The 41,894-nt window shown below is 38.2% G+C and carries 37 protein-coding genes, 2 tRNA genes, 2 rRNA genes and 2 riboswitches (1 of these 43 cut by a window edge); of the genes, 15 read left to right on the forward strand and 26 right to left on the reverse strand.

What is annotated here, in order from left to right; translation table 11 throughout:
• The 3 genes from J2Z82_RS05765 to J2Z82_RS05775 all read left to right on the forward strand — a co-directional run.
• Positions 1 to 22: the end of a hypothetical protein gene (locus J2Z82_RS05765; RefSeq protein ID WP_209479830.1), read on the forward strand. 1,535 nt of this gene lie to the left of the window's left edge; only the last 22 of its 1,557 coding nucleotides appear in the window; the start codon falls outside the window, past its left edge; it ends in the stop codon at positions 20 to 22.
• Positions 23 to 152: 130 nt separating this feature from the next.
• Positions 153 to 683, forward strand: a complete 531-nt coding sequence (msrA, locus tag J2Z82_RS05770; protein WP_209479831.1) for a peptide-methionine (S)-S-oxide reductase MsrA — start codon at positions 153 to 155, stop codon at positions 681 to 683.
• Positions 684 to 990: 307 nt separating this feature from the next.
• The gene (locus J2Z82_RS05775; protein WP_209479832.1) at positions 991 to 2,145 is read left to right on the forward strand and encodes an MFS transporter; all 1,155 of its coding nucleotides are present in this window, start codon (positions 991 to 993) and stop codon (positions 2,143 to 2,145) included.
• Positions 2,146 to 2,201: 56 nt separating this feature from the next.
• On the opposite strand, the gene J2Z82_RS05780 is transcribed toward J2Z82_RS05775, so the two are convergent.
• From J2Z82_RS05780 to J2Z82_RS05805, 6 genes are all read right to left on the reverse strand, one after another.
• On the reverse strand, positions 2,202 to 3,536 hold the full coding sequence (locus J2Z82_RS05780; protein ID WP_209479833.1) for an NCS2 family permease: 1,335 nt from the start codon (positions 3,534 to 3,536) through the stop codon (positions 2,202 to 2,204).
• A 178-nt stretch (positions 3,537 to 3,714) separates the two neighbouring features.
• Positions 3,715 to 3,815, reverse strand: a riboswitch (purine riboswitch).
• Positions 3,816 to 3,899: 84 nt separating this feature from the next.
• Positions 3,900 to 5,435, reverse strand: coding sequence for a glutamine-hydrolyzing GMP synthase (gene guaA, locus J2Z82_RS05785; RefSeq protein ID WP_209479834.1), 1,536 nt, complete (start codon positions 5,433 to 5,435; stop codon positions 3,900 to 3,902).
• A 138-nt stretch (positions 5,436 to 5,573) separates the two neighbouring features.
• A riboswitch (purine riboswitch) is annotated at positions 5,574 to 5,675 on the reverse strand.
• Between the two features lie 41 nt (positions 5,676 to 5,716).
• Positions 5,717 to 7,891, reverse strand: coding sequence for a transglutaminase TgpA family protein (locus J2Z82_RS05790; RefSeq protein ID WP_209479835.1), 2,175 nt, complete (start codon positions 7,889 to 7,891; stop codon positions 5,717 to 5,719).
• On the reverse strand, positions 7,888 to 9,156 hold the full coding sequence (locus J2Z82_RS05795) for a DUF58 domain-containing protein (protein WP_209479836.1): 1,269 nt from the start codon (positions 9,154 to 9,156) through the stop codon (positions 7,888 to 7,890). The genes J2Z82_RS05790 and J2Z82_RS05795 overlap by 4 nt, the downstream gene beginning before the upstream one ends.
• Positions 9,156 to 10,118: an AAA family ATPase gene (locus J2Z82_RS05800; protein ID WP_209479837.1), complete on the reverse strand. Its 963-nt coding sequence runs from the start codon at positions 10,116 to 10,118 to the stop codon at positions 9,156 to 9,158. Before J2Z82_RS05800 ends, J2Z82_RS05795 begins: the two co-directional genes overlap by 1 nt.
• Positions 10,119 to 10,758: 640 nt before the next feature.
• On the reverse strand, positions 10,759 to 12,273 hold the full coding sequence (locus tag J2Z82_RS05805) for an amidase (protein WP_209479838.1): 1,515 nt from the start codon (positions 12,271 to 12,273) through the stop codon (positions 10,759 to 10,761).
• 565 nt (positions 12,274 to 12,838) lie between these two features.
• On the opposite strand from J2Z82_RS05805, the gene J2Z82_RS05810 reads away from it, so the two are divergent.
• Together J2Z82_RS05810 and J2Z82_RS05815 are read left to right on the forward strand one after the other, a co-directional pair.
• Positions 12,839 to 13,846, forward strand: coding sequence for a DUF3231 family protein (locus tag J2Z82_RS05810; protein ID WP_209479839.1), 1,008 nt, complete (start codon positions 12,839 to 12,841; stop codon positions 13,844 to 13,846).
• Positions 13,847 to 13,854: 8 nt separating this feature from the next.
• Positions 13,855 to 14,346 (forward strand): hypothetical protein, encoded by a 492-nt coding sequence (locus J2Z82_RS05815; protein ID WP_209479840.1) that lies wholly within the window; start codon positions 13,855 to 13,857, stop codon positions 14,344 to 14,346.
• Between the two features lie 139 nt (positions 14,347 to 14,485).
• Here the strand turns inward: J2Z82_RS05815 and J2Z82_RS05820 are convergent, their stop codons facing one another.
• A complete protein-coding gene (locus tag J2Z82_RS05820; RefSeq protein ID WP_209479841.1) occupies positions 14,486 to 15,652 on the reverse strand; it encodes a D-alanyl-D-alanine carboxypeptidase family protein in 1,167 nt (388 codons plus the stop codon).
• Between the two features lie 319 nt (positions 15,653 to 15,971).
• Here J2Z82_RS05820 and J2Z82_RS05825 point away from each other — a divergent pair, with 319 nt between their 5' ends.
• The 5 genes from J2Z82_RS05825 (at position 15,972) to J2Z82_RS05845 (ending at position 20,852) form a co-directional block, all read left to right on the forward strand.
• Positions 15,972 to 17,039 (forward strand): amidohydrolase family protein, encoded by a 1,068-nt coding sequence (locus tag J2Z82_RS05825; protein ID WP_209479842.1) that lies wholly within the window; start codon positions 15,972 to 15,974, stop codon positions 17,037 to 17,039.
• A gap of 15 nt (positions 17,040 to 17,054) precedes the next feature.
• A complete protein-coding gene (locus J2Z82_RS05830) occupies positions 17,055 to 17,411 on the forward strand; it encodes a Rieske (2Fe-2S) protein (RefSeq protein ID WP_209479843.1) in 357 nt (118 codons plus the stop codon).
• A 14-nt stretch (positions 17,412 to 17,425) separates the two neighbouring features.
• Complete coding sequence (locus tag J2Z82_RS05835; protein WP_209479844.1) at positions 17,426 to 18,418, forward strand: NAD(P)/FAD-dependent oxidoreductase; 993 nt, start codon at positions 17,426 to 17,428, stop codon at positions 18,416 to 18,418.
• Positions 18,419 to 18,456: 38 nt separating this feature from the next.
• Entirely contained in the window at positions 18,457 to 19,929 is a 1,473-nt protein-coding gene (gene betB / locus J2Z82_RS05840; protein ID WP_209479845.1) for a betaine-aldehyde dehydrogenase, read from the forward strand.
• Between the two features lie 152 nt (positions 19,930 to 20,081).
• Positions 20,082 to 20,852 carry a sulfite exporter TauE/SafE family protein gene (locus J2Z82_RS05845; protein ID WP_209479846.1) on the forward strand — a complete coding sequence of 257 codons (771 nt, stop codon included), beginning with the start codon at positions 20,082 to 20,084 and terminating at the stop codon, positions 20,850 to 20,852.
• Positions 20,853 to 21,139: 287 nt separating this feature from the next.
• On the opposite strand, the gene J2Z82_RS19755 is transcribed toward J2Z82_RS05845, so the two are convergent.
• From J2Z82_RS19755 to groES, 6 genes are all read right to left on the reverse strand, one after another.
• A complete protein-coding gene (locus J2Z82_RS19755; RefSeq protein WP_368073030.1) occupies positions 21,140 to 21,220 on the reverse strand; it encodes a putative holin-like toxin in 81 nt (26 codons plus the stop codon).
• 425 nt (positions 21,221 to 21,645) lie between these two features.
• Positions 21,646 to 22,059, reverse strand: coding sequence for a helix-turn-helix domain-containing protein (locus J2Z82_RS05850; RefSeq protein ID WP_209479847.1), 414 nt, complete (start codon positions 22,057 to 22,059; stop codon positions 21,646 to 21,648).
• Positions 22,060 to 22,514: 455 nt separating this feature from the next.
• Positions 22,515 to 24,650 (reverse strand): type IA DNA topoisomerase, encoded by a 2,136-nt coding sequence (locus J2Z82_RS05855; protein WP_209479848.1) that lies wholly within the window; start codon positions 24,648 to 24,650, stop codon positions 22,515 to 22,517.
• 312 nt (positions 24,651 to 24,962) lie between these two features.
• Positions 24,963 to 26,450, reverse strand: coding sequence for a 23S rRNA (uracil(1939)-C(5))-methyltransferase RlmD (rlmD, locus tag J2Z82_RS05860; protein WP_209479849.1), 1,488 nt, complete (start codon positions 26,448 to 26,450; stop codon positions 24,963 to 24,965).
• A gap of 293 nt (positions 26,451 to 26,743) precedes the next feature.
• On the reverse strand, positions 26,744 to 28,387 hold the full coding sequence (gene groL, locus J2Z82_RS05865) for a chaperonin GroEL (protein ID WP_209479850.1): 1,644 nt from the start codon (positions 28,385 to 28,387) through the stop codon (positions 26,744 to 26,746).
• 50 nt (positions 28,388 to 28,437) lie between these two features.
• Positions 28,438 to 28,722 (reverse strand): co-chaperone GroES, encoded by a 285-nt coding sequence (groES, locus tag J2Z82_RS05870; RefSeq protein WP_209479851.1) that lies wholly within the window; start codon positions 28,720 to 28,722, stop codon positions 28,438 to 28,440.
• Between the two features lie 436 nt (positions 28,723 to 29,158).
• Between groES and J2Z82_RS05875 the strand changes: the two genes are divergently transcribed.
• Positions 29,159 to 29,872 (forward strand): CPBP family intramembrane glutamic endopeptidase, encoded by a 714-nt coding sequence (locus J2Z82_RS05875; protein ID WP_209479852.1) that lies wholly within the window; start codon positions 29,159 to 29,161, stop codon positions 29,870 to 29,872.
• Between the two features lie 7 nt (positions 29,873 to 29,879).
• The gene (locus J2Z82_RS05880) at positions 29,880 to 30,074 is read left to right on the forward strand and encodes a YdiK family protein (protein ID WP_209479853.1); all 195 of its coding nucleotides are present in this window, start codon (positions 29,880 to 29,882) and stop codon (positions 30,072 to 30,074) included.
• A gap of 90 nt (positions 30,075 to 30,164) precedes the next feature.
• Here the strand turns inward: J2Z82_RS05880 and J2Z82_RS05885 are convergent, their stop codons facing one another.
• The 3 genes from J2Z82_RS05885 to moaC are packed head-to-tail and all read right to left on the reverse strand — an operon-like array spanning position 30,165 to position 32,748.
• Complete coding sequence (locus J2Z82_RS05885) at positions 30,165 to 31,580, reverse strand: MDR family MFS transporter (protein WP_209479854.1); 1,416 nt, start codon at positions 31,578 to 31,580, stop codon at positions 30,165 to 30,167.
• Positions 31,581 to 31,618: 38 nt separating this feature from the next.
• Positions 31,619 to 32,254 carry a redox-sensing transcriptional repressor Rex gene (locus tag J2Z82_RS05890; RefSeq protein WP_175476832.1) on the reverse strand — a complete coding sequence of 212 codons (636 nt, stop codon included), beginning with the start codon at positions 32,252 to 32,254 and terminating at the stop codon, positions 31,619 to 31,621.
• Positions 32,255 to 32,256: 2 nt separating this feature from the next.
• Positions 32,257 to 32,748 carry a cyclic pyranopterin monophosphate synthase MoaC gene (gene moaC, locus J2Z82_RS05895; RefSeq protein ID WP_209479855.1) on the reverse strand — a complete coding sequence of 164 codons (492 nt, stop codon included), beginning with the start codon at positions 32,746 to 32,748 and terminating at the stop codon, positions 32,257 to 32,259.
• 134 nt (positions 32,749 to 32,882) lie between these two features.
• On the opposite strand from moaC, the gene J2Z82_RS05900 reads away from it, so the two are divergent.
• From J2Z82_RS05900 to J2Z82_RS05905, 3 genes are all read left to right on the forward strand, one after another.
• Positions 32,883 to 34,796, forward strand: a complete 1,914-nt coding sequence (locus J2Z82_RS05900; protein WP_209479856.1) for an ABC-F family ATP-binding cassette domain-containing protein — start codon at positions 32,883 to 32,885, stop codon at positions 34,794 to 34,796.
• A 132-nt stretch (positions 34,797 to 34,928) separates the two neighbouring features.
• Entirely contained in the window at positions 34,929 to 35,063 is a 135-nt protein-coding gene (locus J2Z82_RS19535; RefSeq protein ID WP_280922971.1) for a hypothetical protein, read from the forward strand.
• Between the two features lie 278 nt (positions 35,064 to 35,341).
• Positions 35,342 to 35,557, forward strand: coding sequence for a hypothetical protein (locus tag J2Z82_RS05905; RefSeq protein ID WP_209479857.1), 216 nt, complete (start codon positions 35,342 to 35,344; stop codon positions 35,555 to 35,557).
• A gap of 211 nt (positions 35,558 to 35,768) precedes the next feature.
• Here the strand turns inward: J2Z82_RS05905 and J2Z82_RS05910 are convergent, their stop codons facing one another.
• The 10 genes from J2Z82_RS05910 to J2Z82_RS05955 form a co-directional block, all read right to left on the reverse strand.
• Positions 35,769 to 36,941, reverse strand: coding sequence for an FtsW/RodA/SpoVE family cell cycle protein (locus tag J2Z82_RS05910; RefSeq protein WP_209479858.1), 1,173 nt, complete (start codon positions 36,939 to 36,941; stop codon positions 35,769 to 35,771).
• A 285-nt stretch (positions 36,942 to 37,226) separates the two neighbouring features.
• Positions 37,227 to 38,237, reverse strand: coding sequence for a tRNA (adenosine(37)-N6)-threonylcarbamoyltransferase complex transferase subunit TsaD (tsaD, locus tag J2Z82_RS05915; protein ID WP_209479859.1), 1,011 nt, complete (start codon positions 38,235 to 38,237; stop codon positions 37,227 to 37,229).
• Entirely contained in the window at positions 38,234 to 38,683 is a 450-nt protein-coding gene (gene rimI / locus J2Z82_RS05920; protein ID WP_209479860.1) for a ribosomal protein S18-alanine N-acetyltransferase, read from the reverse strand. Before rimI ends, tsaD begins: the two co-directional genes overlap by 4 nt.
• The gene (gene tsaB, locus J2Z82_RS05925) at positions 38,676 to 39,383 is read right to left on the reverse strand and encodes a tRNA (adenosine(37)-N6)-threonylcarbamoyltransferase complex dimerization subunit type 1 TsaB (protein ID WP_209479861.1); all 708 of its coding nucleotides are present in this window, start codon (positions 39,381 to 39,383) and stop codon (positions 38,676 to 38,678) included. Before tsaB ends, rimI begins: the two co-directional genes overlap by 8 nt.
• An 18-nt stretch (positions 39,384 to 39,401) precedes the next feature.
• Positions 39,402 to 39,857, reverse strand: a complete 456-nt coding sequence (gene tsaE / locus J2Z82_RS05930; protein ID WP_209479862.1) for a tRNA (adenosine(37)-N6)-threonylcarbamoyltransferase complex ATPase subunit type 1 TsaE — start codon at positions 39,855 to 39,857, stop codon at positions 39,402 to 39,404.
• Between the two features lie 9 nt (positions 39,858 to 39,866).
• Entirely contained in the window at positions 39,867 to 40,838 is a 972-nt protein-coding gene (gene thiL / locus J2Z82_RS05935) for a thiamine-phosphate kinase (protein WP_209479863.1), read from the reverse strand.
• Between the two features lie 244 nt (positions 40,839 to 41,082).
• Positions 41,083 to 41,159: transfer RNA gene (locus J2Z82_RS05940), tRNA-Asp, on the reverse strand.
• A gap of 78 nt (positions 41,160 to 41,237) precedes the next feature.
• Positions 41,238 to 41,314 (reverse strand) — tRNA-Met (locus J2Z82_RS05945).
• A 196-nt stretch (positions 41,315 to 41,510) separates the two neighbouring features.
• A 5S ribosomal RNA gene (gene rrf, locus J2Z82_RS05950) occupies positions 41,511 to 41,626 on the reverse strand.
• Positions 41,627 to 41,799: 173 nt separating this feature from the next.
• Positions 41,800 to 41,894: ribosomal RNA gene (locus tag J2Z82_RS05955) — 23S ribosomal RNA — on the reverse strand; the annotation flags it as partial.

Raw genomic sequence — 41,894 nt, forward strand, 5'->3', positions numbered from 1 at the left:
TTTCGGATCATATTTTATCTAGAGTTAGGCTGTCTGCAATTGAAGCAGACAGCTTCTTAACTTCTAATATGAAAAATCATTTATTTTCTTATGTATTCCAATATGTGTTATAGTGAAAAACAATCATTTAAGAACGATTGGGGGAAACGAGCATGACAGACCAACGAAAGAAAGCCACATTTGCTGGCGGATGCTTCTGGTGCATGGTCAAACCATTCGACAAATGGGATGGGATTCATGGGGTAGTGTCTGGATACACAGGCGGGCAGACTGCCAACCCAACCTATGAAACTGTGAAAAGTGGAACAACCGGGCATTATGAGGCAGTTGAAATAACTTATGATCCTTCAGTTATTTCCTACGAGAAAATATTAGAAGTATACTGGCGTCAGATAGACCCAACCGATGATGGTGGGCAATTTCATGATCGTGGCGATTCATATCGGACAGCTATCTTTTATCATAACGAAGAACAAAAGGGACTAGCTGAGAAATCGAGGCAGTTACTCGAAGACAGCGGTAAATTCACCAAGCCAATTGTAACCAAAATCCTGTCAGCTACTACTTTTTATCCAGCTGAGGCGCATCATCAGGATTACTACAGAAAAAATGAGGAACATTATTTGCAGGATCGCGCGAAGTCTGGACGCGATGAATATATTGAGGAAGTATGGGAGAAGTAGATGCCTAAATCTGCTTCTATTTTTTTCTTGTGGAAATTTCACTTATCCGGTCGAAATTTGTGATATCCACTGTGGTTCCCCACAGCCAAGCCGGCATTAAGTTCCTCGCATCCAGCTAAATCTTCGCCTATTTGGTTGAATATCTCCTGCCTACTTTTTAGTGGCATTCACCAAGCATTAATAGTGAGTGCCTTAGTTGCATTTATCTAATCAGAGAGTAGTTATGCTTTTGTATCTGCAAAAAAGTTTATTTGTATACTCCAAGTATAGTATAATTAAACCTTTACAACTATAGGGAGCGAATTCAATGCCTAATAATCAATCATTAACACCCTTGAAAATGTTATTATTCAGTTTTCATGCTACAAATACAATTATCATAAGTTTCTTGCCATTGTACCTTAACTATAAAGGATTAAATGGTACGGAGATCGGATGGGTGCTAGCAGTCGGTCCTTTAGCTGCAATCTTTTCACAACCTTTCTGGGGCTATATGAGTGATAAATATAAAACCGTCAAAAGAATGCTGATAATTTGTATTTTCGGATTACTGATTAGCAGTGTTTTATTTTTCCAAATGAATGGTTTACTTGCAATTATTCTAATGGGATTTGTATTTTACTTTTTCACCTCGCCGATAGGGGCTCTTGGTGACAGCTTAGCTCAACGCCGGGCAGATGATTTACGAATTTCATTTGGAACAATCAGAACATGGGGGTCAATCGGATTTGCAACCTCTTCTTTAATTGTTGGGGCAGTTCTCTCAGAAATTGGCGTTCAATATATGATCTGGCCATACTTATTTTTTGGTGCAACAGCATTAATTGTCGCTTTTCGCTTAACCGATGTGAAAGTAGAATCTGATCCCATACAATTAAGTGATGTAAAGCGATTAGCCAAAAACAAGCCATTTATCATTTTTCTGTTTATGATTATGTTTCTGACAATTTCACACCGCGCAAATGACAGTTTTATTGGATTGTACATTACTGAACTTGGCGGCGGCGAAGGATTAGTTGGCATAGCTTGGTTCATTGGTGTTGCAAGTGAGGCGGCAGTCTTTGCACTGGCTGGTCGATGGTTTAGAAAATACCATACGCTATTATTTATTATTTTTGCTGGAACTATCTACAGTCTGCGTTGGTTCTTGTATGCTGCAGTTGATGATCCGATGTACATCCTTGCATTACAGTTTTTACACGGCTTAACTTTCGGCGTATTCTATTTAGCATCATTTGAGTATATCACCCGATTAATACCCAGCATATTACAGTCAACTGGGCACCTCGTGTTTTATTCCGTATTCTTCGGTGTATCAGGAATCATCGGGTCGCTTACTGGTGGAGCGTTAATAGATTCATACGGCGGCGGAACATTATACTTTGTACTAGGTTGTTGTGCATTATTCGGGACTTTATCTCTAACTGCATTTCACCTGTTACCATACGGGAAAAAAGCTTGAAACTAAAACAAAAGCGAAACCATCTTATGAGATGATTTCGCTTTTTTCATTGTTTTCTAGCTTAGGAAAATAAAATAAAGAATAAATATAACAAATAATACATACATAACCGGGTTTATTTCTTTGATACGCCCCTTCAATATCATCGTGATCGGATAGAAAATAAACCCAATTGCAATCCCGGTTGCGATACTATACGTTAATGGCATCATGATAATCGTTAAAAATGCTGGGACGGCAATTTCAAACTGATCCCAATCGATATTTTTCAGTGTTGACGACATCAACACCCCAACAATGATCAGTGCTGGTGCAGTTACTTCTGCAGTCACGACACTCAACAGAGGCGAGAAAAATAGCGCAAGAAGGAAAAAGCCTGCCGTTACAATGGAAGTAAAACCAGTTCGACCGCCTGCACCCACGCCTGCAGTTGATTCAATATAAGAAGTTGTTGTGGAAGTCCCTGCAACTGAACCAACAACCGTTGCTGCTGAATCTGCAAAAAGCGCTTTTCCTGCACGCGGCAGCTTATTATCTTTCATTAAACCAGCCTGATTAGCTACGGCTACTAGTGTCCCTGCAGTATCAAAGAAATCAACGAATAAGAAAGTTAAAATAACCACTAGCATTTCAATAGTAAAAATGTCACCAAAGTGAGCAAATGCCTGGCCAAATGTTGGTGCTAAGCTGGGAACTTCCCCAACAATTCCACCAAGACCTGACGGCGGATCTATCAGATTAAAAATAATTCCAACGATAGCAGTTAAAATCATACCATAAAAAATGCCACCTTTAATATTTAAGCTTAATAGAATAACAGATATTATAATTCCAAAAATTGCTAGCATTACAGTTGGTGAAGTTAAATTACCCATTCCTACAAGTGTTGCGTCATCACCGACAATTATCCCTGCATTTTGAAAACCAATAAATGCAATATATACGCCAATACCCGCTCCAACTGCCATTTTTAAATTCGCTGGAATAGCATTGATAACTTTTTCACGAAGTCCTGTTAATGTCAACACGATAAAAATAAGTCCAGAAGCTAATACGCCCGCTAGAGCAGTTTCCCATGGTATCCCATATCCAAGTACAACGGTATACGCGAAGAATGCATTTAATCCCATACCAGGTGCAAGCGCAATTGGATACTTTGCAAAAACCCCCATTATTAATGTACCGATAGCTGCTGCAATGGCGGTTGCTGTAAATACCGCACCCTGATTGATTCGTGTAACCCCTTCTGGTAATTCTTCAATTCCTACCAATGCAAGAGTTGATGGGTTAACAAATAATATATATGCCATCGCAAGGAATGTTGTTAGCCCTGCCATAAATTCAGTCTTATAGTCTGTTCCCAATTCTTTAAAACGAAAATACTTTTTCATTGCTTTTCCTCCTCACTTTGTCTCACATAAAACCGGCTTATTGCCAGCTGTAATATAGATAAGCCTTAGTTACACTTATGCAGTGCTTACTTAACTGCAAATAAAAAACACCCTTGATGGACAAGAGTGCTACAAAACTATACGGGAAAAAGCAATTTGGCAAAGATAAATTCACTCCGCCTATTACTATTATCCGCGTAGTCAGACCATTTACGGTAGTCTGGTAGAAACTCTGGGCCCTATCCCCGAAATTATACGCAAGATGCTTATTTAATTATCAAATCTACGACTATATTACTATCAAAATTCGACAAAGTCAACAAAAAAACGAACGATCACTCAAAAAGTTAATCTAATGTACGTTTATTCCCATTCAATTGTTGCAGGTGGTTTGCTTGTAATATCATAAACGACTCGATTGATATGCTCGACATCATTTACAATTCTTGTCGATATTTTTTCCAGAACATCCCACGGAATTCGTGCCCAATCGGAGGTCATCCCATCTATTGAGGTAACTGCCCTGATTCCAATAGTATAATCGTATGTGCGGGCATCCCCCATCACACCGACACTTCGGATATCAGGAAGGACTGTAAAGTATTGCCAAATATCACGGTCCAATCCAGCTGCAGCAATTTCCGCACGTAGGACGGCGTCTGATTCACGAACAATCGCTAATTTCTCGTCTGTTACTTCTCCTAATACTCGAATAGCAAGACCTGGTCCTGGGAATGGCTGTCGCCAAACAATTCCCTCAGGTAATCCAAGCTGCAGGCCAAGTTCCCTTACTTCATCTTTAAATAAGGTATTCAACGGTTCAATTAATTCAAACTGCATATTCTCTGGCAAACCGCCAACATTATGGTGTGATTTAATAGTTTGTGCTGTATCTGTACCACTTTCAATAATATCTGTATATAGTGTACCTTGAGCAAGAAAGTCAATATCCTTCAATTTTGCTGCTTCATCATCAAAAACATAGATAAATTCATTACCAATAATTTTACGCTTTTGCTCAGGGTCATCCACACTCTTCAGTTTAGATAAAAATCGGTCGGCAGCATCAATCTTAATAATATTCATATTAAAATCATCTGCAAATGTCTTCATGACATCTTCACCCTCATTTTTGCGAAGTAATCCATGATCGACAAAGATACATGTAAGCTGATCGCCTATAGCTTTGTGAATAAGTGCTGCGACAACAGATGAATCAACCCCTCCGCTCAAAGCACACAATACGTTTCGATCACCGACTTTTGCTTGTATTTTTTCTACTTCCATATCGATGAAGTTTTCGATTGTCCATTCACCATCACACACGCACACATCAAAAACGAATTGCTTCAGTAAATGATTTCCATACTCGGAGTGACGAACCTCAGGGTGAAATTGAACACCATACAATTTATGATCATTATCGCTCATTGCAGCTATAGGTGTTGATGGGCTAGTTGCATCAATTTGAAAAGATGCAGGTACTTCCATCACTTTGTCCCCATGACTCATCCAAACAGACTGATTTTTTGGTGCGTCTTTGAATAATATTGGGTCATGTGTTAGTTCAATTAACGCTTTCCCATATTCACGATTTGTAGCTTTGGCAACATTACCACCAAAATGCAGAGCCATGATCTGCATGCCATAGCAAATTCCTAAAATGGGAATATCTAATTCAAAGATTTCCGGATCACATCGGAAGCTGTTTTCATCATAAACGCTATGCGGACCGCCTGATAGGATTATTCCTTTTGGGTTCATTTTTTTGATAGTTTCTGCTGTTAACTTGTGTGAGTGTAATTCACTATACACACCGTGCTCTCTAATCCTTCTTGTGATTAGCTGGTTATATTGACTGCCAAAATCAAGCACTAAAATCATTTCATTACTTTCCATGTCAACCACTCCTATCCATTTACACGCTATCGATAAAGACAACACCTTTACCCAAATTAAAAACCTGGACCTACCCTACTGTGCAGTATATAAAAAAACTACACAAAGGCAGAAATCCAGGTCGACAAATGAGCATACCTTTAGAAATTCCGCCTTCATAGTCAGAGCGTTTACGGTGCTCCGGTAGATACTTTCGAACCTTATTATCGAGGATATACGAACGGCGTATTTATTTCGTTAAAATTAATATTATCCTATTCTACTAATCAAAAGAAGGACGGTCAAGCCATTATACGTTTAATTAAATTTTTCCACAATTGGCGTAAATTTACTATTTCCTTAGTATCCAGTTCATTTTTATACAGGATACGTTCATAATGACTTGTTAAACGTTTCATCGTATTTGAACCATAGAGTGAGTCAATTCGTTTGGAATACTCTCGTAAAGTTTGATCAGCATCTTTCGGGAATCCGTTATGTGCCAATACTTTGAGTAAATGGTGATATGCGTTTTGATATGTTTTCGCATCACCTTTATTTTTAATTTTCATGTTTAAATATGCTGTCTTCCAACGAAATCTTGTTCGATAAATGATAAATGTGAAAAGAAATATTACAGTAAGTCCAATTAGAACATACCACCAATTCACTTCAAAATTGCTTGTATTATCAGTAGATGAAGGTGTTTCTGTTTCATTATCTTCTGGCAGCCGTTCTTGCTCAGACTCGGTTTCTGGTGCCTCGTATTCATCATCATTCTCTGATGTACTATCTGAGTTAAAATGAAATTCTGCCATATTAGGAAATCCTTGTGTCGGTTCGAAGGGAACCCAGCCTTTATCTGGAAAATATACCTCAACCCATGAATGTGCATTGGCATTTGTTACCTCATATATATCATAGGAATCTTGATTTTCACCTTCTTCAACTACCTCACCACTCGTAAAGCCTTTCACCCATCTTGCAGGAATATCAAGTGATCTGAGCATTACTATCATCGAAGTGGAATAATTATCACAATACCCTGCCTTGGAATCAAATAAAAATTGATCCACATAATCCTGGTTTTCATTAGGGACAGGAACATCACTTATCTGATACACAAATCCATTTCTGCCAAAATACGATTCTAAAGATCTTGCTTTATCATAACGATTATCATCTTCTGCAGTAACTTCTGCCGCCAGTTCGCCTACCCGATCTGGTAATGAATCTGGTAATTGTGTATATCGCTCGTTAAGGCTAGCTGGATCCTCATCGCTTACTTTACGTAACTCATCAATAGCAAATGACGGCCGTTCATAAGTAATGGTGTAGTTATTCAACCTTAGACCATTTCCTTCAAGCTCTGTTCTGATTTCTCCAAACCGACTATCAAGCATTAGTCCAACATTCTGTGTTGTTTCAACACCTCTAATACCATATGGATAGATCAGCTTTTCCATATTGTTATTACCTTGAAAATCCAGTGTGGTAGTAAACTCTTCTGTTTCTACACTGTCAGCAAAAGTCTCAAGTGAGATTTCATTATTTTGCTGTAATTGATACTGTGGATCCTGCGACTTTTCCCAGCCTTTTCCTGTATAGACATCCTTTGTTTCTACTCTCCAGTAGTGATCATCATTGGCAGCTGCTTGAAATACTGGGGTATAATCCTGCACAAAGGAACCACCAAGCCGTGAATCATTATTGCCGTACCCGACCTTATTGACCCCTGTTCCAGTATCTGAACTCCCAGCATTTTCAGCGGTACTTTTCAGGAAAGGAACTGGATCAGGCCACTGCGGATCAAATTTCGGTGCAGCGAATCCTATTAACGTAGAAAATAGTACGATAGTTATTAATGGAACAACCCATATTGGTGATTTTTTTAACCACGAAAAGCGAATCGCTTCACGGTCAATTTCCTTAAAAAAGTTGGTCATCCCTAGTGCAACAAACGATACGACGAATGTACGGACAATTGCAGCATCTGCTTCATATATCGTAAATGTATCCAGAACAGTTATATAAATAATTGTAAGCAGGACAAATAAGAAAATCCGCTTCATAACAATGAACCAATAGTGCAACAGATAACTCATTAGCCAGATTAACAATAAGAATAATACACTGCGAAATAATGGCGTCAACTCATACCATTGCTGTGAAAACAAAACATTAATATTAAACGATATTTCCATAAGTAGTTGATCGAACCATAGTCTACTAAATAGAGGGTGCATTAGAAATAGACTATTAATGATAAAAAGTAATCCGAATCCTTTTAAAGGCATCGATATATACCATTTAACCTGAAGCATAGAAATAAAAAAGCAAAATATTGTAAACAAAATAAACACGGTTAAGTTGTTCACATCACCAATGACATTTACCGGATAAAGCCATTCCAGAAATAATACAAATGCACAGATATATAAAATAGAGGTGTATAATAATGGGATTTTCATTTTCATGATACATTCACCTCAATAATTTTCTGGACTAACTGTTTTTCAGTTAAAACATTAATAACAACACCTTCAAAACGAAGCTGCTGGATAATATTGTGTTCATTACGTGAAATAAGTGCAGATGATTGTATGAACAGGATAATTACTCGTTTAGAGCGCTGTTTCACCTTCTGAACTGATTCTCTGAACATGTCATCCATGTGAGTTGTAACCAATATAATGTTAGCTCCCGATGAGATCTTCGTTGTTTCCTCTCTCAATATCATCGAAAAAGACCTTGTCCCACCAGGCTGCAGTCTTGTTAAGTGCTGCCTGATTAAATCCTTTTTGGCTGGATCATGGTGCATTGGAAAATAGACAACGTTTTCCCCAATTGACAGAAAGCCTACTTGTGATGCCTGTTTTCGGATTGATTCCACTAACGACATTGTCAGCTCAATTCCTGCTTCAAAAGCCAGTTCATTTATGCCACGATTATAGCAACTATCCAATATGACCATTGTATCTGTACTTTTCTCTTGTTCGAATTCTTTTGTGATTATTGTATTCTTCTTTGCAGTCTGTTTCCAATCAATCCAGGAAAATTTATCACCAGGCATATATTCACGGATCCCCGTTGCAACATTTGAATTCTTCAAATTCATCGCATACGAAGAGATAGACCCTTGTTCATAGCTAGTAATACTTTCTGTAATGTGTATCGGACGTTCATTTGGAAATGCTACAATTTGGTCTGACAAGTAAAAAATATGCTCTTTTTTAACAAAACCTAACACATCCCCAGTTCTTATGCGTAAAGCCTGGAGCTGATGTTCACCACGTGGTACTTGCTCAATATAATATGGCAGTTCGATTTCACGACTGAATCCTGGAAAAACAATCTTCTTTATTTTACGATTTACTTGTAACTTATTTGGTTTATCCATGTTACGGTACTTCTCGTTTTGATTATCCACTTTCTGAAGAGTATCTGGAAAAATCTCCTCACAAATACAATAATATAAGGGGTAAGGGATGGTTCTCTTTATTTTAACCGTGACAGCTATTCGCCCACCAGCCCAAATAACATGATGTGACAAGCTTCGCGTGACATGCCACCTTTTGATTGGATAAAACAACAGCCCTAAATGATAAAGAAAAATTGGCAGAAACCCAAAAAATAAGAACCAGCTTACAAACCCGCCCTGGAACATTGCAAATGAAAATAAAACTAGTAATAAGAAAACGACAAAACTTAATTTGCCTATAAATCTAATAGTGCCAGTCATTAATTAAATTCCTTCCGAATCGGGATATGTGTATCTTTAACAATCTTTTCAATCACCTTATTACTCGTGAGCCCGTCATATTTTGCTTCAGATGTTAAAATAACTCGGTGAGCCAATACAAAAGGCGCTAGGTACTTCACATCATCCGGCAATACATAATCACGACCGTGAATGTATGCATAAGCTTTAGCAGCCTTCATTAAGGAAATTGATCCACGAGGGCTCACACCCAGATAAATGGCTGCATTATTCCGTGTTCCAGTTACTAGACTTATAATGTATCGTTGGACATTTTTATCGATATAAACATCCTTAACTTCTTCTTGAATGGATAATAATTCTTCTCTATTAATTACAGAAGATATAGATTCGATTGGATGATCTTTAGATGTGAGTTCTAACATGCGCAGTTCTTGTTCTATTGATGGATAACCCATTTTTAATTTTAAAATAAATCTGTCCAGCTGAGCTTCTGGAAGTGGATATGTCCCTTCATACTCAATAGGATTCTGTGTTGCCATGACAAAGAATGGTTGTTTTAGTGGGATTGTATTACCATCAACAGTTACGTTCTTCTCTTCCATACCTTCAAGTAGTGCAGACTGTGTCTTGGGAGAAGTTCGATTGATTTCGTCAGCTAGAACAATATTCCCAAGAATAGGCCCACCTCGGAATTCAAATTCCATTTCTTTTGGATTATAAATAGAAACACCGGTCACATCTGAAGGAAGTAAATCTGGTGTGAACTGAATCCTTCTAAAATCACAATCCAATGATTTTGCTAATGTTCGTACAAGCATTGTCTTCCCAACACCTGGGACATCCTCAAGTAAAACGTGCCCCTGCGCCAATAATGCTACTAAACTTAATGTAGCAGCTTCTTCTTTTCCAATCATAACTTTATTTATATTCGCTAGTACCTTTTCTACTCTTTCATGATATATAGCTGTTTCTTGCATCATCTTAACTGACCCCTTCCCGGCTACGTCACATTTTCTATATAATCTAAGCTATTTTAACTATACTAAAAATGTCCTATGAATAAAAGCATAATCACAGTCATTTTTGATTATTAGAAAAACTTGGCTTGTTATCAAATATAGGAATACTTTAGTTTTTTAACTTTTTTCATTAAGCCACTGTTTCCTAAAAGATTATTGTTACATAGTAGATTTAAACTGCGAACTAATGGTTGGGTGCAGTAACACCGCTACGGAAATACACTTCGCTTTCCGTGGGCGGCTGATGAGCCTCCTTGCTCCTACGTCGCTGCGTAGTCTCATCTAGGCCTCAGCTCCCACAGGAGTCTACGTGTATTTCCTACGCTGGGTTTTGCTCACTAGAACATAAAAAAAGATTTTATACCACTAAACTAGCAGTTGGAATATGCGAGACTCCTGTGGGACAGCGAGCCTAAGAGACCCCACAGGGAGCGTTTTTTGCGAGCGAGGAGGCTCGTGGTGAGCCCACGGAAAGCGAGTATATTCCAGCTGCGTTGTTAGGGAGCCTCACGAAATGCTTCCAATAGGACTCCCTTAGTTGGTTCGCAGTTTATATCAATTACGAAAGTTAAATATCATGTAAAAACCTTATAAACTAGTATTAGTTAATTTGGGCTGTTTTAAACGGTAACATTGGGTTTCCATTCATTCCAACCCAAATATTGGATTGCTCCATTTGAAATGCTAACTGCAAAAGCTTGTCCTCTGCACCTTTGGAGGCCATGACCTGCACACCTAAAGGAAGACCACTATCCGAAAGATAAACCGGAACGGACATTGCTGGTTGTCCTGTAAGGTTCGCCAGCTGTGTAAATGGTGTATATGTTAAACTTGGCAGAAACATATCATAAATCAGTTCTTGCTGTTGTGACTTATCTACCTCGCTAATTTGCTTCATAAGATTTCTCTTCTTTGTTTCCGAATGGGTCAATTCACCAATTTTCGGTGCTTTAAATGCTGTAGTTGGTGTTATATAAAAGTCATATGTTTGATGAAAAGCAGCCATTTTTGCTGCTGCGAAATCCCATGAAGCAAGACTTGCAGAGAATTCAGCTGCTGAAACCGACTTCCCAGCCTCATTCAGCAACCACGTTTCAATCTCAACATCCTCTGCAGTCAGCGATCTGCCGAGCGATTTTTCAAGCTGTTGAATGACAGAAGAGATTTCACCGCTATTCATGAGATAGTAATCTTTCATTAACTGAATACCATCTACATCATTTTCCTTTTCCTCAACAATATGCCCCTTACTCTCCAACCATTTAACTGTCTTTTCTACAGCTATTTTGGCATCCTCTGAAACAGGGGTGTCTACAGGTGATTTCGTCGTATAAGCGATTCGAAGTGAATTATTAAATGGCTCTTTCATATTGTCCTTGTAACTTCTACTAAATAAGGGTGTATTAAATGCCGCTGCAGGTTCAACAACCTGGAGAATATCAAGCATTGCAGCACTATCACGTACACTTCTGCTTAGCACGAAGTCAATTGCAGCACCTTGCCACTGACGCCCAACTCCCGGTCCAACAGGTGTCCGTCCACGAGTTGGTTTTAATCCAAATAACCCTGTAAAGGAAGCAGGAATACGAATCGAACCACCACCATCACTTGATCCTGCAACAGGAACTACACCAGAAGCAACCGCAGCTGCAGATCCCCCGCTTGACCCTCCTGTTGAATAGTTATTGTCCCATGGATTTCGTGTCGGTCCATATAGTTCAGGTTCGGTAATGTTTTTCAATCCAAATTCAGGTGCATTTGTATGCCCCATAAACAATACTCCAGAATCACGAAGCCTTTTCACAAAATTTGAGTCGTACTCACTTATTGCAGACCTTAGTAGTTTAGAGCCAGAAGTGATTGGTTCACCCTTTAGTGATTGTGAAAGGTTCTTTAATAGGAAGGGGACACCAGAAAAAGGTCGATCTGCACTAAAACTGTTTACTTCTTCTCTCACACGTTCTTTTCGATTATGTACAACAGCATTCAAGGTTGAATTAACTTTCTCTAACTGCTGGAAACTTAACTCCATCAACTCAGATGGATTAACTTTGCTTGCTTTTATTTGTTGTGCCATTTCAGTAGCATCCATTGCCAAGTATGTTTGAATATTCATTAACTCACCCCGGATTTTTATTATTTATATTGTATCATTTCATTCAGCAGTTTCCTTTTTATATGCTTTAAAAGCCACAATACTTTCGTTGTTATCCAATATTCAGATTGAATGTTTCCCATTACTATAGATTTTTATACTGAGTACCTGACTGTTTGTGTATAAGAGTCTTATTTATAGCCAAACTAATAACGAAATAGTGTGAAGGAAAAAGAACAAAGTGACAGATTACTTCGTAAAATAACATCAGTCGAATTGTCACAAGCCTGGTCTGCTTACATAGACGCAAGCAGAACAAATCCAATGGCAACTAAAATGAGATTACATCCTTTTTCTGATAAGTTGATGGTGAATGTCACTTAGAAGGCTGCCATTGGTAGTAGCTTTTACGTAATCAGTATAACAATAAACATCAGAAGAGATTTAGCTACACAATAAACAAGGTTTAGCTCTGAAATTGCATTTTTTTCTGAGGATGGGGCAAATATAATGATAGATAAAGAATGGCTTGAAGAGCCGCCGCGTATGACGGATTGTGAGGAATTAGTAAAGGAGAAGTGGACATATGGAAAATCTCAAGAAAAACATACCCTTAACCTCTGCGGAAATCTCCAGCCTATGGACTTCCTATCAAAATGAGACAATGACGATATGCGGAATAAAATATTTTCTGCAACACGTTGACGATGATCAGATACAATCAATCCTTGAGCAAGTACTAGCCGTATCCGAAGAAAACAAAAGCAAGTTGACAAACTTCTTTAACAATGAGAACTATCCTATCCCTCACGGATATACGGAAAAGGATATAGATTTACAGGCCCCGCGGCTTTTCGCAGATAAACTTTATCTTGAGTACATGCTTAATTTAACAATCCTATTAGTTACTGCATATGGGACGGCATTAGGACTTGCTGAGCGAACAGATGTAATTAAGTATTATTCAAATTGTCTAAATACAACACAGGGATTACATTCTAAGATAAAAGAACTGTCAAAGGAAAAAGGGATTTATATACGCTCCCCAAAAATTCCTAAGCCAAGGCAAATCGACTTTGTGAAGAAACAAAAATTCTTATCTGGTTGGTTTGGTGATCGCAGGCCACTTCTAGGCATCGAAATCGCTAACCTTGTTTTCCACGCAAAGCGCAATGCTCTTGGACAAGCAGTTATTGCTGGATTTAGTCAAGTGGCTAAATCCAAGGAAGCAAAACGTTACTTTGAAAGAGGCAGAGATATCTCTGGTAAACACGTTAATATTTTCACTTCCATCCTGCATGAAGAATATTTGTCTAACGGGACATTGTTACTATTGTCCGAAGTAACTGATTCTACAGTTCCACCTTTTTCAGACAAGCTCATGATGTCACTAGTAACTTTACTTACCGCATCTGGAATCGGTCAATATGGTATGGCCATGTCAGCTAGTCCCAGACACGATTTAGGTGTCCACTATACCCGTTTAATAGCAGAAGTAGCACATTATTCCGATGATGGGGCAAACATCATGATTAACAATGGGTGGATGGAACAGCCGCCAATAGCAGCAGACAGAAAAGAACTGGCAGAATAGATTACAAAATGGAAAAAAAATATGGGAAAAACAAAGACAAATTAGAAAAGCTGCTATGGAGTATTGCCCTGCCTGGATTTGGACAGTTATTAAATGGTAAGTATCTTAAAGGAATTATCTTAATTACACTCGAATTTGTTATTAATGTTTTTGGGCATTTTAACCAAATAATCCTACTTAGCTTTCATGGTAATATCAGTGAAGCCATTGAACAAACCAATTACCAATGGCTGATGTTTTATCCATGTCTATATTTCTTCGCGATGTGGGATGCTTATAATGACGCAGAGGGAGAGAGTAGGCCGTATGCATTTATGCCATTCGTGTTTTCAGCTTACTTTGTAACAGTTGGTTTAATTTATTCGCCAACGTTTACTATTTTCGGACATTTAATTGGCCCTGTATGGCTTCCAATAATCTTTTTAAATTTTGGTCTGCTTATAGGCGGGTTAATACGATGGCTGTTGTTGAAGCGACTTGAAAAAGGTTATAATACATAAAGGATTCCAGGCAAATGCATATACATAAGCGGGAATCCTTTTTTTGTTTGAAAGTATAAATCCTTACTTACTGTATAAGTGCAACTAAGCCTTATTTATTTTAAGGATTGGCGATAAACCAAGTTTTCTAATATTTCATTTATATTCTTTTCCGACTATAGAACAGGACTAATAAACTTAAAACAATTATGATCGCCGTGATAACTAACATAGGGAAATAATCACCAAACATTGAATTTGCCTTAATATCCTTATTCACAGTACTAGACTCATTAAGCTTTACTCGTTTAGGGAACTTATCAAGATGGTACGAATTAATAATAGTACCATCCTCGCTTACAATATCCAAAGTCCCATCCGCATTCACTTCTCTATTCACCTGTTCACCCTTCATATGGGTATATCTCAATTCTTCAGATGTTTTATATGTTTGTTCTCCAGCTTTAAATGTAGTCCCTTTGGCAACGCTGGATTGCTCAAAGTTTTCAAATCCATAGTTAAGCAGATTTTTAGTATCATTGTATGAAGCGGACGACCGATTACTATTCAAAGTAATTACAATGAGATTCAAATCATTTCTCTTTGCTGTAGTTGCAAGAGTAAAACCGGACTTACTTACATATCCTGTTTTTCCACCTGTAGCACCTTTATACGGAATAACTTGCCTAACTAATTTATGATGTTTCAAGAGGGTTGTATCCCAAGACTCACCATGCCATTCCAATTCTACTGTACCAAAAATATCCCGAAATATTTGGTTTTCCATAGCATATTTTGTAATTTTTGCTAAATCTTCAGCTGTAGTAACATGATTTGGATCAAAAAGACCATGAGGATTTTCAAAATGTGTATGTTGTACACCAATTTCATTTTTTAAATATGCATTTAAGTCCGATGAGAATTGTTCTACATTCCCGCTTAAGTGTTCTGCAATAGCCACACCAGCATCGTTACCAGAGTTAATTAATAATCCCTGAACAAGCTTTTTAAGTTTAACTTGTTCCCCTTCATTCAAAAAAACGCTTGTACCTTCTTCATCGCTAGCGTTCTCACTTACAGTTACAACATCATCCAAGTCACCTATCTCTATTGCATAGATTGCGGTTGCGATTTTGGTAAGACTCGCTGGATACATGGATGATTTGGCACTTTTTTCATAAAGTACAGTACCAGTTTCTGAATCCATTACAATTGCAGCTTCGCTAACCACAGATGGCCGCTCCTCACCAGATCCAGCATGTGCATATGCCAGGGATGGTGAACTTAAGATTACGATGCCCACTACGAATAAGATGATTCTATTCACAATTACACCTGCTTCTTAGTTGATATATATTTTTATTGTATATTATTTTCACTGATAATTTGTCCTGATTAATTAATTGTTATTTGATTGTAACAGGAAAATAAAGGAAGAATATCAGCTTTGTTAAAAGGACACGCAATGATTTACATAGTCTTGGGTGACCACGAGATATTAGGAAAAACGTAAATGTATTTCTAAGCTTTACTGAAGTTAACTGAACGTCACTGAGTCCACTGAGTGTTACTCACGGTTCAGTATGCCGTTTGGGCAATAAAAAAATGACTGTTAGTGTATTAGGAAACAATTGGGAGGATTTAAAATGAATAACAACCAGCAATCGCCAAAAAAAAGAATAATTGACGTTGATATCCATGAAAGTGTCCTGTACAAAGACCTGTTTAAGTATTTAGACAATCCTTACAGAAGGTATATTGAGGATGCTAATTGGATTCAAGAGAAACATTTACCCTATACACAACCTTCAGTAGCAGGTGTGAATCGTGCTGACGCGAAAACACCAGATGGTGGAATAGCAGGGTCTGATCTACCCTTTATGCAGGAACAACTGCTTGATGACATTGGTCATGAGTATGGTATTCTAACCGGTGCTCTTGATCCTTCACCATCATCGATGCACGGATGGTATGAGATGGCGACCGCATTAGCTTCCGCCTATAATGATTGGCAAATAGAGAATTGGTTAGACAAAGACGAGCGCTTGTACGGTTCTGTTCACATTAACGCTGAAGACCCAAGTGGAGCAGTTCGTGAAATAGAACGAGTCGGGTCACATCCGAAAATGGTTCAAATATTGCTGCCTATTGATGATAAGATGTGGGGCGATCCTTATTTTCACCCCATATATGAAGCTGCCGAAAAACACGATTTGATGATCGGCATGCATCACAATGAGCCACCCATTTATTATGGTAAATGGCCAAGATACTTTATAGAATGGCACAGTCTTCTGCCAACAACACACATGATGATGGTCACAAATATGATTTTCAATGGTGTCTTCAAAAAGTTCCCAAACCTTAAACTTATGATGATTGAAGGCGGCTTTACTTTTGTTCCTCACTTAATGTGGAAGCTTGATCAGCAGTATAATGACCTTCGTCACGAAGTACCATGGATTAAGAGAAAGCCCAGCGACATCATGAAAGAACATATTCGATTTTGCACCCAGCCATCAGAAGAATTAAATAAAAAAGATTTCTTATCCGTAATTGATCAGATGGGTTCAGAAGAAATGATCTGCTTTGCGACGGATTACCCGCATTGGGATTTTGACTCGCCACATCGCGCCATACCAAATTTTGACCCTGATCTAAAGAAAAAGCTATTTTCCGAAAACGCCAGAGCATTTTATCCAAAATTAAAATAGATGGAGGGATTATAAATGAAGGAACAAACTGTCTGTCACATTGATGATATGCAACCGGGGGAACTTAGGGAGTCTGTACTTGGACGAATTGCTATAGTAGTTTGTAAGACTTTAGATGGAGAATTTTATGCATTTACAAATAAGTGTATTCATCAAGGTGGCCCTTTAGCAAAAGGTAAACTTTGTGGTGCCCCCCAATCTGATAACCCAGGTGAATATACGTTTTTCCAGGACGGAGAAATTCTTCGCTGTCCTTGGCATGGACGTGAGTTTGACGTAAAGGATGATGGCCGTATGCTAGCTAATCCAGAACGTAAACTGCCAAGCTTCCCGGTCAAAATAGAAAATGATTATGTAATCGTATATAAATAATTGGAGTGATTTTTGTGCATCAAGAACAACACATCCATGACACGACTATTATCGGAGGAGGTCCAGCTGGATTATTTGCGACTTTCTATGGAGGTATGCGTGGAATGGATATACACTTAATTGAAAGTCTGCCAGATCTGGGTGGACAGCTAACTGCATTGTATCCCGAAAAGTTCATCTATGACGTTGCCGGCTTTCCAAATGTTAAAGCCAAGTCGCTAGTTAAACAACTTGAGGAACAAGCATTAGCATTTGATCCCGATATATCCTTAGATACAGCTGTAACACATGTTGAAAAATTGGACGATAGATTATTTCAAATAACAACAACAAAAGGTGTTTATTTTTCAAAAACAGTAATAATTACAGGCGGAGTTGGTGCCTTCCAGCCACATCGTCTGCCAATTGAAAATGCTATGGAATACGAAGGTACACATCTGCACTACAGTGTTAATGATATAGAAACATTTCGGAATAAAAGAGTTCTGATTTCAGGTGGAGGAGATTCAGCTGTTGACTGGGCATTAACGTTACAGTCTGTTGCCTGCGATGTTACATTAGTACATCGTCGTGACAAGTTTCGTGCCCATGAACAAAGTGTAGAACAATTACAACCATCCAACATTACCTTATTTACTCCTTATGTCATTAATTCTTTATCAGGGGAAAATGGAGAACTGAAACAAGTAACAATTGGGAATAAAAACAGTTCAGAGGAAATTAGTTTGGACATTGATTCGCTTATAGTTAGTCATGGATTCAAGTCAAATCTAGGACCTATCCAGGACTGGGGAATAGAATTAGAGAAAAAATCTATCATTGTCAATCCAAAAATGGAAACGAATATTGATGGTATTTATGCTGCCGGTGACATTACTACCCACGAAGGCAAAGTAAACCTGATTGCCCTAGGATTCGGTGAAGGGCCGATAGCTATCAATCACGCAAAGTCATATATTGATCCAAAATCACGAGTTCAACCCAAGCATAGTACTAGCCTGTTTTGACAGCAAACCGATAGTTTACAATGACAGGAGGATTTTGAATGTATAGTAAAAAGATGTTTATAAATGGGGATTGGATCCAGCCACAAAATGACCAAACCCGTGATATTATTAATCCCTTTAACCAAGAAATCATTGCCACAGTCGGCGAAGGTGATAAAGAAAGTGCACAAAAAGCTATCAAAGCTGCAAGGATTGCTTTTGATAACGGGGTTTGGCGAAACACTCCTGCCACGGAACGCGGAAAACTTATCTTTAAGGTGGCTGCTTTTATTGAACGTGACAAGGAAGAACTAGCTAAGCTAGAGACACTTGATACAGGGAAAACAATAGTAGAAAGTCGTGCAGATATGGATGATATTGCTGAAGTATTTCGTTATTATGCCGGGCTAGCTGACAAAGATGGTGGAGAAGTTATTGAATCACCTATTCCTAATTCCGCAAGCAGGGTCGTGCGTGAACCAGTAGGTGTATGTGCACAAATCACGCCATGGAATTTTCCATTACTGCAGGCTTCATGGAAGATAGCACCTGCACTTGCAGCTGGTAATACGGTGGTATTGAAGCCTAGTGAAATTACACCACTTACTACCCTAAAAGTTACTGAGTTAATCGAAGAGGCTGGAATACCAAACGGTGTCTTTAATTTAGTATTAGGATCTGGAGGTACGGTCGGCCAAGAGCTAGTTGATAACAAGATGGTCGACCTCGTATCCTTTACTGGAGGTATTCACACAGGTAAAAAAATTATGAAATCTGCAGCCGACTCCATGAAAAACATTGCTTTAGAGCTTGGTGGTAAAAATCCAAATATCGTTTTTGCCGATGCTGATTTGGAAACTGCTTTGGATCAGGCACTTAACGCAGCTTTCTTCCATGCAGGTCAAGTTTGCTCTGCTGGTTCCAGGCTTATCGTAGAGGATAAAATTCATGATTCATTTGTATCTCAGTTAGCCGAGCGTGTTAAAAAAATTAAGCTTGGCAATGGATTTGATGAAACGACACAATCCGGACCAATGATTTCAGCCGAACATCGTGAAAAAGTGGAAAGCCTTGTAGCAATTGGGAAAAAAGAAGGGGCAAATTTGCTGGTTGGTGGAGAACGCCCTGATTCCCCTGAATTACAGAACGGCTTCTTTTACAAGCCAACAATTTTCACAGATTGCACAACAGATATGGAAATCGTCCAAGAAGAAATTTTTGGACCAGTACTCACAGTTGAACGCTTCACAACCAAAGATGAAGCAATCCAATTAGCTAACGATTCCATCTATGGATTAGCAGGCGCTGTCTGGACAGAAGATATGCTTAAAGCTAATCATGTAGCTGCTGAACTCCGCATGGGAACCGTATGGATTAACGATTTTCACCCATATTTTGCCCAAGCACCCTGGGGCGGTTACAAACAATCAGGAATTGGCCGAGAATTAGGAAAACCTGGGCTTGAAGAATATACAGAAGTAAAACACATCTTCCAAAACACGAAGCCTGAGCCAATAAATTGGTTTAAATAACTTTTGCAAAAAACGAAGTCTAAAGACTGCCACAGATGGGTGTATAAGTTTCCTTTCTGTTCTGTGGCAGTCTTTTTATTTGTATTTTATTCACAATATATTGGAAGCCATTTGCCACCTGTAAAAAAGTTATAGTCCGAGGAGGATAAAAATTGATAATCGTATCATTAATTTTATTAGGCTTTGTGACAAGTACATATGGAACGATAATAGGAGCAGGTGGTGGCTTTTTATTTGTACCCGTTTTATTAATGTTCTCTGATATATCTCCAAAGGCCGCAGCTGCCACAGGATTGGCAGTGGTATTCCTAAATGCTGTAGCAGGATTACCTGTTTTTTTAAAACAACAGCGTGTGTTACTTCGGGCAGGAGTGTTACTTGCAGTCGGTGCTTTTCCGGGAACATATATTGGTACGGGCTTGGTAAAATATAGCCCAGACGCTGTTTTCTACAGTCTATTCGCTATTCTACTAATCGGCCTCGGCATATTTTTAAGTGTAAAGATGCCCTGTCAAAGGGAAAAACCATCAACCACTAGAGAAGAAATTCAGTTAAAACAAAAAACTCCAAGTTCATGGAAACTTTTGGGAATAGGTGGGCTTCTAGGTATTGTTTCTTCATTTTTCGGAATTGGGGGAGGATGGCTACTCGTACCTATCTTAATTTACGGGTTTGGCTATTCTATAAAAATGGCCACTGCTACTTCCATCTTTTCGCTTGCTCTGTATTCATTGTTTGGCCTGCTCCCTTCCATTACAGATGGTTTGGTACAATGGCCCATTGTCATCTGGAGCGGTATAGGTGTGCTTATAGGAGCACAAACAGGAGCAATTCTATCAAAAAAGATGAAAAGTGCATCTATTAACCGATTACTTTCTGCATTAGTCATTGTTATGGGGGTTTGCATGATTTTTCAGATTTAAGAATTAAATAGCCTTTAAAAAATATACCGTAACCTATCACCAAGTTGGCCACAGAACTTTCATTCCCTTAGGTAAGTCAATAAACGGACAAAGGTTTTTGTATAGCTAGCTTGATTACGGTTACTTTCATAATGTTCAGGAGGGAAGTTTTGATGCCAGTTATGAGGTTATTTGATTTATTTAGGATACTTAACTTCTAATGTTTCGTTTATCTTTAACTCACCGTAAAACACGTTTACTTTAGCCAGCAAAAATAACTACCCTCTATCCTGCTAGGCTTATAGGGGTTACTTTTTTTGGTCTGACAGAACCGCAACAATTAATGACCCAAAGGTGATCATGAGTACAAGCGTTTCGAATACTGTCACCTGGCACCACCCCCTTTCACTTATAAGACAGGGTAGTGAATCGCCATTTATGAAACCTTTATCGTGTATATTTTGTTGAATGTTTTATCATTAATTTATCATTTCATTCGATACTCTCTGTGAAGTTATATTTATATTTCGATTAATCCGATCACGATTTAAAATACCCTTTCCTCTACCTTGCCATTTATATATTCTGCAATTTAAAGTCGTTAAGATTTAATAGCCTCCCATAATGTTTTTGATACTTACTTGTTAATATTATTATATATAATGATATGGGCAGACCTGCTTGTCCTATTACATTTATTTTAGAAAACCTGACTTTTTGTCAAGCCTTAATGTCGAAAGCCTTAATTGCGCTTATGTAGTAAAAATGATTTTTACTCTCTTATCTGCTAAAAAAGACTAAGCGACAAAACTCCTTATTCTTCCAAGTAAATACATTGGCTTAACGGCGGCGATCCTAGCACAATCCAAATCTTGATAAACAGCTCCAACCGCGGCTGGGACACGTTGTTAAATATTTTACTTATATTTGGAGGCTGCATGTCCAGTTGATCAGCCACATCTTTAATATAGATGTTTTTATTTTTAGCTATTTCTTTAAACCTGTTCTTTACTTTTGGCTGTACATTGTTTTTTATGAATGGATTTACCTTATTAAAATGTTGTATTTGTTCTACTTTATCCACAATACAACCTACAATAAACTCCTCCGTTGTATAATTGTCATTTCTATTTTTGTCTCTGTGGCGATTTATTAAATTCTCCAGTTCTGTAATTTCACTTATTTGTTCATATGTATCATCATTTAATTCAATAGTAATTTTTTTCACGTATAAATCACCTCGCTTTTGGACAATGTATAATTGAAAGGATGATAATAAATGATTAAAAACAATGATAAAGAAGATGTTATAGAAATAATCCATGAAACATTTGATAAAGGTAGAAATGGGTAATAAAAATTTAAAGAATTTTGGAGTTAAGCGAATTTACCTTCTGTTTAAAAAGTTAAACTGAGGTATAGTTCCTTAACTCCTTTTTGTTTTAATGTAAACTCCTTATAAGAATATATTCAATTTCTTCTCGAAAATTCCTTTGTGGTTGATGTACTGAAGATCCTGATTACAGCCTGTACCACTTAAACGATTTAATATTACTGTGTATTAACACAAGTAGAACTACATCCTTTCTTCAGCAAGGAGGAAGTGCACCAGTGGCATAAAAGCATGGCATAGTAACCGAATCGCGGATAAGCACAACAGTAGATGGCAGGAAACTTCTTTCTTCAAGCATTCTTTGCGAAATCAAATTTAATTTTATAATCTTCATCCAGTGTTAAAGCTGTACTAAATGTTTTCTTTCCCTTAAATCCTTTTAAAACTTTCGTCCGCTTCATCTCACACAACGTTTTAATCATATTCTTCGTTAACGTTTTTCCGGCTAATTTTTTCGGGAATGTTACTTTGCACCCTTCTTTGTAAGCGGAGCACCCATAAAATTTGTATCGATCCATAATAGAGCCTGTAGAACAGGAAGGACATTTGGCGATTGGATCATTCCACTTGTTTTTCTCTCCGGTGCTTCGAACGTTAACCTTTTGAATCGAGTCGGGGGTTTCTTGAATTAACGTTTCAATAAACTGACTTGTCTGTTTGATAAACATTTGTTTCGATCCTTCACCGCTGCCGATTTTCTTTAAATATGATTCCCATTTTGCAGTCATAGAAGGGCTTGATAACAGCGTTCCTTCAATTGCTTCACAAAGCATAATTCCTTTATCTGTGATAGACACGTTGTTTCTTTTCACTTCAATATATTTCTGTGCCTTAATCGTTTCAATAATACTTGAACGAGTGGCTTCTGTTCCCAAACCTTCAACTTCCTTTAAAATTTCGACATCTTCCTCATCATCCATGAGCTTTCCACAGGTTTTCATCATATTGATCAGCTGACCTTCTGTGTACGGCTTCGGCGGCTGCGTCATACTTTCCTTAATATGAAGTCGTGCGCCTACCTGCTCACCATTTTGTACATATGGAAGATTTGCTTCCTTCTCCTGTTTTGCTTTAGACGACTTTGGAAATAGCTCTTTCCAGCCGCTTTTCACTTCTCTTTTTCCTGTAGATTTAAAGGGTAAGTCATGAACATTTGTTAAAATCGTAGTCTCTTCATACACGTAGTCCGCATGGAACATCGCGAGAGTCGTGGCCAGAATTTCATTATAAATATTACGTTCTTCATAGCTTAGTCCAGTCAGCTTCTTTTGAGAGGGGGCTGATTTTGTGGGAATGATCGCATAGTGTTCCTGAACTTTGCTACTGTTGACATACCGTTTATTGGGTTTTAGGGACGCAGGTGCGAACGAGATGTTCAATACTTCCTGATATGAATTTAAGTTGTTCACTATATAAGCAAACTCATGCTCGGTTATAAAGTTACAGTCAGTTCGAGGATAGGTGACAAGGCGCTTTTCATAGAGTTTTTGCAACGTCTTGAGGACTTGCGACGGTGTATATTTCCAACGTCTGTTGGCAACGCTTTGCAGGGTGGAAAGTGAATGCAGTTTAGGTGACTTTTGATGTTTTGTCTTTTTGTCTGTATTTTGGACAATTCCTATTAAATCCTCCTCTTCTTTGAGCCCATATTCATCCAAAAGTGCCTGCACCTTTGTCTTATCCTTTTCCTTAATCTCAGCCAAGCCTTGATATGTACCTGCTTCCGATTGAAAAGACCCCTCAATCTGGTAAAAGGGTTCGGATTGAAAGTTTTCAATTTGCCTGTGCCTTTGATAGATTAAATAAACTGTGGGAGACTGCACGCGTCCAATCGATAAATAGCTTGGGAAACCTTTTTTCTGCAAAAGCAAAGTAAACAAGCGACTAGCATTGATTCCAACCATCCAATCACTGATTTGACGGGCTTTCGCTTCATCAAACAACCGTAAATCCTTTTCGTTATTTTGTAAATTCTTAAATCCTTTACGTACTTCATCTCTCTCGAGAGAATTAATCCACAAACGGCGAATAGGCTTTCCTTTTACACCTGTTAAGCGGAGGATACTGTAAAAAATATTCGACCCTTCCCGATCGACATCTGCCGCGTTTACTAGCACATCCCCCTTCTGGAACAACCTCTTGACAGCTTGAAACTGCTCCCATTTCCCTTTAGAGACCTTCTCATGGAAGCTATCTGGTACAATCGGTAATTGATCAAGTTTCCACCTCTTCCACTCGGGCTTATAATCATGGGGTTCTTTTAATTCAACCAGATGGCCGACTCCCCACGTGATCGTCGCACCATCTGGGAATGTATTATCTGGCTTTAATTGAATGTAAGTTTTCGTTTTTTCTAAAATCGTAAAGGCCTCTGCATATGCTTTTGCCTGAGAGGGTTTTTCCGCCAAGATGACCACTTTCGTCATGGTCTCTCCTCTCCCTTCAATGAACTTAATAGTACTATGAGATGTGATTGGTTTTCAGCCATCGAAAATACTCCTTTGCGAACATACGTTTTCATTCATTATACCCCGTTCAAATACTTAAATCAATGGTTTACACAAAGGTTTGGTTTTTTAATTTTTAAAAATAATTTCTTGTGACTTGTTTCAGATACTTGAAGTGCCACATAAACTACTTGTTCATGTGACACTCCGCATCTATCTCACTTTTGTCCCACACTTAAAAGCGATGGCGTGAAAACTTGTAAGGGGGGAACCAGCAGACCCTGTTATCGGTTACCTGCTTCCTTTTAGTACTAATTTTGTGACTGCTTCTACATGCACCGTCTGCGGGAACATGTCCACCGGCTGTATACCATCAACCTCATAGCCGTTCTTCACTAAGTACTTCAAATCCCTTGCCTGCGTCACCGGATTACAGGATACATACACTACCCGCTTCGGCTGCAGCTTCACCACGCTGGATAAGAATGCTTCGTCACTCCCACTTCGCGGTGGATCCATAATCACCACATCAGCTTTCTCACCACGTGCTGCCATCTTCACCATGAACTTCCCGGCATCGCCCTGATAGAATCGGGCATTTTTCACACCGTTGCGCTTTGAATTATGGATAGCATCGCGAACCGCATCATTATTCGACTCCACACCAATTACCTTTCCGGCTTTCTTACTGGCAATCAGACCTATCGTACCAATCCCGCAATACGCATCCACCACAGTTTCCTTTCCAGTCAGCTCTGCCATTTCAATTGCCTTTGTATACAACTTTTCCGTCTGGACCGGATTAATCTGATAAAAGGATTTCGCCGAGATATCGAACTTCAGTCCGCAGAGGGTATCTGTTATGGTGCCCTTGCCAAACAGTACTTTTTCTTGCTTGCCCAGAACCATGCTAGTGTCCCGGTTATTGACATTCAGCAGGATAGTCGTAATTTCTGGATGAGCTTTTCTTAGTGCTTTCACAAAATTATTACTGCCCTTGAACATAGGTGAAGCAGCTATCAGCACTACCATGATCTCACCGCTTTTCTTTCCTACCCTCACCAATACGTGTCGCAAAAATCCCTTCCCAGTGTCTTCGTTGTAAGGCTGCATTTTAAAGGACTTCATCATCCCCTTGATGGTTTGAATAATCTCATCCGCTTTTTGATCATGGATGATGGACCTTTCCATTGGTATTATCTGATGCGTATTTTCAGCGTATAGCCCACATATAATCTGCCTTTTTTTATTCAAACCGAACGTCATCACATTTTTATTACGGTAGTAAAACGGAAGCTCCATGGTTATGATTGGCTCTGGTTTTCCGAAAGGCTTCATTAGCTCATCTATGATTTTCTGTTTGAAACGCTTTTGAGCATGCTCATTCATGTGCTGAATCTGGCACCCCACGCCCTCGTAATAAGATGAGCGCGATAAATTGGCACGGTCTTCTGAAGGCTTAATCACCCGCTTCAGCTCTGTATCGAAAAAGCGCCCTTTCTTAGAAATGTTCACCTCAGCCGTCTCACCAGGCATTAGATGCGCTACTTCCAGTTGCTTCCCTTCCCACTGGACAATGCCTTTTCCATCATTAGTCAGACCTGAGCAGGTTACCTCTACGGTTACGGTTTTCTGGCTACGCTTACGAGAATCGTTTGCCGCATGCTTTCCTTTTGATTTGCCGCCTTCTTTTCGACTCCCACGTGCCACGTACTTTTTTTCAGATTTATTGTGGTTTTTTCCCTTTTTTCTATATTCGCTATTATTTTTTTTAGTCATAGGCACTTCCCATCTTTCCTTCTTCTTTGACACTCCATTATATAATACACAAAGCCAGCAAGTAAAACGAACTATCGTAAAAATCGCCTTGGTCACGGAAGACAGATCAATAAAAGTTGTACAGAAATCTAGCAAAGAGATAAAAAAGAGGCTTCTCAAAAGTTAGTTTTAACTTAAGAAAAGCCTCTTATTATATTTACAATGTTAAGTCATACTTTCACTAACATCAAAACCCTTTTATATCAAGGAAATGGAAGTATAGTTTAACTCCCAGGTCATTTTCACTTTCTGGATTACATCATGCCCGGCATTCCGCCGCCCATGCCGCCCATGTCTGGCATGCCGCCACCGGCACCGCCATCTTCTTCTGGGTGGTCTGCTACTACTGCTTCAGTTGTTAGGAACATTGCTGCAACAGATGCTGCGTTTTGAAGTGCTGAACGTGTAACTTTTGTAGGATCAACAATTCCAGCTTCAACCATGTTTACCCATTCGCCATTAGCTGCGTTATAACCAATGCCTACTTTTTCACCTTTTAGGCGCTCTACAATGATAGAACCTTCGAGGCCTGCATTGTGTGCAATTTGACGAACTGGTTCTTCCAATGCACGAAGTACAATACTTGCACCAGTAGCTTCGTCATCACCTTTAAGTGATAGTCCACCAACCTTACTTAGCACGTTAACAAAGGCAGTTCCACCACCTGCAACGATACCTTCTTCAACTGCTGCACGTGTTGAGTTCAATGCATCTTCAATACGAAGTTTACGTTCTTTTAATTCAGTTTCTGTTGCAGCACCAACTTTAATTACTGCAACGCCGCCTGCTAGTTTAGCAAGACGTTCTTGTAATTTCTCTTTGTCAAATTCAGAAGTAGTTTCTTCTGCTTGTGCACGTATTTGTGCTACACGAGAAGAGATTGCTTCAGGGTTACCAGCACCCTCGACCATTGTTGTATTGTCTTTTGTAACGACAATTTTGGATGCGCGACCTAGTTGTTCCATTGTTGTACTTTTCAGGTCAAGTCCAAGGTCTTCTGTAATTACTTCAGCACCAGTTAATGTTGCGATATCTTCTAGCATTGATTTACGACGATCACCAAAGCCTGGAGCTTTAACAGCTACAGCATTAAATGTTCCGCGAAGCTTATTCACAACTAATGTTGCAAGTGCTTCCCCTTCAACATCTTCAGCAATCATTAGAAGTGGTTTACCTTGCTGTACTACTTGTTCTAGTACTGGTAATACTTCTTGAATGTTACCAATCTTCTTATCTGTAATTAGAATGTAGGGATCTTCTAGAACTGCTTCCATTTTATCCTGGTCAGTAACCATATATGGAGAAGCATACCCACGATCGAATTGCATACCTTCAACTACTTCTAATTCCGTATTAAAGCCTTTTGATTCTTCAATAGTAATGACGCCATCATTTCCAACACGTTCCATCGCTTCTGAAATCAGGCCGCCAACTTCTTCATCACCTGAAGATACAGATGCAACCTGTGCAATTGACTCTTTGCTTTCAATTGGCTCTGAAATTGATTTCAGTTCGCCTACTGCTGCTTCAACAGCCTTTTCAATACCACGGCGAACACCTACAGGATTAGCTCCAGATGTAACGTTTTTCAAACCTTCACGAATCATAGATTGTGCCAATACAGTTGCAGTAGTTGTACCGTCACCAGCAACATCATTTGTTTTCGATGCTACTTCTGATACAAGCTGTGCACCCATGTTTTCAAAATGATCTTCTAGTTCAATTTCTTTGGCAATTGTAACACCATCATTTGTAATTAGTGGTGAACCATATTTTTTATCTAGAACAACATTACGACCTTTTGGCCCCAATGTTACTTTTACAGCATTTGCTAATGTATCCACGCCATTGAGCATTGCACGGCGAGCGTCTTCACTAAACTTGATTTCTTTAGCCATATAAAATATCCTCCTTAAATTCGTATGATATATCTTTCTGACATTTAAATTTAGCTTACAACAGCTAAAATGTCATTTTCGCGTAGAATTAAGTATTCTGTGCCTGAATATTTCACTTCTGTTCCAGCAAACTTTGAGAAAATGATACGATCTCCTTCACTTACCTCAAGTGCAACTTTTTCACCGTTGTCTGTTACACGGCCAGATCCCACCGCCACAACATTTCCTTCTTGTGGTTTTTCTTTTGCAGAGTCTGGAAGGACAATACCGCTTGCTGTCTTTTCCTCTTGCTCAACAAGCTCGATTACTACACGATCTCCTAGTGGTTTAATCATGTACACAACCTCCTTAATTCCTTTTCTTATTTTTATAATTTATTAGCACTCGAATATATCGAGTGCTAATTCCAATTATTATAATAAATAAATCAGCTAAAAAATGCAAGTATTCTCTTTTAAATTTTTTCAGTTTTATATTTGTATGTCCATCTAAACCATTCTATTATAACGCATACTGAAATTATGATAAAATATTTATAGAGTCTTTTTTTTTAAGCAGTTAAGAGAGTAGCCATTAAGGATTGCACTCCTAAGCATAAAAAGTTTTAATAGCGAGTGCTTAGTTGCACGTATGCAGTAAAAAAATATAACTGCTATGAAAGCAAAATATGCTTTCATAAAAATTCTTTTAACAATAAGCAAGTTTTCTAATAGAGAAATTATCCAAAGCATACACTATATTAATTATGACTGCTAAAGGGGTCGTTACATTTTGACAAAACGTTATTGGTATGTGATCTTAACATATTTAATTATGCAATTTTCAGGATTACTATTTGTACCAATCCTGCTTTTAACATTGCCAGTAGGAAGGCAAGATGCTGTTATCTATTGGACAATATTCAGCTTTATCATTGCGCTTATTATCGTTTTAGTATTAATGAAACCAGATATGAAAATGGCACAGTCCAGAAATGCCGCATCAATCAGAGGCGTTATTCTATGGTCGTTTGTTGGTATTTTTATGGCTTATTTTGCTCAAGCAATCGCAGTGACTATTGAAACAGGTGTTTTTAATATTGAACAAGGTTCCCAAAATACGGAGATGATTATGGATATCACACGTGCTGCACCAATATTTATGATTATCCCTGCAATAATTGCACCCATATTAGAAGAACTTATTTTTCGTAAAATAATCTTTGGAGCGTTATATAGCCGTACTAACTTTTTTATTGCGGCCTTACTCTCCGCGCTTATTTTTGGCATCATCCATGGAGAACCACAGCACATCCTGATATATGCATCGATGGGATTTGTTTTTGCCTTTTTATATGTAAAAACAGAACGCATTATCGTACCTATAATTGTTCACATGGCTCTTAACTCTATTTCTGTAATTGTACAATTTTCATTGGATCCTGAAGATATTGAAAAAATGCAGAAGCAGCTTGAACAGATGCAGATGATTTTAATTGGAGGCTAATACAGATATGAAGATCTCACCAAAAGCTATGTTTGTCATTTATTTTGTAATGGGAATACTATTCACATATATGGCAATACAGAGTACCGGAGAATCCGTTTGGAACTTTTCTACCATCATTCTTGCAATAATTGCAACACTTGATTTCGGTGTCGGCTTTCGAATGCTCGTCATCCATTTTAGATTAAAGAAAAAGGATTAGACTGGGCATTCAGAGAGCCCTTAGACGAATACACTTAGTTGCACTTATGCAGTAAGAAAGGATATATACTTTCAAAAAGAAGTAACGCTGCTATGCGTTACTTCTTTTTAATTCATTCAGTTCTTCAGTTCCCTTCATGGCAAATGATACTGGGACCATCAACAAAATGAATACACCAGCAATCATGAAAGCCTCGTTTAATGCTTGCAATGTAGCCTGTTGTGTTTCCATATCCTGAGTAAACAGTTGTGCCCGCCGTACCTCATAATAAATTGAGAAAAAGACGATTCCGAACGATGAAAATATTTGTCGGATAACATTATTCATTGCCGATCCTTGTGCAACCTGATGATCTGGTATTGCGTTCATTCCGGCTGTAGTTGCCGGCATATTGCACATACCGAGTCCTGCACCTCGAACAGAGTTCAAGATCAGGATAAACCAAAATGATGTAGACAATGTGTTAAACCCTAGAGCCAGTGTGAATCCTCCAAGAATAACAAGACCAATTGGAACTACGTATTTTGGGCCTTTTTTATCCAATATTCTTCCACCCAAGGTCATAAACACACCACTTAATAAGGCAGCAGGCAAAAATAATAATCCTGTCTGTATTTCACCTAACCCATAAACTTCCTGAATCAATAGTGGTAATAAGAAGATTCCTGAAAATAGCCCGATAGATGCAGTTGCCGTTATAGCAATTGAAACGGTATATGTTGGTATTTTAAAAATAGATAAATCAAGCAAAGGCTGTTCTTGTTTGTTCTCATACTTCACAAAAATATAAATAAGGATTAGTCCAGTTAATATTAACCCGACGCTTAATGGTGAGAGCAGTAATTCTAAAGTAGCTCCTCGACCTAGCGCATATAGTATTGAGCCAACCCCACTTGATATTAACAGAAAGCCAAATAGATCAAATTTAATAGCTTGATTTTTTTCGGTTGGGGCTAGATATTTTGTGGAAAATAAAATTCCTAAAAGGGCAAATGGCAGATTAAATAGAAAAAGAAACTGCCAAGTAAAAAACTCGATAACAACCCCGCCAACAGTTGGCCCAATCGCCGGTGCCACCATTGCTGCAACACCATAAATACCAACGGCGAGACCTCGTTCATTTTTGGGAAACGCATTAAAGATAAGTGCCATCGCTATTGGCATCATAAGGCCGCCAGCAGTACCCTGAATAGCTCTTGAAATAATCACCATACCCAAATCAGACGATACAGCCCCTGATATCGAGCCAATCATAAATATGATGAGCCCAATTATGTAAATACGCTTTTTCCCAAAACGATCACCTAAGTAACCTGTCAACGGCATTGTCATTCCCATTGACACCATAAAAATCGTCAGCATCCAACTGACCGCTACAGCATCAACATCAAATAATCTCATGAAGGTTGGCAGCGTTGGGTTTAGCATACTATTATTTAAAATGACGGTGAATGTCCCAAACAATACTGACATTACGACAAGCCATTTAGAATCTATTCTTCGCATGCAAATGCCCCCAATAACAGAAGTTAGCTATCTGAAATTTAATCTAAGTCCAATGGATAATGTTTCAAAAAGTAAACCAATGATTGCAATTCTACTGCTAAATCAATATGATGCACACGGATTTTCTCAGGAACCGTAATTCTTGCTGGAGTAAAGTTAAGGATTCCGGAAACACCATAGTCGACAAGTCTGTTTGTAATGCTTTGTGCCTCATTGGCCGGTACAGTTAAGATTGCTACACTGACTCCTGTCATTTTCTCCTCTAAATCATTAATATGAAATATCGGTACGCCTCCAATATCTGTTCCAATTTTTTCTGCATTAGTATCAAAAGCCTTCACTATTTTTGTATTGTTATTTTTCATAAAATTATAATGTAAAAAGGCTGTTCCAAGATTCCCTACCCCAATTAATGCAACTTCAGTTACCTCATCTTGGTCCAATGTCTTTCGGAAAAATCCAAGCAGGTATTCGACGTTGTAGCCGTACCCTTTTTTTCCCAATGCCCCAAAGTAAGAAAAGTCCCTTCTGATAGTAGCAGAATCAACTTTTACCGCCTCACTCAGTTCTTTTGAAGATACTCTCTTTTTCCCTTGGTGATTCAAGTTATTTAAAAATCTATAATATAACGGAAGTCTCCTTGCTGTAGCCTGCGGAATTTTATTTTGATCCATGATTATTCCCCCTGATCTTCACGATAGTAATCTCCTGACTTACCGCCTTTTTTCGACAGTACATACGTTGGACCGATTACCATTCCTTTATCAATTGCTTTACACATATCATATACCGTAAGTGCTGTAGCCGAAGCTGCTGTTAGGGCTTCCATTTCAACACCTGTACTTCCTTTTGTCTTCACAAATGCCTGTATTTGCAATATATATGTATTTTTAGTCTCCCAATCAAATGAAATATCAATTCCCTTTAATTGTAAAGGATGACACATCGGTATCCAGTCAGGTGTTTTCTTGGCAGCCATTATTCCAGCAACCTGCGCAACCGAAAGTACATCTCCCTTTTTCATCTCATTTGTAATTATCTTTTGATAGATTTCTTTGGTTACTTGAACACTTGAAATAGCAGTAGCAGTCCGTTCGGTTTCACTTTTTTCACTAATATCAACCATTTTTGCTCTTCCCTGTTCATTAAAATGAGTAAAATCTGCCATACGTTCAACTCCCTGCTATGTCTTATTAAGACCTATTCTATCAGAAAAAAACAGATAAGTCGTGATTAATTTCACAATATCATTGCCGAGCCAATTCATTATACGATACACTTGTATAGGATGAGGTGAACGAAATGATTATTATGCAAATGAATGGTCTCTCTAAATCATTTGGAGCAGACGAGATTTTATCAAATATAAAAATTGAAATAAAAGAAAAAGACCGAATCGCGATTGTTGGCAGAAATGGTGCTGGCAAGTCAACCTTACTTAAAATAATGGCAGGCGAACTTTCGCATGATACAGGTGAATTGTTTAAACCAAAGGACCTAACCACAGGCTATCTTTCACAACACACTGGCCTTGAATCTGATAAAACCATTTGGAATGAAATGGTAGAAGTATTTGAGCACTTGCTTATCAAGGAGCAGGAACTTCGCAGTCTTGAAAAAGAAATGGAACGGGCCGCAACGCTTTCTGACGCAAACTATGAACAGCTTCTGCTTGATTATGACAAAAAACAACAAGCGTTTGATGATGAAGGCGGTTATCGATATGAATCAGATATCAAAGCAGTTCTAACAGGCTTACATTTTCATGATTTTGATTATAATACACCAATAAATGAGCTTAGTGGAGGGCAGAAGACACGTCTTGCGCTTGGGAAGTTATTGTTGAAAAAACCCGCATTACTAATTCTAGACGAGCCCACAAACCATCTCGACATTGAAACCCTAGCGTGGCTTGAGAACTACTTAGCCAACTATCCTGGTGCTGTAACTATCGTCTCACACGACAGGTATTTCCTGGATAAAACTGTATCAATAGTTTATGAAGTATCTCGTCATAAAACAAAGAAATACCATGGAAGTTACAGTAAATTCCTCGAGCAAAAAGCATTGGATTATGAACAGGAACTGAAGGAATTTGAAAAGCAGCAAACTGAGATAAAGAAAACAGAGGACTTCATTCAAAAAAATATTGTACGTGCATCCACTACAAAACGAGCTCAAAGTCGACGTAAGCAATTACAAAAAATGGATAAACTTGATAAACCAAAAGGGGATGAATCATCTGCCTCTTTTTCGTTTCAGATAAACCGAAGAAGTGGTAACGATGTGTTAAAGATTGATGATTTATCTTTTCAATATGATGAAACCCCCATTTTCTCCAATCTAAAATTGCATGTTAACAGAGGGGAACGCATTGCACTTGTAGGCCCCAATGGAGTTGGGAAAACAACTTTGTTAAAAACAATTCTTGGACAGTTCAAGCCAACAAGTGGAACAATTCATGTTGGTACAAATGTACAAATAGGATATTATGATCAGGAACAGCAGACATTATCATCGTCTAAGACAGTATTGGATGAGTTGTGGGATGAATATCCCTCTGTCGATGAAAAAGATATTCGTACTGTTTTAGGTAACTTTTTATTTTCTGGTGATGATGTTCTACAATCGGTACGTTCACTAAGCGGAGGCGAAAAAGCACGATTATCGCTCGCAAAACTGATGATGCAACAAGCAAATTTCCTTGTACTTGATGAACCAACGAACCATCTGGATATTGATAGTAAAGAAGTGCTGGAAGCCGCATTAATGGATTTTCCAGGTACAATTATTTTTGTATCACACGATCGTTATTTTATAAATAAGATTACGGATCAAGTTGTTGAAATGCAAAAAGATGGGGCAACTGTTTATCTAGGTGATTATGACTACTATACAGAGAAGAAACAAGAAGAAGCCGAAATTGAGAGGCTGCAGCAGGCTACAGAAGTAGTGCATACTCAGGATCAACGAAAAAACAAATTCAAAGAGGAAAAAATGATTCGCAGTGAAGAGCGTAAACGACAACGCCGTATCGACGAATTAGAATCGCTAATTGAAAACCTCGAGAATGAATTGAATTCAGTAGAAAAAAGAATGACTGAACCGGAGATATTTCAGGATCACGAAAAGTCACTAGAGCTGACAAAACAAACCAGTAAGCTTAAGCAAGAAATCGAGCAATTAATGGAAGAATGGACAGCATTGCAAGAATAAAACCCCATGATTAGCTCTTCTAAAGGGTTTACTTTGAGATACAAACATTAAAAACACATCATAAAACACACGGATTTTCACAAGGGATATCTCGTGTGTTTTCTTATTGCTATATCAAGGGGCATGATTTAAATGACTGAAGAATGTCTTGTATGCGGAAACACAAACGAAGAAGAGATTGAGTATAAAACGGTAATTATTGACGACGGTTGGAAAGGAGTTAAGAAAAATGTTAGGTATGCAAGGATGAAGATGATTGCGACATGAGAATGTTTGGATAGAAGAACTAGTTTTAGAATCTATACAGGAAAAAACTGTTCAATCATTAAGGTAACTAAAATGTTCAATAACATATTACCTATTAATTAACAATTATTGTATGGAACTAACGGGTGCAATAGTTTAACAAGGGATCGTCGTTTACGGCTATCCTATTTTTGTATTTGAAGAATAATTGGAATTTTATGTTAAAATAAATATGTAAACAGATGTACTTAAATTAACGGAGCAGGATTGCTCACTCAATAAGAAGGAGGTATTTAAAATTGAAAGAATTTATTGGTATATTTTTGGCTTGGATAGTTATTTGTTGGATTTTTGTATTTTTCTTCCTCGGTCTTATTGTAGAAAATATTTGGGGTTTAATTATTTTGATTTCATTCGTATTAACAGTGTTTATTACAGTTTTTATGAAACAAGAATCCAGATTTGAAGAATTAGAAAAGAAAATGGAAGAGTTATTAAATAACAAAGAGAATTAAGGTATGTCTGATATTGTGAATCATTGTACTTAAATTAACGGGGGCTTTAGTTTAACAACAGATATTAAAAAGAAAAATGGCTAGGATATTTTTCCAAAGCCATTTTTACTGTGAATTTTATAGTGAAAGATATGTGATTATATGTGAGATTTAACTTGTGATTCACTGTTTTGCACCTCACAAGTGAACCCTAAGCTCTTCATGTAGTTTTTTATTTAAATAGATAATCCTGTTGGATAGAATATTCTACAGCTACTCGATAGATAAGGCCAAGTCCGATCATCGTTGCCAACACCGAGCTCCCGCCATAACTAATTAATAATAACGGAATTCCAGTTATCGGCATAATCCCGATTGTCATACCGATATTCTGAAATGCGTGTATCAGCAATATGCTCATATATCCTAAACACAGGTAGGCACCAAACGGTGTATGCTGAGAACTAGTTAAACCTAGTGTCACAAGCTTGTATAATAAAAGAAAATATAGGAAAACAACTATTGCAGTGCCAAGGAAACCAAAGCTTTCGCCAATTACTGAAAATATAAAATCGGTGTGATTATCAGGAGTTCCCACTTGTAAACTACTCAATCCTTTACCGAATAACTGCCCTGAACCGAGCGCACGTATTGACCGATCAAACTGAAATGTGTCATTAGTAGTTTCCTGTGAGGGATCGAGCCAGCTGGTAACACGTTTCACCTGATATTCTTCAAGTCCTATTAACTCCTGCGACATTTCAGGGAATTTAACAGTTAACCCTACTGCCCCGCCAATAATTATCGTAAGTGCTAACATTAAGCCAATAATTATTTTCCAATCGATACCTGACAACAGAACCATCATACAAGCTATGAATATATAAACCATTGATGTACCAAAATCCGGCTGATTCATGATTAAAATTACTGGAATTGCTGTTATTAAAACAATCTTTAAAAAAAGTAAACTATCACTTTTTAAAGAACTTATTTCATACTTCTGCTTGTGCCTGCTAATGGCGGCTGCCAAATACAATACTGTTGTTATTTTCGTGAATTCAGCTGGCTGCATCGACATTCCCGGCAAAGTAAACCAGCTTTTTTGTCCTTTTATAATCGGAGCAATACTTTCAGGACTAAGTAACAATCCAACTAACACTAGAACACCCACGATGTAAATAAAAATACTAGCTTTATATAACTGTTCTAGATCAAAAAATTGGATGGCCACTGCAATTGAAATACCGGCAGTAAACCATGTGAGTTGCTTTAAGACAAAGGTTTCCCCATTATACTGCGGCAATTGTTGTGCATTATAAATGGATATTAAACTAACACAAATGAACAAAGTCAGTAAAATAATAAAATCACTTTGTATGTAATGGGATTGTTTAGTTGACATTGAATCTCCACCAAATTTCTTTCTTTAAATATTGTTCAAACGTTTGATTAACTTATTTTGAGTTATTAAGATAATCCACAGACATATACACAGGAAAACAGCGAATACATTCGTTCCTGAACAAAGTTATACACAAAATCCACAGTTATCCACCGTTTTATCCACAATTTATATCCACATCAAAATCATATTCAAACCTTGCTTTCGCAAAAAATATCCACAGTCCTGTGGGTAAACTTTAAACTAAAGCATCTGATCATATTCACAAGTCACAACTGAAAGTAGTTATTTTAACACTAATGAAGGGTTTGCATTCAAATCCCAACCAGATCGTTTGCCTTGTTCAAATGCAATGTAGCCTGCTGCTGCAATCATCGCAGCGTTATCTGTACATAATTTTAATGGTGGAATTAGTAAAGGTATTTCCGCGCCACTAAATTTTTCATTTAAGGATTTCCGTAGCCCGTTATTTGCAGCAACCCCTCCTGCAACAATAACTTGTTTTACATTATAGGCCTTAGCTGCTTTTAACGTTTTCGTCGACAACACATCAACAACACTACCTTGAAAGCTTGCAGCAATATCTTCTTTTTTCAATTCGTCACCACGTTGCTTCGCGTTGTGGATCGTGTTAATTACGGATGATTTTAATCCGCTAAAGCTAAAATCAAAGCTGTCTGCTTCAAGCCAAGCACGTGGAAAAGTAATATTTTCTTCTCCAGAAGCAGCTAACCTGTCAACATGAGGACCACCCGGATATGGTAACTCTAGCATACGTGCAACCTTGTCATACGCTTCTCCTGCCGCGTCATCACGTGTTTCACCTATCAGCTCATACTTCCCATGTTCTTTCATTAAAACAAGCTCAGTGTGCCCACCAGAAACGATTAGAGCTAATAGTGGAAAATGAAACTCCTGTTCATATCGATTGGCATAAATATGGCCTGCAATATGATGTACTCCAATTAAAGGCTTTTGTTTCGCAAATGCAACTGCCTTTGCGGCATTAACACCGATAAGCAATGCACCAACTAGACCAGGGCCTTCCGTTACAGCAATCGCGTCAATTTGATCCCAAGTAATATTTGCTTCATTAAATGCTTCTTCCAAGACAATTGTTATTTGTTCTACATGATGGCGCGATGCAATTTCTGGTACGACCCCACCAAATCGTTTATGGCTTTCAATTTGTGAAGCCACAACATTGGAAATAATCTCTCTACCATCTTTGACGATTGCAACAGCAGTTTCGTCACAACTTGTTTCTATTCCAACTATATAATTTTCTTTTTTCATGATAAATTCACCCACATTACAATAGCATCTTCCTGATTATCCGTATAATAGTTTTTTCGGACTCCGCCAGGGACTAGCCCAAACTTCCGGTACATTCGCTGTGCGACTTTATTAGACATTCGGACCTCCAATGATAACCGCTTTGTTCCCAATTGTATCGCTTGTTCAATTATATATAAAAACAATTTCTCTCCTAATTTGTAGCCTCTGTACTTAGGCGTAACAGCAATATTTGTAATCTGTGCATCATCAATAACGAGCCACATCCCAGCATATCCGATAACTTCATTGTCTAATTCCATAACATAGTAGTGCGCATGTTGGTTTCCACTTACTTCCTGAATAAAAATATCCTCTGGCCAAGGTGAATCAAATGTAGCCCTTTCAACGTCAATAACAGAATCAATATCAGCCAACTTCATCTGTCGAATAACTAACTCAGCCATTATTTTGCTTTTCCCTTTGTGTGCTAAGCCATTTGGCTTCGGCTTCTGCCAAGCGTAAATAATTCGGTGTCAATGTATGGGTTACATCTGGCTCTTGATTTGAACCAGCTAACGCCAAATGAGCTGGATCAGCCATATGAACATAGCCGTTCGGTGTAACTGCCCGGTCTCCCATATATTCTTGAATCATTTCTTGATGAAGTTCTATATCCGGGCTTAAAAATACCACTTCTTTTTTTGTCATAGCTAATTCCTGCAGCCAATTCTCCATGAGTATATTTTTTTCCTCATTTATTAATTCAAGCTCACTATTGTTCCAGCGATATAATCCAGCAAAAACTAATCCTCGCCTAGCATCGAAAAACGGACATACGTATGAATTAAAAAATCTGCCTTGATATGCAAGAACTTCGAGACTGGAAACTCCAACAACCGGGATGTCCAGCGCCCATGCCATAGATTTGGCTGTGGCAAGCCCAATCCGTACACCAGTATAGGAGCCAGGACCTTTTGCAACCACAATTTTGTCTAGCTGATCAGGCGTCATATTCACATCATACATCAATTGATCTATTGCAGGCATTAACCTTACTGAATGATTCTTTTTTATATTCGTAACAACTTTACCTATCAGCTGATCATCTTTAAGTATAGCAACACCCAATACTTGATTTGATGTATCCATTGCAAGTATATTCATTCCAGTAACTCCTTATAGTTAACCGAATAATTCGGCTGTAATCCATTCAAAATGTGTACCAATCGCAGTGAATTCTAATAAGCGAGTACGATCATCAAGGTAAGAAAACTTTATATTTAAGCGCTCATCCGGTAAGTATTCCTCGATAAAATGTGCCCACTCAACTATTGAAATTCCATCTCCGTTAAAATATTCATCAAAACCAATATCTTCATCAGAATTCTCCAATCGATAAACATCCATATGATACAGAGGCAGTTCCCCCTCATACTCTTTTACAATCGTATATGTAGGACTATTTACGTTTCGTTTAATACCAAGTCCGTTAGCAATCCCTTTTGTGAAGGTTGTCTTCCCAGTTCCAAGGTCACCCTCTAATGTAACAACATCACCAGGTTTCAAAAATAATGCTAACTTTTCAGCTATTTTTCCTGTTTCTTCAACAGAATTTGCCTTTAATTGATGCTCGCTCATTCTTTTCACCTACTCCAAGTGGGTATAACCCTTTTTTTCTAAAAGATTCTTTTTATTGTTTTGATTGACTCCAAACACTTTGTGCTCATTATTTTTACTGAAATCTACATAGCCAACTTCTTTAACAGGAGTATTTGTTTTTTCAGCAATCAACTTCATAGCTTCCCATTCAGCTTTTGCAACGGTACCTACAAGTTCGAAATCTTCTCCCCCAAACAACTTCCACTCATGCTGAAGATTAAGAGGAAATTGTTTATATGAATTACTTGTTGGCAGTTTATCTTCATATAAAGTTATACTCACTTTCGATGCCTCAGAAATTTCATTTGCCTCACTCGCAATTCCGTCACTAATATCATTTAAAGCCACCCGAGATAAACTTCCCAATTCCTTAGCAAAAGCCACCCTTGGTTCAGGCATACGGTGCTTATTATAATAGTATTCCTTTTCTTTAAATCTACCGGGGTTATTAAGTATGTGAAACCCTGCTTGAGAATCACCCAATGTTCCAGTCACGAACAAAATATCACCTGGCTTTGCAGAACTGCGATATCTGGCCTTCCCTTTACTTACAAAACCAATTACAGTTATAGATATCGACATCTCCTGTCCTGACACTGTATCACCACCAATTAAATCCATTGTGTGTTTGGTTGCCAGGTTGTCCATCCCTTTGTACAGTTTGGTTAATTCTTCATCAGCCCAGTGCTTCGGGATAACGATTGATACGAGATAAAATGCTGGAGTTGCGCCCATTGCTGCTAAGTCACTAATATTTGCCGCAAGTGAGCGATACCCAATATGGAAAGGCTTCATAGTTGTTCTTGAGAAATGTACTTCCTCAACGAAAGTATCTACAGCAGTTACAATATCTTGTGATGTATTGCGAAAAACTGCTGCATCATCTCCTATACCTTTAACGACTGAAGACTGTTTGTAAGTCTGTTGTTTAATCAAATTTATAAAAGAAAACTCATCCATAGCTTACCCACCACTTCTCATTGTTAACTATGTTAATGATAGCAAAAAGAGGATAAAAAGAAAAAGTAAACGTAGTTTTAACTATTATTGGCTTATTTTATCTTGTTAAAAAATTTAAAAAACCGCTCCCAAGTTAAGCGGAAACGGCAGTTAAGTATATAAACTTTTTAATATTATCGATAAAATATAAGAGCCAAAATAAAAAAACATGTTTCCAAAATTGGAAATCATGAGTTAAAAGTAATGGCGGTCCGGACGGGACTCGAACCCGCGACCTCCTGCGTGACAGGCAGGCATTCTAACCAACTGAACTACCGGACCAAAATATGTTTATGTGCTAACTAGTGGTGACTTATTCAACGTAGACAGTTGAAGTAAATTCGACTTAGTAAATTAAATTGGTTGCGGGGGCAAGATTTGAACTTGCGACCTTTGGGTTATGAGCCCAACGAGCTACCAGACTGCTCCACCCCGCGATATGAGATAATATTAACTTGATACTCTTTTAACTTGAATAAAACTGTTCGTCGTGTTGCAAGATAATTCGGTGATGTTGCACTCCTCACAAAGCCTACATTGAGGTTAACCAATGATGCTTACGGCTTTGCTCCACCCCGCGATATAAATTAGTATTAAAAAACATTTTCTTATCTTCAAGAATAAATCTAGAAGGCCTGGCGGCGTCCTACTCTTGCAGGGGCAAAGCCCCAACTACCATCGGCGCTGGAGAGCTTAACTACTGTGTTCGGCATGGGAACAGGTGTGTCCTCTCCGCTAATGCTACCAGACCTAAAGAATCTTGTTCACAAGATGTGAACTACATCATCATAAATTCTTTATCTTAAATTAGGAGACAAGATATATTATATGCATTTCTAAGCGAAAATGCAAGGGATTTTTTAAATTTTGTACCCTAAAAACTAAATAAGAGCTTCACATCAACGTTATCAACTTGTAATTAGTAGTTAAGTCCTCGATCTATTAGTATCCGTCAGCTCCACGTGTCACCACGCTTCCACCTCGGACCTATCAACCTCATCGTCTCTGAGGGATCTT

This window comes from Virgibacillus litoralis, from assembly GCF_017873675.1.
In the GTDB taxonomy this organism is placed as follows: domain Bacteria; phylum Bacillota; class Bacilli; order Bacillales; family Amphibacillaceae; genus Lentibacillus; species Lentibacillus litoralis.

Excerpts from the sequence above, each read along its gene's own strand:
- J2Z82_RS05790 (WP_209479835.1), bottom strand. The coding sequence starts at position 7,891 with ATGAAAATGAAAATCCCATTATTATACACCTCTATTTTATATATCTGT.
- J2Z82_RS05815 (WP_209479840.1), top strand. The coding sequence starts at position 13,855 with ATGGAAAAAAAATATGGGAAAAACAAAGACAAATTAGAAAAGCTGCTA.
- groES (WP_209479851.1), bottom strand. The coding sequence starts at position 28,722 with ATGATTAAACCACTAGGAGATCGTGTAGTAATCGAGCTTGTTGAGCAA.
- J2Z82_RS05830 (WP_209479843.1), top strand. The coding sequence starts at position 17,055 with ATGAAGGAACAAACTGTCTGTCACATTGATGATATGCAACCGGGGGAA.
- J2Z82_RS05900 (WP_209479856.1), top strand. The coding sequence starts at position 32,883 with ATGATTATTATGCAAATGAATGGTCTCTCTAAATCATTTGGAGCAGAC.
- J2Z82_RS05880 (WP_209479853.1), top strand. The coding sequence starts at position 29,880 with ATGAAGATCTCACCAAAAGCTATGTTTGTCATTTATTTTGTAATGGGA.
- J2Z82_RS05910 (WP_209479858.1), bottom strand. The coding sequence starts at position 36,941 with ATGTCAACTAAACAATCCCATTACATACAAAGTGATTTTATTATTTTA.
- J2Z82_RS05890 (WP_175476832.1), bottom strand. The coding sequence starts at position 32,254 with ATGGATCAAAATAAAATTCCGCAGGCTACAGCAAGGAGACTTCCGTTA.
- moaC (WP_209479855.1), bottom strand. The coding sequence starts at position 32,748 with ATGGCAGATTTTACTCATTTTAATGAACAGGGAAGAGCAAAAATGGTT.
- rlmD (WP_209479849.1), bottom strand. The coding sequence starts at position 26,450 with ATGACTAAAAAAAATAATAGCGAATATAGAAAAAAGGGAAAAAACCAC.
- J2Z82_RS05810 (WP_209479839.1), top strand. The coding sequence starts at position 12,839 with ATGGAAAATCTCAAGAAAAACATACCCTTAACCTCTGCGGAAATCTCC.
- J2Z82_RS05805 (WP_209479838.1), bottom strand. The coding sequence starts at position 12,273 with ATGAATATTCAAACATACTTGGCAATGGATGCTACTGAAATGGCACAA.
- tsaD (WP_209479859.1), bottom strand. The coding sequence starts at position 38,237 with ATGAAAAAAGAAAATTATATAGTTGGAATAGAAACAAGTTGTGACGAA.
- betB (WP_209479845.1), top strand. The coding sequence starts at position 18,457 with ATGTATAGTAAAAAGATGTTTATAAATGGGGATTGGATCCAGCCACAA.
- J2Z82_RS05825 (WP_209479842.1), top strand. The coding sequence starts at position 15,972 with ATGAATAACAACCAGCAATCGCCAAAAAAAAGAATAATTGACGTTGAT.
- J2Z82_RS05855 (WP_209479848.1), bottom strand. The coding sequence starts at position 24,650 with ATGACGAAAGTGGTCATCTTGGCGGAAAAACCCTCTCAGGCAAAAGCA.
- tsaE (WP_209479862.1), bottom strand. The coding sequence starts at position 39,857 with ATGAGCGAGCATCAATTAAAGGCAAATTCTGTTGAAGAAACAGGAAAA.
- guaA (WP_209479834.1), bottom strand. The coding sequence starts at position 5,435 with ATGGAAAGTAATGAAATGATTTTAGTGCTTGATTTTGGCAGTCAATAT.
- thiL (WP_209479863.1), bottom strand. The coding sequence starts at position 40,838 with ATGGATGAGTTTTCTTTTATAAATTTGATTAAACAACAGACTTACAAA.
- J2Z82_RS05795 (WP_209479836.1), bottom strand. The coding sequence starts at position 9,156 with ATGACTGGCACTATTAGATTTATAGGCAAATTAAGTTTTGTCGTTTTC.
- tsaB (WP_209479861.1), bottom strand. The coding sequence starts at position 39,383 with ATGAATATACTTGCAATGGATACATCAAATCAAGTATTGGGTGTTGCT.
- rimI (WP_209479860.1), bottom strand. The coding sequence starts at position 38,683 with ATGGCTGAGTTAGTTATTCGACAGATGAAGTTGGCTGATATTGATTCT.
- J2Z82_RS05800 (WP_209479837.1), bottom strand. The coding sequence starts at position 10,118 with ATGATGCAAGAAACAGCTATATATCATGAAAGAGTAGAAAAGGTACTA.
- J2Z82_RS05775 (WP_209479832.1), top strand. The coding sequence starts at position 991 with ATGCCTAATAATCAATCATTAACACCCTTGAAAATGTTATTATTCAGT.
- msrA (WP_209479831.1), top strand. The coding sequence starts at position 153 with ATGACAGACCAACGAAAGAAAGCCACATTTGCTGGCGGATGCTTCTGG.
- J2Z82_RS19535 (WP_280922971.1), top strand. The coding sequence starts at position 34,929 with ATGACTGAAGAATGTCTTGTATGCGGAAACACAAACGAAGAAGAGATT.
- J2Z82_RS05885 (WP_209479854.1), bottom strand. The coding sequence starts at position 31,580 with ATGCGAAGAATAGATTCTAAATGGCTTGTCGTAATGTCAGTATTGTTT.
- groL (WP_209479850.1), bottom strand. The coding sequence starts at position 28,387 with ATGGCTAAAGAAATCAAGTTTAGTGAAGACGCTCGCCGTGCAATGCTC.
- J2Z82_RS05780 (WP_209479833.1), bottom strand. The coding sequence starts at position 3,536 with ATGAAAAAGTATTTTCGTTTTAAAGAATTGGGAACAGACTATAAGACT.